The sequence below is a fragment of the Variovorax sp. GW821-FHT09D05 genome (assembly GCF_059416325.1).
Map to the genome: position 1 here is coordinate 602,602 of NZ_JBWKOZ010000004.1, position 57,611 is coordinate 660,212.

General features: G+C 63.9%; 49 protein-coding genes and 2 pseudogenes (1 of these 51 running past the window's edge). 27 read left to right on the forward strand and 24 right to left on the reverse strand.

Annotated elements, in window-relative coordinates; translation table 11 throughout:
• A protein-coding gene (locus tag AC07O3_RS14000; protein WP_495339589.1) for an HD domain-containing phosphohydrolase crosses the window boundary here: on the reverse strand, positions 1-559 show its 5' end (the start). 929 nt of this gene lie to the left of the window's left edge; only the first 559 of its 1,488 coding nucleotides appear in the window; the start codon lies at positions 557-559; the stop codon falls past the left edge of the window.
• Between the two features lie 169 nt (positions 560-728).
• On the opposite strand from AC07O3_RS14000, the gene AC07O3_RS14005 reads away from it, so the two are divergent.
• Positions 729-1,316 carry a DUF308 domain-containing protein gene (locus AC07O3_RS14005; protein ID WP_495339590.1) on the forward strand — a complete coding sequence of 196 codons (588 nt, stop codon included), beginning with the start codon at positions 729-731 and terminating at the stop codon, positions 1,314-1,316.
• A 60-nt stretch (positions 1,317-1,376) separates the two neighbouring features.
• Positions 1,377-1,955, forward strand: a complete 579-nt coding sequence (locus tag AC07O3_RS14010; RefSeq protein WP_495339591.1) for a dihydrofolate reductase family protein — start codon at positions 1,377-1,379, stop codon at positions 1,953-1,955.
• Here the strand turns inward: AC07O3_RS14010 and AC07O3_RS14015 are convergent.
• Complete coding sequence (locus AC07O3_RS14015; protein WP_093047983.1) at positions 1,930-2,376, reverse strand: MerR family transcriptional regulator; 447 nt, start codon at positions 2,374-2,376, stop codon at positions 1,930-1,932. The genes AC07O3_RS14010 and AC07O3_RS14015 overlap by 26 nt on opposite strands.
• A 79-nt stretch (positions 2,377-2,455) precedes the next feature.
• Between AC07O3_RS14015 and AC07O3_RS14020 the strand changes: the two genes are divergently transcribed.
• The gene (locus AC07O3_RS14020) at positions 2,456-3,727 is read left to right on the forward strand and encodes an NADH:flavin oxidoreductase/NADH oxidase family protein (protein ID WP_495339592.1); all 1,272 of its coding nucleotides are present in this window, start codon (positions 2,456-2,458) and stop codon (positions 3,725-3,727) included.
• A gap of 9 nt (positions 3,728-3,736) precedes the next feature.
• Here the strand turns inward: AC07O3_RS14020 and AC07O3_RS14025 are convergent, their stop codons facing one another.
• Positions 3,737-3,922 (reverse strand): hypothetical protein, encoded by a 186-nt coding sequence (locus AC07O3_RS14025; protein ID WP_354339434.1) that lies wholly within the window; start codon positions 3,920-3,922, stop codon positions 3,737-3,739.
• A gap of 2 nt (positions 3,923-3,924) precedes the next feature.
• On the opposite strand from AC07O3_RS14025, the gene AC07O3_RS14030 reads away from it, so the two are divergent.
• Positions 3,925-4,308 carry a LysR substrate-binding domain-containing protein gene (locus tag AC07O3_RS14030; protein WP_495339593.1) on the forward strand — a complete coding sequence of 128 codons (384 nt, stop codon included), beginning with the start codon at positions 3,925-3,927 and terminating at the stop codon, positions 4,306-4,308.
• On the opposite strand, the gene AC07O3_RS14035 is transcribed toward AC07O3_RS14030, so the two are convergent.
• Complete coding sequence (locus AC07O3_RS14035) at positions 4,256-6,118, reverse strand: tannase/feruloyl esterase family alpha/beta hydrolase (protein WP_495339594.1); 1,863 nt, start codon at positions 6,116-6,118, stop codon at positions 4,256-4,258. The two genes, AC07O3_RS14030 and AC07O3_RS14035, sit on opposite strands and share 53 nt — an antisense overlap.
• A 608-nt stretch (positions 6,119-6,726) precedes the next feature.
• Here AC07O3_RS14035 and AC07O3_RS14040 point away from each other — a divergent pair.
• Together AC07O3_RS14040 and gspD are read left to right on the forward strand one after the other, a co-directional pair.
• Entirely contained in the window at positions 6,727-7,644 is a 918-nt protein-coding gene (locus tag AC07O3_RS14040) for an amino acid ABC transporter substrate-binding protein (RefSeq protein WP_495339595.1), read from the forward strand.
• A gap of 16 nt (positions 7,645-7,660) precedes the next feature.
• Complete coding sequence (gene gspD / locus AC07O3_RS14045; protein ID WP_495339596.1) at positions 7,661-10,192, forward strand: type II secretion system secretin GspD; 2,532 nt, start codon at positions 7,661-7,663, stop codon at positions 10,190-10,192.
• 152 nt (positions 10,193-10,344) lie between these two features.
• Here the strand turns inward: gspD and AC07O3_RS14050 are convergent, their stop codons facing one another.
• The 10 genes and pseudogenes from AC07O3_RS14050 to AC07O3_RS14095 all read right to left on the reverse strand — a co-directional run bounded on the left by AC07O3_RS14050 (position 10,345) and on the right by AC07O3_RS14095 (position 23,536).
• Positions 10,345-10,581: a hypothetical protein gene (locus AC07O3_RS14050; protein ID WP_495339597.1), complete on the reverse strand. Its 237-nt coding sequence runs from the start codon at positions 10,579-10,581 to the stop codon at positions 10,345-10,347.
• Positions 10,582-10,765: 184 nt separating this feature from the next.
• Positions 10,766-13,105, reverse strand: coding sequence for a discoidin domain-containing protein (locus AC07O3_RS14055; RefSeq protein WP_495339598.1), 2,340 nt, complete (start codon positions 13,103-13,105; stop codon positions 10,766-10,768).
• A 457-nt stretch (positions 13,106-13,562) separates the two neighbouring features.
• Positions 13,563-14,783: a hypothetical protein gene (locus AC07O3_RS14060; RefSeq protein WP_354339441.1), complete on the reverse strand. Its 1,221-nt coding sequence runs from the start codon at positions 14,781-14,783 to the stop codon at positions 13,563-13,565.
• A 787-nt stretch (positions 14,784-15,570) separates the two neighbouring features.
• Positions 15,571-17,202, reverse strand: a pseudogene (locus tag AC07O3_RS14065) (tannase/feruloyl esterase family alpha/beta hydrolase).
• An 86-nt stretch (positions 17,203-17,288) separates the two neighbouring features.
• Positions 17,289-17,738, reverse strand: coding sequence for a MaoC family dehydratase (locus tag AC07O3_RS14070; RefSeq protein ID WP_495339599.1), 450 nt, complete (start codon positions 17,736-17,738; stop codon positions 17,289-17,291).
• A complete protein-coding gene (locus AC07O3_RS14075; RefSeq protein ID WP_495339600.1) occupies positions 17,731-19,383 on the reverse strand; it encodes an AMP-binding protein in 1,653 nt (550 codons plus the stop codon). Before AC07O3_RS14075 ends, AC07O3_RS14070 begins: the two co-directional genes overlap by 8 nt.
• Positions 19,380-20,120 (reverse strand): nitroreductase, encoded by a 741-nt coding sequence (locus AC07O3_RS14080; protein ID WP_495339601.1) that lies wholly within the window; start codon positions 20,118-20,120, stop codon positions 19,380-19,382. The genes AC07O3_RS14075 and AC07O3_RS14080 overlap by 4 nt, the downstream gene beginning before the upstream one ends.
• Positions 20,121-20,136: 16 nt before the next feature.
• Positions 20,137-20,904: an SDR family NAD(P)-dependent oxidoreductase gene (locus AC07O3_RS14085; RefSeq protein ID WP_093083000.1), complete on the reverse strand. Its 768-nt coding sequence runs from the start codon at positions 20,902-20,904 to the stop codon at positions 20,137-20,139.
• 134 nt (positions 20,905-21,038) lie between these two features.
• Complete coding sequence (locus AC07O3_RS14090; protein WP_495339602.1) at positions 21,039-22,379, reverse strand: MFS transporter; 1,341 nt, start codon at positions 22,377-22,379, stop codon at positions 21,039-21,041.
• A 119-nt stretch (positions 22,380-22,498) separates the two neighbouring features.
• On the reverse strand, positions 22,499-23,536 hold the full coding sequence (locus AC07O3_RS14095; protein ID WP_495339603.1) for an AraC family transcriptional regulator: 1,038 nt from the start codon (positions 23,534-23,536) through the stop codon (positions 22,499-22,501).
• 192 nt (positions 23,537-23,728) lie between these two features.
• Here AC07O3_RS14095 and AC07O3_RS14100 point away from each other — a divergent pair, with 192 nt between their 5' ends.
• From AC07O3_RS14100 to AC07O3_RS14110, 3 genes are all read left to right on the forward strand, one after another.
• A complete protein-coding gene (locus tag AC07O3_RS14100; protein ID WP_495339604.1) occupies positions 23,729-24,421 on the forward strand; it encodes a Crp/Fnr family transcriptional regulator in 693 nt (230 codons plus the stop codon).
• Between the two features lie 109 nt (positions 24,422-24,530).
• On the forward strand, positions 24,531-24,689 hold the full coding sequence (locus AC07O3_RS14105) for a DUF3309 family protein (RefSeq protein ID WP_093083007.1): 159 nt from the start codon (positions 24,531-24,533) through the stop codon (positions 24,687-24,689).
• 482 nt (positions 24,690-25,171) lie between these two features.
• A complete protein-coding gene (locus AC07O3_RS14110) occupies positions 25,172-25,543 on the forward strand; it encodes a response regulator (RefSeq protein WP_307616306.1) in 372 nt (123 codons plus the stop codon).
• 731 nt (positions 25,544-26,274) lie between these two features.
• Here AC07O3_RS14110 and AC07O3_RS14115 read toward each other — a convergent pair.
• Complete coding sequence (locus AC07O3_RS14115) at positions 26,275-26,988, reverse strand: glycosyltransferase family 2 protein (protein WP_495339605.1); 714 nt, start codon at positions 26,986-26,988, stop codon at positions 26,275-26,277.
• 218 nt (positions 26,989-27,206) lie between these two features.
• Here AC07O3_RS14115 and AC07O3_RS14120 point away from each other — a divergent pair, with 218 nt between their 5' ends.
• The 5 genes from AC07O3_RS14120 to AC07O3_RS14140 all read left to right on the forward strand — a co-directional run bounded on the left by AC07O3_RS14120 (position 27,207) and on the right by AC07O3_RS14140 (position 31,568).
• Positions 27,207-27,830 carry a Dps family protein gene (locus AC07O3_RS14120; protein WP_093172770.1) on the forward strand — a complete coding sequence of 208 codons (624 nt, stop codon included), beginning with the start codon at positions 27,207-27,209 and terminating at the stop codon, positions 27,828-27,830.
• 47 nt (positions 27,831-27,877) lie between these two features.
• Entirely contained in the window at positions 27,878-28,888 is a 1,011-nt protein-coding gene (locus AC07O3_RS14125; RefSeq protein ID WP_495339606.1) for an acyl-CoA dehydrogenase, read from the forward strand.
• Entirely contained in the window at positions 28,876-29,634 is a 759-nt protein-coding gene (locus AC07O3_RS14130; protein WP_495339607.1) for a PIG-L deacetylase family protein, read from the forward strand. Before AC07O3_RS14125 ends, AC07O3_RS14130 begins: the two co-directional genes overlap by 13 nt.
• A 9-nt stretch (positions 29,635-29,643) precedes the next feature.
• Positions 29,644-30,246, forward strand: coding sequence for a methyltransferase domain-containing protein (locus tag AC07O3_RS14135; RefSeq protein WP_495339608.1), 603 nt, complete (start codon positions 29,644-29,646; stop codon positions 30,244-30,246).
• Between the two features lie 770 nt (positions 30,247-31,016).
• A complete protein-coding gene (locus AC07O3_RS14140) occupies positions 31,017-31,568 on the forward strand; it encodes a hypothetical protein (protein WP_495339609.1) in 552 nt (183 codons plus the stop codon).
• Positions 31,569-31,894: 326 nt separating this feature from the next.
• Here the strand turns inward: AC07O3_RS14140 and AC07O3_RS14145 are convergent.
• Positions 31,895-32,041 (reverse strand): annotated as a pseudogene (locus AC07O3_RS14145) (metallophosphoesterase); the annotation flags it as partial.
• A 199-nt stretch (positions 32,042-32,240) separates the two neighbouring features.
• A complete protein-coding gene (locus AC07O3_RS14150) occupies positions 32,241-32,696 on the reverse strand; it encodes a CHAP domain-containing protein (protein ID WP_495339610.1) in 456 nt (151 codons plus the stop codon).
• 285 nt (positions 32,697-32,981) lie between these two features.
• Between AC07O3_RS14150 and AC07O3_RS14155 the strand changes: the two genes are divergently transcribed.
• The 10 genes from AC07O3_RS14155 to AC07O3_RS14200 all read left to right on the forward strand — a co-directional run bounded on the left by AC07O3_RS14155 (position 32,982) and on the right by AC07O3_RS14200 (position 44,741).
• A complete protein-coding gene (locus tag AC07O3_RS14155; RefSeq protein WP_483155927.1) occupies positions 32,982-33,629 on the forward strand; it encodes a response regulator in 648 nt (215 codons plus the stop codon).
• 154 nt (positions 33,630-33,783) lie between these two features.
• Positions 33,784-35,493, forward strand: coding sequence for a sensor histidine kinase (locus tag AC07O3_RS14160; RefSeq protein WP_495339611.1), 1,710 nt, complete (start codon positions 33,784-33,786; stop codon positions 35,491-35,493).
• A 130-nt stretch (positions 35,494-35,623) separates the two neighbouring features.
• Positions 35,624-35,797 carry a hypothetical protein gene (locus AC07O3_RS14165; protein WP_307616317.1) on the forward strand — a complete coding sequence of 58 codons (174 nt, stop codon included), beginning with the start codon at positions 35,624-35,626 and terminating at the stop codon, positions 35,795-35,797.
• Positions 35,794-36,102 carry a hypothetical protein gene (locus tag AC07O3_RS14170; protein ID WP_495339612.1) on the forward strand — a complete coding sequence of 103 codons (309 nt, stop codon included), beginning with the start codon at positions 35,794-35,796 and terminating at the stop codon, positions 36,100-36,102. The genes AC07O3_RS14165 and AC07O3_RS14170 overlap by 4 nt, the downstream gene beginning before the upstream one ends.
• A gap of 170 nt (positions 36,103-36,272) precedes the next feature.
• Positions 36,273-37,004 carry a sensor histidine kinase gene (locus AC07O3_RS14175; RefSeq protein ID WP_495339613.1) on the forward strand — a complete coding sequence of 244 codons (732 nt, stop codon included), beginning with the start codon at positions 36,273-36,275 and terminating at the stop codon, positions 37,002-37,004.
• Positions 37,005-37,410: 406 nt separating this feature from the next.
• Positions 37,411-37,782, forward strand: a complete 372-nt coding sequence (locus AC07O3_RS14180; RefSeq protein WP_495339614.1) for a hypothetical protein — start codon at positions 37,411-37,413, stop codon at positions 37,780-37,782.
• A 421-nt stretch (positions 37,783-38,203) separates the two neighbouring features.
• On the forward strand, positions 38,204-42,655 hold the full coding sequence (locus AC07O3_RS14185; protein WP_495339615.1) for an RHS repeat-associated core domain-containing protein: 4,452 nt from the start codon (positions 38,204-38,206) through the stop codon (positions 42,653-42,655).
• Positions 42,652-42,897: a hypothetical protein gene (locus AC07O3_RS14190; protein ID WP_093078682.1), complete on the forward strand. Its 246-nt coding sequence runs from the start codon at positions 42,652-42,654 to the stop codon at positions 42,895-42,897. Before AC07O3_RS14185 ends, AC07O3_RS14190 begins: the two co-directional genes overlap by 4 nt.
• Before the next feature lie 1,106 nt (positions 42,898-44,003).
• Positions 44,004-44,513, forward strand: coding sequence for a DUF1993 domain-containing protein (locus AC07O3_RS14195; protein ID WP_495339616.1), 510 nt, complete (start codon positions 44,004-44,006; stop codon positions 44,511-44,513).
• 54 nt (positions 44,514-44,567) lie between these two features.
• Positions 44,568-44,741 carry a hypothetical protein gene (locus AC07O3_RS14200; RefSeq protein WP_440534466.1) on the forward strand — a complete coding sequence of 58 codons (174 nt, stop codon included), beginning with the start codon at positions 44,568-44,570 and terminating at the stop codon, positions 44,739-44,741.
• 46 nt (positions 44,742-44,787) lie between these two features.
• Here the strand turns inward: AC07O3_RS14200 and AC07O3_RS14205 are convergent, their stop codons facing one another.
• From AC07O3_RS14205 to AC07O3_RS14235, 7 genes are all read right to left on the reverse strand, one after another.
• Positions 44,788-45,351: a metal-independent carbonic anhydrase family protein gene (locus AC07O3_RS14205; RefSeq protein WP_495339617.1), complete on the reverse strand. Its 564-nt coding sequence runs from the start codon at positions 45,349-45,351 to the stop codon at positions 44,788-44,790.
• A 360-nt stretch (positions 45,352-45,711) separates the two neighbouring features.
• On the reverse strand, positions 45,712-46,662 hold the full coding sequence (locus tag AC07O3_RS14210) for a substrate-binding domain-containing protein (protein ID WP_495339618.1): 951 nt from the start codon (positions 46,660-46,662) through the stop codon (positions 45,712-45,714).
• Positions 46,663-46,793: 131 nt separating this feature from the next.
• Entirely contained in the window at positions 46,794-47,684 is an 891-nt protein-coding gene (locus tag AC07O3_RS14215) for an ABC transporter substrate-binding protein (protein WP_495339634.1), read from the reverse strand.
• A gap of 136 nt (positions 47,685-47,820) precedes the next feature.
• On the reverse strand, positions 47,821-48,837 hold the full coding sequence (locus AC07O3_RS14220) for an ABC transporter permease subunit (RefSeq protein ID WP_440534462.1): 1,017 nt from the start codon (positions 48,835-48,837) through the stop codon (positions 47,821-47,823).
• 44 nt (positions 48,838-48,881) lie between these two features.
• Positions 48,882-50,417 carry a sugar ABC transporter ATP-binding protein gene (locus AC07O3_RS14225; RefSeq protein WP_495339619.1) on the reverse strand — a complete coding sequence of 512 codons (1,536 nt, stop codon included), beginning with the start codon at positions 50,415-50,417 and terminating at the stop codon, positions 48,882-48,884.
• A gap of 143 nt (positions 50,418-50,560) precedes the next feature.
• A complete protein-coding gene (locus AC07O3_RS14230; protein WP_495339620.1) occupies positions 50,561-53,137 on the reverse strand; it encodes a PAS-domain containing protein in 2,577 nt (858 codons plus the stop codon).
• A gap of 28 nt (positions 53,138-53,165) precedes the next feature.
• Positions 53,166-53,936 (reverse strand): response regulator, encoded by a 771-nt coding sequence (locus AC07O3_RS14235; protein WP_495339621.1) that lies wholly within the window; start codon positions 53,934-53,936, stop codon positions 53,166-53,168.
• A gap of 225 nt (positions 53,937-54,161) precedes the next feature.
• On the opposite strand from AC07O3_RS14235, the gene AC07O3_RS14240 reads away from it, so the two are divergent.
• The 3 genes from AC07O3_RS14240 to AC07O3_RS14250 are packed head-to-tail and all read left to right on the forward strand — an operon-like array spanning position 54,162 to position 57,332.
• Positions 54,162-55,385 carry an aldose 1-epimerase family protein gene (locus AC07O3_RS14240; RefSeq protein WP_495339622.1) on the forward strand — a complete coding sequence of 408 codons (1,224 nt, stop codon included), beginning with the start codon at positions 54,162-54,164 and terminating at the stop codon, positions 55,383-55,385.
• Between the two features lies 1 nt (position 55,386).
• Positions 55,387-56,382: a helix-turn-helix domain-containing protein gene (locus AC07O3_RS14245; RefSeq protein ID WP_495339623.1), complete on the forward strand. Its 996-nt coding sequence runs from the start codon at positions 55,387-55,389 to the stop codon at positions 56,380-56,382.
• Positions 56,349-57,332, forward strand: a complete 984-nt coding sequence (locus AC07O3_RS14250) for a substrate-binding domain-containing protein (protein WP_495339624.1) — start codon at positions 56,349-56,351, stop codon at positions 57,330-57,332. The genes AC07O3_RS14245 and AC07O3_RS14250 overlap by 34 nt, the downstream gene beginning before the upstream one ends.
• The last annotated feature ends 279 nt before the right edge of the window (positions 57,333-57,611 follow it).

Consider the following 57,611-nt stretch of genomic DNA (forward strand, 5'->3'; position numbering starts at 1 on the left):
CCAGCGCGAGCGCTTCGTCGAGCCCGTACAGGCGGCTGAAAATCTCGAGGTCGCTCGCCAGGGCCACGACGTACGTCGCAAGCGGCACGTCGTTGCCTTGCAGAAGGCCGGGCACGCCGCCGCCGTCGTAGGTCTCGAAGATGGCGCGCAGCGCAGCTTCGGTATCGGAACCCAGGCCCAGCGTGTTCGCGATGTCGCCGGCGATTTCGCAATGGATGTTGGCCATGGCGAGCATGGCGTTGGGAATGGGCACGCTGCGGGACGGCTGCTGCGCCGTTCGCGGCTTCTGCGATGCAAGAAGGGCGCTTCGCCCTTGCACGTCGTCTTCCAGAAAGTCCGCGAACTCCTGGGCATTGGCAGTGCAACCCGACCAGCGCAGCAGCGCGACGTGCCGGGCGGCCTCGACCTGCGATGGGTCGCAGCGGGCCTGCGTCGCGATCATTCCGGCGAGCCAAGCAGTGCGCAGCGAATGGTCGGTCGGCTGGCCCATGCTCAGGTCGCCGATGAAAGCAAGCGCGCGGACTGCGTCGAAAACGGCAATGGTCGTGTCGTCGGACATGAAATGGCTGGGGCAAAAGCCCAGCATCGCACAGTCGCTCTTTTTCGGGGCCTGTCGGTCATTCGACCGATACCGCGCCTGGTGCCGCCGAAACAGAATCTCCTGCACCGGCCCCGCCCAAGGGGCTGCGACCTTCCTACCCGATCTCGCGGTCTTCACCGCCAATGCCATGTCCAACACCAACCAGTCCCCTCTTCAGCGAGCCGCGTGGCTGCGCAAGCTCTACTTCATTCGCGCCGCCTTTTCCTTCGCGTGGGTCGCGCTGGCGTTCACCGCAGCCAAGGGGTCGCCCGCATTCGCAAGCGGCCTGCTGATCGTCTATCCCGCATGGGATGCGCTGGCAAACCTGCTGGACGCCAGGATGACGGGGGGCGCAAAGGCCAACCCCACGCAGGTCCTGAATGCCTGGATGAGCGGGCTGGTCACGGTTGCCGTGGTGGTTTCGCTCGTGCTCAAGCTGCAGATCATCTTGGTGATCTTCGGGGTGTGGGCCATCGTTGCGGGGCTGCTTCAGCTGGCGACGGCCATTCGTCGTCGCAAGAGCGATCGAGGGCAGTGGGTGATGATGCTGAGCGGGGCTCAGTCTGCGCTGGCCGGGGGATTTTTTGTGGCGCAGCAAGGCAGTGCGGCGCCCGTTGTGCAGACCTTTGGCGGCTACGCGGCAGTCGGGGCTGTGTACTTTCTGATTTCCGGACTTGTCATCCTGTTTCGGCAGTCCAGAGCCAAGGCCGGCGCGTTGGCTCCCGAGAAGGCTTGATGCCAATCTTCCACCCATACGTGCGGATGGGTACTATCGGCCCCAAGCAAGGAGACCCGAATGAGAAAGCTCAAGATCATGGAGCACGTGTCGCTGGACGGCGTGATCCAGTCCTCCGGCGAAGACGACTTTCCCTACGCTGACTGGACTGCGCCCTATCGGACGCCCGAGGGCCGGGATGAAGTCTTCGCCGCGCACGGCGGGCGCTTCGATCTGCTGCTCGGCCGTCGCACCTACGACATGTGGTCGGGCTTCTGGCCAAAGGCACCGAGCAGTCCGATGGCAGACGGCTTGAATGCGGCCACCAAATATGTCGTTACCCACCGTCCGGAAAGTCTTGAGTGGGGCCCGTTCGAGGGCCTTGGACCGGACATCGTCGAGGGCATTCAACGCATCAAGTCGCAAGCTGGCCCGGACCTTGTCCTCTGGGGCAGCTCCACGCTGACATCGACGGTGCTCGAACATGGGCTTGCAGATGAAGCCATGCTGATCGTCTATCCGGTCCTGCTGGGCACTGGAAAGCGCCTCTTTGCGGAAGGAACGCCACCGCGCTCCTTCGAGCTCGTCAGCACGAAAGCAATGCCGTCCGGAATCATCTTCAGTGCTTACAGGTTCAACGGGCCTCTGAAGACCGGATAGTCAGGCGCCGCGACATCGGCGCTGGTTTCGCCGACATCTCCTTTGCCAGCGCGGCCGCATCGACACAATCACCCGCAGCCCAGCTGCTGCGCAGCGTTTCCCGAAGATCACGAAGCTCGCGGCGCTGCGACCTCAGCGTCGACATGAGCCCGTCGATCTCGGCGAGTCGAACGTCGAGGTTGCGCATCAACTCGTCCTTCCTGAATCCTTCGGCGCTTGCGAAGACGCCCCCAAGCGTGTCGAGCGAGAAGCCGAGCGATTGCGCGACCTGGATCAGCCTGAGCCGTTCGATCGCATCGTTCGAGTAGCTCCGGTAGCCGTTGCTGCCACGCTGTGCCGCCGGCAGCAGGCCACTCTTTTCATAGAACCGGATGGCGGACGGGGCCACGCCCGTTGCCGCGGCAAGTTCACCGATCTTCATGGCGCTTGACCTTCAAGTTGACTTCAAACTTAGCATCACCCGCATTCTTCTCTTCGTGAGTACGGAAGGCCAGCGCAACGTGAACAGTCCACTCTTCTCCAGCTTGACCCTGCCCAACGGCAGCGTCGTTCCCAACCGCATCGCCAAGGCGGCCATGGAAGAGAACATGGCGGCCATCGGGCAGCTGCCCGGGCCCGCGATCTTCGAGCTTTACAGGGCGTGGGCAAGCGGCGGCACCGGCCTGCTCATCACCGGCAACGTGATGATCGACGGGCGGGCGTTGACGGGGCCTGGCGGGATCGTGCTCGACGCCGGAACGGCCATCGAGCCGTTCATCGAGTGGTCGAGGTTCGCGCGCAGCCGCGGTGCGCAAGCGTGGATGCAGATCAACCATCCAGGCCGGCAGGTGCGCGCCAACATGGGCGAAGAGGCGTGGGCGCCGTCTGCGGTTGCGCTCGATCTTGGCAAGCACAGCAAGCTGTTCGCCATGCCGAGGGCAATGAGCGAGGCCGAGATCGCCGAGATCATCACCCGCTTTGCCGACACTGCGACGGCGGCAGAACGCGCGGGCTTCACCGGCGTTGAAATCCACGCGGCGCACGGCTACCTGATCTCGCAGTTCCTGTCGCCATTGACCAACCGGCGCGACGACCGTTGGGGCGGAAGCCTCGCCAACCGTGTGCGATTGCTGCTCGAGGTCGTGAAAGCGGTTCGGACACGTGTCTCGCCGGGGTTCTGCGTCGCGGTGAAACTCAATTCGGCCGACTTCCAGCGGGGCGGGTTCTCGGAAGACGATGCGCGGCAAGTCATTCTCTGGCTGAACGAGTTGCCAGTCGATCTGGTCGAGTTGTCCGGCGGCAGCTACGAAAGCCCTGCAATGCAAGGCGCCACCGCCGACGGCCGCACGCTGGCCCGCGAGGCGTACTTTCTCGAGTTCGCATCGAAGCTCGCGGCCGTGGCGAAGATGCCGCTGATGACGACGGGTGGCATCCGGAGCATGGCGGTGGCAGAGAAGGTCATCGCAGGCGGCGTGGCCATTGCCGGCATGGCCACCGCGCTCGCACTCGTGCCCGATCTGCCCGCACAGTGGCTGGCAGGCAAGCACCCGACGGGCGACACCACCCCTGTGCGCTGGAAGGACAAGACCATGGCCGCACTCGCATCGATGGCAATGGTCAAGCGCCGGCTCTGGGCGCTTGGTGAAGGGCGATCGAATCGGCGGGCCTATTCGCCGCTGGTCAGCACGGTCTTGATGCTTGCAAGAACGCAGCGGCTCACGCGCCGCTACCGGCAATGGCGAGGCGAGACAAGAACAAGTCGACCTGGCTTTCGTCCGTTGCCCATGAGGTGACCAGGCGGATCACGGAGTGGCCGTCGGGTCCGGCAGGATGGGGAACACCTGGTTGGTCTCGGTATCCGCAGCCAGTGCGTGGCCCGCCGAGGTGATGCCGGATGCGAGCTTTGCCGCCATGGCATTGGCGTGCTGCGCCATCGACGTGAACGCCACGTCACCCGAAAGACCTTGAAGGCCACGAATGCCTGGCATTCGTGGGCACTCGCTCGCCGTCGACCGATTGGCAGTTCCTGCGCGATGGCCGTGAAATCGCCATCCCAGCGAGCGGCAGACTGCAGGCGAACAACGCCAACGCCCTGCTCGCCGCCGCGCTTGTGGAAGCTGCATCTGCCGGCCTGGGTGTGGCTCTCAGTCCGCTCGTGCTCGCGGCTGACGATGTGGAACGAGGAAGTCTCTCGGCACCTGCCGGCTTTGACCCTGACGGCAGTCACCATGGGTTGATATGGCGGGGATCCACTCGCAGAGTGGCTGCAAGCGCAGTTCAGTCGCCTGACTCCACCCCACGAGTTCTGACAGTGGCCGCAACTACGAGCAGGTGTAGCTCGCCGCTGAGCCAATGTCTCCACTGGTGTAGGTGATTTTCTTCGGGTACACGCAGATGGGACGGGTTTTCGTCGGGGCACCGCCAAGGGTCTGCAGGGTCAGGGCATCCGGAGCGGTGCCTTTTTCCACCCACGCCGTCAGTGCGTCGTAGAACTGGGTCGGCGTGAAGTAGGGAACTTCCGCTGCCGGGTTGGACGTTCCGTTCGGATCGCCATGGCCGGCACCTGGCACCAGATAGAGTCGATAGAAGCCTTGGACATCGCTCAACCCGCCGTTCCTGGCGACCACGCTGTTGTAGTAGTTGACCGTCCCCTGCGCCATGATGAGCTCGTCGGCCAAACCATGCCAGGTCAGCATCTTGCCGCCGCGATTCTTGAACGCGGAGAGGTCCGGGTTGTCCGTGTTGATGTTTCCGAACTGCGGCTGCAGCGTCACGCCGCGGTCGTAGGCATTGCTCAACTGCGCGTAGCTCAGTTGCTTCCAAAGCGATTGGCCGTTGCCGGTCGCATTCACGAACGAAGGGTCGCCGATGGTCGAGTTCTGCAACTCGAGCGCCACCTGATCGGACGCGATGGGGAATGCACCGTTCGGGCTGGTCAGGCCGTTCAGACCAAAAGAAGCGAACATGGCGCCATACAGCGAAGTGCCGCGGCTCTGTCCGTACCAGCGCTGGTTAGCGGAACCAAGCAACGTGGAGGACGAAGCCGCAGACCAGCCGTTGTCGGTCGCCGGCGACGGTGCCGAGCCGTCGGCGGTCATGCCGTACCAGACCTTGTTGATGGCCGTGGCTTGTGCTTTCGTGACGCACGCGCTCGTGCCGTTCGTTCCACCGTCGGATGTGCAGAGAACCGTGAGATCTGTCGTCGGGTCGTACGTACAAGACGCGGGGTCAAGCGCATAGCCCAGGTGCTGGCCGGCCACCACATCGCATGCGGCAATGGCAGCGTTGGAAACCAGATCCTGCTGAGCCTGGGTCGGTGCAACACCACCCAGGTCGCGCTGGAAGACGATCTGCGGATACAGCTCAGCGGTGATGAACCTGCTCCAGTTGATGGCAGGATAGTTGGCGATGATGCCGTCGAAGTCGGTGGGGTTGTTCTGCGCCAGATTCAGTCCCTGGCGTCCACCCGTCGAGCCTCCTTCCCAGTAGGCGTACTTGGCCGGTGTTCCGTAGTAGGCCGCCGCCAGTGCTTTCGTCTTGACGGCCTGTTCATGAATGCCTCGGCTCGCGAAGTCGGTCCACAACGTCTTGTTGATGGTGCCATCCGGGTTCATTGCGAACGAGCCGCCCGCGAGCGAGGAATGCCCGGTATCCGTGGTCGATGAGACAGCGCCTTCCTTGCCGGCCACGTTGGCCGCGTCGCTGCTCGCAATCGCTGCCGCACTGCCGGCGACACCCCCTTGCCAACCACCGCCTCCCAACGCATGAATGCGCGAATTCCAGGCTGCTTTCGATGGCAGCCAGATCTCGATGCCGATGCCGGGCGACGTTGAAGGGGCGCCTTCGGGTCCAGGGTTTCCAGGCCCCACATTCAGCTTGACCATGCAGACGTCGTTGGCAGCCACCGGCGTTGCCGCCGTCGCCGCGCCACCCAGGACGAGGGCGTCTCCCTTCTTGAATGACTTGACCGCAACAACACTGGTGCTGGCGTCAGGCTTGAAATTGGCCTTGAGCGTGTCATCACATGTCAGCGCCGCAGGGCCTGACGGGGGCGGCACCGTGGCGACAGGGGGATTGCCGAATCCGATGAAAGGAAGTGTGTTGTTGTTGCCGCCACCACCGCACCCACTGGCGAGAACGGCTGCAACGATTGCGGAAACTGCCAAAGGCTGATGAGTTTTCATGTGTCTCCTTCAAGTTAGGGCCAGCTGCAAGAAAGTGCACTTTTTTGCCCGCCTTCAAATGCAACATGAACTATTAGGCAGCTTTCACAAACTTCGCTTGTACGGGTTATCCCGCTGTCAGGGAATACGCCGTGCAGTGGCTGTGAGTGAAGTGGCTCAACAAAGCAGTCTGGATTCGGCCTTTTTCGTCATCAGCGTTCAGAAATATAGTGCACATTGTTGTCGGCAATGCCCTTGCGCTGGCAGGGCACGACTACGTTCCGACCTACTGGAACGTGAGCGTCTTTGACCCGATGGGCGAGTTGTCGCAAGTCCAGGACAAAGCTGGAACGACCATGGCTCCCTCGAGCGCCGGCAGAACGTGGCGATTGACTCGAAAAACGAGCGTTTGAATTCCATTTTTCATGCCAATGGAAGGCACACGTTTCAGTAAACAATCAGCGCGCAAGGTTACCGAATGACACATGGGGTCCGCATCGCTCGCAAGAACCGAATCTCTTGCGAGCGATGCCGGGCGGTGGATGCGAACGCGACCCCCGAGGGTCGGCGAGACAGCAACGGCGTGTGATCGACATCGAAATTCAAACCGCCGTTGGCGTAGTACCCCCATGTTCCCTTTTCCCCTGCGGCTGCTGCATGCCGCAATGATTCCCCTGGTCCCCGTGCTGATGGCGCTGGCGGCACTGCCGGCGCAGGCCGCCGACACGATGAGCAAGATCCGCGAAACGCACACGATCGTGCTCGGCGTGCGCGAAGCCGTGCCGCCTTTTTCGTTCGTCAATGCACAGAAGCAGCCGGTCGGCTATTCGATCGATCTGTGCCTGCACGCGGTCGAGGAGATCAAGCGCGAACTCAAGCTTCCCGACATCAAGGTCCAGTACAAGCTCGTGGCCGGTCCGGAGCGCATTCCGAAGCTGCTCGCCGGCGAAATCGACCTCGAGTGCGGCTCGACCACCAACACGATGGCGCGCCAGGACAAGGTGGACTTCAGCTACACCTTCTTCGTCGCCGGGATGCGCGTGCTGACGAACAAGAGCCTTCACGTGGAGACGGTGAAGGACCTGAAGAACATGCCGATCGCGCTGGCCAAGGGTTCGACCTCGGAGAAGCTTTTCAAGCAACTGGGCGACGGCGAGCTGCGCGACGCGAAGTTCACCACCTACGACAACAACGGCGAGGCCTACAAGGCCCTGAAGGAAGGCAAGGTGCAAGCGTTTGCGCAGGATGACTCGCTGCTGCAGGGCCTCGTGTCGAACGACAAGGGGATCGATACGCTCGGCCTGAGCAGGCTTGCGCTGTCGGTCGAACCGTACGCCGTGATGGTGCGCAAGGGCGACGCCGCGTTGCTCGCGGCGGTCGACCGGAGCCTCTCGCAGCTGTACGCCAGCGGCGAGATCAATGCGCTCTATGACAAGTGGTTCAACACCCAGACGCTCACCATCAAGATGGGACGCCTGACACGCGACAGCTTCGTCCGGCCGAACAAGCAACCCGGCGTCGCGATGGTGCTCGGTCATTCGATCTGAGACAACCCGCCCGCCAGTGAAAGACCTCGGCGCACGGGGCGCTCTCCGGTTCCGCCTTCGGGCCGTGTGCCTGGGCCTGCTTGCAGCCGGCGCGGTCGGCACCGCCTGCGCGCAGAACGCGATCAAGGCGGTCGCAAGCGCCATGCAACAGGGTGTGGAGGTGATCCAGATCGACCTGGCCCGACCGCTCGCCGCCGTGCCCAGCAGTTTTTCGGTCGCGAGCCCCGCGCGCATCGCACTGGACTTCCTTGGCGCCACCAACGATGTCGGGCGCGCTGCCATCGAAGTGAATCAACCCAACCTGCGCTCGATCAATGTGGTGCAGGCCGGCGAGCGCAGCCGGGTGGTGTTGAATCTCCGGCAGCCGGTGCCGTACACGGCAGAGCTGCAAGGCAATTCGGTGCGAGTCACGCTTCAGGCGGTTGCCGTTGCCGTTGTCGAGCCACGGACGGCGGAGACGCCCGCGCCGGCCGAGGCCGCGGCAGCGCCTGTTGTTCGCAGCAGTCCGATCACGCTCAATTTCTCCAACGCCGACATCGAGGCCGTGGCGCGCACCATGGCGGTGGTGACCGGGCGCAATGTGGTGGTCGATCCGCGCGTGAAGGGCACGATGGACCTCGTGACCGACCGCGCCGTGCAGCCGGCCGCCGCCTTCAACCAGTTCGCCGCGGCGCTGCGCCTGCAGGGCTTTGCGGTGGTGGAGGCCGACGGCCTCTACAAGGTGGTGCTCGAAGCCAGCGCCAAGCTGCAGAGCGTCGCCGTGAACACCTCCATCGGTGCCGTGCCAGCGTCGGCCAGCAACCAGGTCGTCACCCAGATCTTCAGGCTCAACCACGAGTCGCCCAACGCCCTGATGCCGGTGCTGCGTCCGCTGATTCCGCCGAACAACACCATCAACGTGAACCCGGGCAGCAACTCGCTCGTGATCACCGACTACGCCGACAACATGCGGCGGCTCGCACGCATCATCGCGGCACTCGATGTGCCGAATGCCTCCGATGTCGAGGTCATCCAGCTGAAGCACTCGATCGCCACCGACCTGATTCCGCTGGTGCAGCGGCTCATCGATGGCGGTGCGTCGGGCGCACCGAGCGTCAGCGAAGCGCCGGGTGGCGCCGATGCATCGTTTCGCACCACGCTGCTGGCCGACCCGCGCAGCAACTCGGTGCTCATGCGCGCGGCCAACCCGGCGCGAGCGCAGCTCGTGCGCACGCTGATCGAGAAGCTCGACCGCCCGCCCGCGGAAAGCAGCAATGGCGCTGCCGGCAACATCTATGTGGTCTACCTGAAGAACGCCGAAGCGGTGCGCCTAGCGGCCACGCTGCGCGCCGCGATGGCTGCGAACCGGCCATCGGGCACCACGGGCGCGGGTGCGGCTGACGGCAGCAGCGCCGTGTCACAGCAGGCCACGCAGAACGGCACGGGCGGCCAAAGCGGCTCGCCAGCCGCCAACCAGCCCTCCACCGGCGGCCAGATCCAGGCCGACCCGACGACCAACTCGCTGATCATCACCGCCCCCGAGCCCCAGTACCGCCAGATGCGCGCCGTCATCGACAAGCTGGACGGGCGCCGCGCGCAGGTCATGATCGAGGCGCTGATCGTGGAGGTCAGCGCCAGCAAGGCTGCCAACTTCGGCGTGCAGTGGCAAAGCGCGCTGGGCAACAACGGGGTCATCGGCACCAACTCCAGCCTGAACAAGACCAACATCCTGGCGCTGACCCAGGCGCTGGCCACCCGCAATGCCGCCGGGCTGGCCTCCTCGATCCAGCCAGGGCTGAACCTGGGCATCGCCGGCAAGATCGGCGGCCAGTACATCCTGGGCGCGATCGCCAACTTCTTCAACAGCGATGGCGATGCCAACGTGCTCTCCACGCCCAACCTGCTGACGCTGGACAACGAAGAGGCCAGGATCATCATCGGCCAGAACGTGCCCTTCCCTACGGGCTCGTACGCCAGCACCTCGGGCTCGGTGGGCGTGAACCCGTTCACCACCGTGGAGCGCAAGGACGTGGGCCTGACCTTGCGCGTGCGCCCCACCATCAACGAGAACGGCACGGTGCGCATGACGATCTTCCAGGAGACCTCCACGGTCGACCAGAACTCGCTGACCAACGTGAACGGCCCGACCACCAACAAGCGCTCGATCGAGTCGAGCGTGCTGGTGGAGGACGGCGGCCTGGTGATGCTGGGCGGGCTGCTGTCGGACACCTACAACAACAACATCGAGAAGGTGCCGCTGGCCGGGGACATCCCGGTGCTGGGGAACCTGTTCAAGAACGAGAACCGCACGCGCACCAAGAGCAACCTGATGATGTTCCTGCGCCCGACGGTGATGCGCGATGGCGCCTCGACCGAGGCCTTCGCTTACGACCGCTACGACGAGATCCGCGGCCAGCAGCTGCAGACGCAGCCCAACACCGACAACATCATGCTGCGCGGGGTGAACGCCGCGCCGGTGCTGCCCGATACGCGCAAGCTTGCGCCCAGCCCCCCGCGCGGTGCGCTGCCGCCGACGGCCGATCCGGTCAGCGCACGGGAGCTTCCGTAGGGCAGCAAGCGGAGGTGTTCAGTGCCATTGAAGGCCGGCACAAGATCGCCAACTGGAAGGGCGGCAAGAACAAGCAGTCGAGCGCTGCGTCGATATGTGAAGCACCCCGCACGGTCTTGCGCATGAGCGATGCGGGGATGAAGCGACGGGGTTCAGTTGCTGTACAACGCGCCCCGGCCGGTGCCGCTCACGTAGATGCGTCCGTAGATGTTCTGATCGGCCGCCATCACGCCGATGCCGCCGAACTTCACGCTCTTCCAGGAGGTGCCCTGGGCGGGTGCGGGTTCAAGCGCGGGTGCAGGTGCGGTTGCGGGTGTGCCTGCAATGAGTGCTTCTGTCGAAGTGCCCGACGACCCACCGCTACAAGCCGCGACCCATGTGCTCAGCACGCCGATCGCGATGAGCCGCGCGCGATTCCAGTTGCGGGGGAACGTCGATGAAACTGGAGACGATCTGCCAATGGACACCTCACTTATTTTTCTTGAAATCTGTGGCATTTTTTGGCGTATTGCTTGGAGTTGGAAGAGATGTGCCATGGGCGTGCCCGTCCATCGCGCATCGGGTTCACTACGGCTACTTGGAAACGAACAGCCGCAGTTCGGAAAGATCCGTGAGGGTGCTGTCGCCGTTGTTGGCTGTGATGTTGAGCCGGTAGTAGCGATAGGAGGCCGGATTCGCGATCGCATAGGTCTTCAGTTCCAGGCGGTAGTCAAACACCTGGTCGTTTTGCGTGTCCAGCGTGGTCCAGGTGACGCCGTCGTTGGAGGCCTGGAACTGCCAGTCCTTCGGATCGCGCGGGACCGGGTTGGTGGTGCTGGTGATCGCATAGCGCTGGACGCGCTCCGTATGGCCGAGGTCGTACTGCAGCCAGCCGGTCGTGCCCACGTAGAGCCATTGCGACAGCGAGTTCCGGTCGAAGGCGCGTTTCGCTTGGGTCGCATTGCCCGCGCTGTCGCTTGCGGTGCCGCCGGTGGCAACGTTCACCATCGGACGGGCCGGCGTGGCGCTGTCCATGGGAGAACGGCCGCTCGTTCCGGCGGAGTTGCTCGCCGTGACGGTGTAGTAGTAGGTGGTGCCATTGACCACGGAGGTGTCCGTATAGCTGCTGCCCGTGACGCCCGACGCGACGGTCTCGTAGGGTCCGCCGCTGAACTCGGAGCGGCCGACCGTGTATCCGTTGGCGCCGAAGGACGCCTGCCAGCGCAACGGGACGGCGCCATCGCCCGGCGAGGCCAGCAGCATGGCGGGCGCCGCCGGGATGACGCTCGGCGCACCACCGTCGCCGCCGGTGATCTGCACGTTGCTGAAGACGCTGTTGTTTAGCTGGCTGGTGACCGACGAGACCACCAATCCGACATAGACCGTGTCGGGAACGGGGGCATCGATGCGGCCGACATCGGTGGCGGCCCAATTAGTGCCATCGGGAGAAACGTAGCCGGTGATGATGTTCCCGATGCGCTCGAGCTTCACCCAGTAAGTGGGCCCGGAGCTCGCAACCTTGTTCGCGTAGTTCGAGCCGCCATACACCGCCAGCTTCGTCATGTTCTGTAAGGCTTCACCTTTGTAATTTATCGCCATCCAGGCGCGCGGAGCGTCTGGATCCAGGCTTGTGCGCATCATCACGCCCGCCATTGCGGACGGGTGGGTGTTCTGGAGCGACTCGACTTTCGCGATGATGGCGCTGTTGCCGGTGAGGGCCTTGTAGGCGAAGTGGGAACTGTCGAGTGCGCCCCAGATACCCCGGCCTGCCCCAGCCACGTTCCACTTGCCGTCGGCGTATGTGGCCGTTCCGGCCGGGCTGGCGCCCCCGATGTCGGCATTGCTGAATCCCGAGGTGATCGAGGCGGTCGAAGGAATGGGCAGCGCCGGCGGCGGTGTCGCCTTCGACGTGTCGGCGTCCTTGAGGAACATGAAGCTGGTGCCGTCCACCGGCATCCGGAGGCGCCTCTGCGCGATGAAGGGGGCCTGGAGACCCTTGCGCAGGACGTAGGCGCCATAGATCTGGGTCAGCGCCACGCTCCCGCCATTGGCGCCGTCCCAGCCGTGCCCGGTGACGTCGGTGAGGTAGTAGCGATCGGTGGTGCCGAAAGGAAGCGCTGCCGTGGGCACGCGCTCGTTCACTCTCGCGAAATACTCACCCGCGGCCAGCAGGCGGTTGTCGAAATCGGAATAGATGTCGATGCCTTGGCTCCAGAGCGCCTCGGCGAGCATGGTCAGCGACTTGAGCTGCCCATAGGCATGCCCCTGGTCGCGCAGCGAGTCGCCGAGCATGCCGATGTCGTTGGAATTTCTCAGCCCGATGTGGGCCAGCGTGCGGGCCTGGTAGACGACCTTGTCCAATGCCTCGATGTCGTCGTTGTAGATCGCCATCAGCCCAAGCGCGGTGAGGGACAGTGCGCCCTTGTTGGCGGCGCCGAACGAGCTTTCGCCGTAGGGGTTCGCCGCCGGCATCAGGACGTCCTTGAAGTACTTCTTCACCGTCGCCGTGTCGGACTCCTTCCAGCCCGGCCATGTGGCGCGCAGGATTTCCGCGCCGCCCACGAACTGGAGCGCGTAGTCGCCCAGGTCGAGCATCGACTCGCGACCCGAGAACTCCGTCTGCGTGGTGGCCCACCCAAGCAGGAACTTGCGCGCGTTCTCCGCGTATCGCTCGTCACGGGTGAAGTACCACATCAGCGAGAGATTCGAGATCGCGACCATGTCGTTGCGCCAGGCCCAGAGATTCTCGTCAGGGGCGCGGCTCACTTTCGCGAACGGGCCATGCCCTCCGTAGCTGAGCCTGGACATGGGACTGCCCGCCACTTGCTCGAAGCCGGACGCCCATGGCTCCCTGCCCTGGTCGACGTATGCCTTGAGCGTCGCGAGATCCGAGAGGGTGACACCAACGCCCGGATGCTTGATGACGCGGGCCACCAGGGTGTCTCCCGGGGCGGCGGGGACTTCGGGGGTGACTCCCGTGGTGGCGGGAGTCTCCGGTGTGCCTCCCGCGACAGCGGGGACCTCCGGGGTGCCCCCTGCGACAACAGGGACCGTAGCGCCTGCCTGGAAATTTTCCGAATCTCCGCCCCCGCAACCCGGGAGCACGACCGCGCTCAACACGAGCAACGCAGCAGCAAAATCAGTTTTGTCAAACATGGGAGCCGTTGGTTAATGCGCAGAAAAGTCGCGGAGCCCGGCACGGGCCGCCAGCTTTCCTGGAGGCGCTGATTTCATTGACAAGCCCGCGATCCGCCTTGAAGGCTTTTCGGCTCGCGAGGCTGACTGATCCTGGTGTTCATCCAGGAAGAGGATGTAGAACCGGGGCGCCTTCCACATACATGGTGGTCGAATACGTCGCCGTCGGATCAAGTGCGATTCCGGCGTCCGATCGCTACTTCAAGGCCGCACCGCCTCGCGCAAGGTACTGGCCCGACAGGCGGGCGAATTGGCCACCATCGGTGGTGATGGAGGTCTGGTGGCTTCCTCCTGGGCTGAAGACGATCGCGAACGTGTGCGTGTCGCCGTACTCCTGGGTATTGCGCAGCATGTAGTCGACGTGGTTGTCGCGGTAGTGCTGGTCAGTGCCGCCGGGCGTGTCGGACGGCACGCCCATCGGCGTCTGCCACCACAGGATCGGCAGGCCATTGCCCAGTGCGGCACGGTAGTCCGAAATCTGCTTCTGGGAGTCGTGGAAATTCGGGCTGGTCTTGTTGCTTGCGTCCCAGTAGAACGTTCCGGTTCGGCCCCTGCATTCGTCGGGCGGCGAGTCAGCTTCCCAGCAGCCCGCGTCGCGGTCGCTGGTCTGGGCGACGATGAAGTCCGCCTTGTCTGCCCCGACCACGCGCATCTGCGCGCCGATCTCGGCAGCGGTGCCGCTCCAGAAGGAGGGCGGGAATCCCACCAGCGCCTTGGGCGCGATCTGCCTGCCCATCTGCACGAGGCATTGGCCGAGGCCCGCGGCGGTGTTCGGCAGCCCGGCGCATTCCGGCTGGTTGTTCACGACGGCCGGAATTTGCGTCGCGTCGTGGTCGGGCCTCTTCGACGCAAGGAATCCCCAGAAGTCCGGCTCCAGGTTGATCAGAACGGGCCCGCGCAGGTCCGCAATGAGCTGGTACATCAGCCGCGTCTGCCCCCAGTATTTGTTCATGAAGGCCGCGTCGTTGATGCCGCTCAGATCGCCCTGCATCTGGTAGAGCGTGAACATCGGAATCGCGCCGTAGGCCTGCTTGGCCTGCGCGGTGTATGTGAGGTACGCGCCGTCGGGACTGTTCCAGGTAGGCCAGGCGCCTGCGCCAGTGCCTACCAGGTAGGTGTCCACGATGTCCGGGTGAATGTCCTGTTTCTTCATCTCGTCGATGGAACCGGAGCCGAGCCCGAACAGCACCCGGGCGGGCTTGCCGAGCCTGGTCACCAGTGCTGTGGTCGCTGCGACGGGCGAAGTGCCCCCATCTATGCCGCCCCCTGTGCCGCTCGCGCCGCCTGTGCCACCGCCACTTTGGCCGGTGCCATTGCTGCCTTGACTGCCACCGCCCAGACCGGACAGGCCGGCCAGGCCACTGCCCTGGTTGCCGCCACCCCCACCGCCGCAGCCAGACAGGAGCACCAAAAGCATCAGTGCGGAAACGCATCCTCGGGGGAACATCATCATGGGAATGTTTTTTTGAGATTGAAGAGAACCAGCCGCCGCACGCGTTGCGTACTTCGCATGCGGGGGAATACTTTCGTCGTGCATGGCCAGCATGTATGTCGCAGGCTCGGGCCCGGATGCACTCGCCGACCACGCCATGAGGCGCACGATTCATGCCTCAGACCCCGCCGGAGAAGAACGCGCCAATTGATCCCGGAAAGTGACGCGGAGCGTCGCTTCGGATTAACCGTGTGACAAGTTATGGCCAGCTCTTAAGTGGAGTCCGACAAAAAAGGAAATACCGGCGCATCAGGCCTAACATCAACCAACACTTGTGCATTACAAGGCGCTCCATTCACGATGCAGCGATCGACGGAGTAGAGCAACCAAGACTTCATCTCTTGCTTTTTGAATGCGTCAAAAATCGAGATTCACTCACTCATTTTTCATAGGAATGGCGTTGTTCTCTCACGCGTGCGCGCAGCCTCTGAACGCTATGCACTGGATGCTGGCACCCAATCCCGATGACTGAGCTTCTCCACAGCCATGTCGGCGAGCCGCTCACGCAACACGCCGAACGGCACCTGACATCCCCGGAAGCCCTCTCGATGACATGACCTTCTCCTGGTTGAAGGCCCGGCCAGCGCATCAGTTCTGATTTACCCCAGTGGTCCAGCCCCAGGGGTTCACTCCAATCAACAGCCGCTGGTTAGCCAAAGATTTCTGCCGCCCCCGCCGGGTCAGGGTTGCGGCCGAATGGCTGATCGGGTGGCTACGGGGGCGTGCAGATGAAGCTTGATTCAGCGTCTGGATCGCCGCTACCGTTGTACTTTGCGAACTGCGGATACTTGCAGAGCGGGCGTTGCATGGCTTTGGTCCCCGGCGCTGCCAAGCTATTGGTCGCTACGATTTTCTTGCTCGACGGCTTCACGCCCTTTTCGACCCAGTCGAACATGGGCCCGACCAAGTCAACCTGGTCAGCGCCTTTTCCGACACCGAGCCCGTTGGCGCAGTGATCGACGCCAGGCGCCTGGTAGTACTCGACAAATTGGTCCGCCGCGGTCTGGCCACCCGCCGAGGCAATCACCTTGTTGTAGTAGTCCGTGGTGTTATGCGGCGTGATCAACCAATCCGTCAGGCCATGCCAAAGCAGCAACTTGCCCCCATGTGCCCTGAACCGCGAGAGGTCCGGGTTCACCGCATCGATCAAGCCGACGAGATAGTCGAGACGCGATGTGTACTGCGCCGGGTCGATCTGCAGGGGATCCGCGGTCGCGCTCTGGGCGACGAAGTACTTCATGAAGTCGCCGCCAAGCAGCATCGGGCCGAGTCCACCCCAGGCTTGCAGAAGCGCCGGGTCGGCCGTTTCTCCTCCAAAGGGAAATCCCGGCCATTTGTAGCGCCCCCCTGCCACGCTGGTGGGCTCGTACATCGTCCTGGCCGATTCCAGTTGGGAATCCGTCAGGCACGAATCCGACTCGGCGCCTGTGCACTTGAGCGCGGACAGGTTGAACGTGCAAAGGTCGGGCCGACCGATAACATTGTCTTTGAGCCCGTCGAGTCCGTCGCACTGGCCCATCACGGCATTGGCAATGGTCTGGACCTTCGCCTTGCTCAGGGCTGCGCCGGGCTTGGCTAACTGCTTCATCTGCTTTTGGTAGTAGAGGAACTGTGGCGTGTAGGCATTCGCGGGTGCGCGCGAAATGACGCCGTCGAACGCGTCTGGATACCGTTGCGCCTGGATCAGGCCTTAGCGTCCACCGCCGGAGCAACCTTCGTACACCATCTTCGCGCCGGCGACTTCTGCGCTGCCCAGGCGGGCCTTCATGATCGCCTTTGCCGCAGGAAGCACCCGTGCCACCGCCAGGTACGCGTAGTCGTTGAGCATGTCGGCATCCAGGGCGAAACTTCCCTCAAGGCTCGACCCGGAGTGCCCGTGGTTCGTCGCGATCGTGGCATAACCCCTCTCGGCCACGCCCGGGCTGGACGCGCTGGCGGTAATCACACCATCGAATCCGCCGCCCCCCATGAAGACGGTCCGATGGTTCCACGCCGTTGGTATCCTGACTTCGAAGGCCAGATCCTTGGGCATCTCGCCGCGTACGAGGCAGTTCTCGGGAACTGCTCCCGCCGTCGGAAAAAACTGCGCCTTGGCAACGACTGCACCTTCGAAAGTCTGGCCCTGCAATTCCTTGCACGCGGCCTCGGCCGACTTGGCCACCACTGGCACCGCAGGCGCTGCACCCGAAGAACCGCCGCCGCAAGCAACCAACAAAAGGGGTGCCGCCAGCAAGAGCGCGGCCGCCTTCTTCAGAGGGCGTCCAGGGTCCGATTTGCTTGCACGATGTGCTGTGGCGGCGGCGGCCCCTGGCCAAGCGCGAGAGGGCCTATCCAGATTGATCATTTCTGTCTCCAATAGCTCGTTTTAAGAATGGGCAGGCGCCTGCTTGCCCGAGCGAAACGGGTCACCCCTCGGGGCGTGACCTCGACTTAGAGTTCCGGATCGAACAAGACCCTGCCGTACGCGAGCACGCTGACCCGCTCATTGGCGTCCTTCATCGAACCCTCCAGTTCGAGAACGCTTCCGTTCTTCCGGCGGGCGGCGGCCGATGTGGATGTCACGACCCACGCCAGGGTCACGGTCTCAGTTGCGAATACGGGATACAGCAGATCGACCGAAAAGCTCATGCCCAGGACATGGCCCCTCTTGGCCAAGTGAGACCCGACCAAGCCCATCAAGAGTGAGGTCGTATGCGCCCCGCTCGCGATCAGTCCACCGAATCGCGTGTTGCGCGCGAAGTCTGCGTCGTGGTGCAGCGGGTTCTCGTCCCCTGCGGCCCGTGCAAACGTGCGAACCTGCTTGTCATCGAAGCGATGGACGCGCGAGAAGCAGTACCCAGCCTGGATCGCGGGGCCCACCGCCGGCATGCACTCAATCATGAGTTGCCAACCTGGTGATGGCTTCCGTGCTTCCCGCTTCCTGGCGCAATCGGAACTTCTGGATTTTTCCGGTGGCGGTCTTGGGGAGGCTTGTGAACACCACGCGGCGCGGACATTTGAAGTGGGCCAGGCGTTCGCGGCAGAAATTCAATATCTCCTCTTCGGTCGGTGCTGCAACGCCGGCTCGCAGTTCAATGAAGACGCAAGGGACTTCGCCCCATTTCGGGTCTGGCTGAGCGACCACGGCGGCGTGCAGCACCGCTGGATGTCCATGAATCACGTCTTCGACTTCAACGGACGAGATGTTCTCTCCGCCCGAGATGATCACGTCCTTCGAACGGTCGGTGATCTGGGCATAGCCGTTCTCATGGAGCACCGCGACGTCGCCGGTGCGGAACCAGCCGCCCGCGAGTGCCTTGCGCGTGGCCGCTTCGTTCTTGAAGTAGCCCATCATCACCGTGTTTCCGCGCAGCATCAATTCACCGACGGTCTTGCCGTCCCGAGGAACAGGATCGAGCGTGTCCGCGTCGCCGACCATGAGGCCTTCGAACATGGCGGCCCTCGCGCCCTGCCTCACTCTGAGCTTGCCTTGATCGGCCGGCGGGAGGTCGTCCCACCCGTCCTGCCAGACACAGCTCACCGGCGTGCCGGATACCTCTGTGATGCCAAAGACATGCTCCACGTCGAAGCCCATGGCCAACACCGCGTCCAGCACGGAGATCGGCGGAGGCGATCCTGCGGTCAGTACGCGCACCGGCCGGCTCAACCGGGTGTGCCGCGCGGAGTCCGCCAGCATGGCCATGACGATGGGCGCGGCACAGAGATGATCGACCTGGTGCACGTCGATCGCCTGCAGTACCGCTTCGGCGGACACCCGGCGCAGGCAGACATGCGTGCCGGCTGCTGCCGTGATGGCCCACGTAAAGCACCAGCCGTTCGCATGGAACATGGGCAGCGTCCACAGATACCTCGGCGCCCGGGGAACGGCCCAGTTCGTGTTCTGGAGCAGGCTCATCAGGTATGTGCCGCGGTGGCTGACGACCACGCCCTTGGGATCGCCCGTCGTTCCGGAGGTGTAGTTCAGGGCGATGGGCTGCCACTCGTCAGACGGCCAGCGGCCCGCGAAATCCGGATCGCCACTTGCGAGCAGCGATTCGTAGTCGGCCTCGCCGATGCGCTCGCCTGGCGGTGCCAGATGATCTTCGATATCGATCACCGAAGGCGGATGGTCGAGCTTCTTCAGCGCCGCGGCGACGACAGCGGAGAACTCGCGATCGACCAGCAGCAGCCTGCACTCGCCGTGCCGCAGGATGAACGCGATTCCCTCCGCGTCCAAACGGTGATTGATGGCGTTGAGGACCGCACCGGCCAGCGGCACGCCGAAATGCGCTTCCAGCATGGCCGGTGTGTTGGGCGCGAGGACGGAGACGGTGTCGCCCGGCTCGATGCCCCGCGCGACAAGTGCCGACGCGAGGCGATAGCAGCGCTCGCGTGTCTGCTCCCACGTCCGCGTCAGATCGCCATGCACCACCGCCACGCGCTTCGGATGCACGAGGGCGGCCCTATCCAGGAAGCCAAGCGGCGTCAGTGGCACATGGTTCGCTTCGCAGCGGTCAAGGCCCGTTCCATAGGACTTCGCACTCATGGTCTTGTCTCCTTGGCGGTGTGGTGAAACGTGGTGAAGGTCGACATGGGCTCGCGCTCCGTGACGAGCGAGTTCTCGACGCAAGCAGGGTCGGCATGGCCAAGGCTCATGCCGCACACGAGCATCTGCCCGAGGGGGATCTCCAGGAAGTCGGCGATCTGACGATGGAACTTGAGGAAGGCTGCCTGAGGACAGGTGTGAAGATTCCGCGCCCTCGCTGCGATCATCACGCTCTGCAGGAACATGCCGTAGTCCAGCAGGCTTCCTTCAGCGAGCTCGCGATTCACGGTGAAGAAGAGCCCGACGGGTGCGTCGAAGAAACGGTAGTTGCGCCCATGCTGCTTGTGCATGCGCTCTTTGTCGCCCTTGGCTATTCCCAACAGGCCATACAGGTCCCAACCGACTTTTCGGCGCCGTTCTATATACGGGGAAAACCATTCGCGCGGGTAGTAGTCATAGGGCTCCTGAAGGTCCCGCGAACCTTCCGGGTCGTCGTCGAGCTCGGCCAGAGCCTCGGACAGCTTCGCCTTCGCCTCGCCGGTCAACACATGCACGCGCCAAGGCTGCATGTTCATGCCGGAGGCGCTGTAACGCGCCGTCGAGAGAATGGCTTCGACTTCCTCGGAAGGCACGGGCGTGGGCAGGAAAGCCCGTACGCTGCGCCGACTGGAGATGGCCCAATCCACGGCTTCTCTCAGGACTTCTGCGCTCAACGCGGGCGCGGTCACTCGGTTCATTCGGAAAATCCTTGCCTTACTTGGGAGCCATCCGGATCGCACCGTCGAGACGAATCACCTCGCCGTTGAGGTACTGGTTTTCGATGATGTGCAGCACCAGGCCCGCGAACTCGTCCGGACGACCCAAGCGCGGAGGGAAAGGCACCATCTGCCCAAGCGCTTGCTGCACCTCAGCCGGCATGGCCGAAAGCATCGGCGTCTCCATGATCCCCGGCGCCACGGCCACCACCCGAATGCCCACGCGCGCGAGTTCCCTTGCAACGGGCAAAGTCATGGCGGCAATCCCTCCTTTGGAGGCGGCGTATCCCGCTTGGCCAATCTGGCCATCGAAGGCGGCAACCGACGCCGTGTTGACGATCACGCCGCGCTCGCCGTCTTCTGCGGCGCTGTTCTTCGCAATCTGCGCGGCCGCAAGCCGCAGAACATTGAAGGTGCCGACAAGATTGATCTGGATCGTGCGCGCGAAGGCATCCAGGTCGTGGGGGCGCTCGCGCCCCAGCACCTTCTCTGCGGGCGCCACCCCGGCACAGTTGACGGCGCCGTGGAGGTCGCCGAAGGCTTCGCGGAACAGACTCAGCGCGTTCTCGACATCGGCCGCGGACGTGACGTCGGCCCGGACTGCAATGGACCGCTCTCCCAGCTCATCGCAAAGGGCTTGCGCTGCGGCAATGTCCCGGTCCAAAAGAAGGACGGAAGCCCCTGCTCTCATCAGGCGTCGGGCCGTCGCTGCGCCCAGGCCGGAACCTGCACCCGTGATCACGAAACCACGATCTGTTGCTTGCAATTCTTGTCTCCTTCGCGCCTGCTCACCGGCAGGCGCCTTGTCGGTTCACTCTATCCACCGTGTGCCTTTGCGGCCATGTCCGATCACGTCAGTAGCGTGGGGTATACGGACATTCCGATGCGGGCTTTTGCTTGCTAGCTGGCCAATGCGTTCACGGCGCCGGCGCGCGTCGAGTCGGCTCGCGACTGGTTCACGAACGTGACGGCGATAGCCCCTAGAAGCCCGGCAACCGCGATCGCCATGAAGTTCTGCTCCATGGGAAGCTTCAAGGAGACAAGCCAACCGATCAGAACCGGCGCGACGATTGCGCCGATGCGGCCAATGCCGGATGCGAAGCCCACGCCCGTTGACCGTGTCGCGGGCGAATAGAAATCGCCGGCGTATGCATAGGCCAGGAGTTGCGTGCCCAACGTGGAAGCACCAACGATGAACACGGCCAGGAACAGCAGCTCGGTCGACTTCGTATAGGCGAGTGCGGTCAGCGATATGGCACCTACGGCATAGAAGCCGATCAGAACGTGCTTGATATTGAACTTATCGCTCAGCAGGCCTCCACCGATCGCGCCAACAATGGCACCGACGTTGAAGACGATCACAAAGTTCAAGGCGGAGCCGAGGCTGTACCCCGCCATGGCCATCAGTTTGGTGAGCCACGAGTTCAGCGCGTAGACCATGAAAAGGCCCGTCATGAATGCGACCCAGATCATCACGGTGCTGAGCCCGCGGCCTTCCTCGAACAGGCTGCGTATGGGTGCTGCGCGCACCTTGTCGGTGGGCGATCCACCGTAGATGGCGTCCACTGCATGCAACTGCTCAGGCGCAATCCTTGCCGCCATCGCCCTGAGCTGTCGTTGGTCACCCTTCTTGACGAGGAACGACAGCGACTCCGGCATCGTCTTGAGGATGAGTGGAATCAGAAGCACAGGGAGTCCTGCCACGTAGAAAACCCACTGCCACCCGTAGCCTTCGATGAGTTGCTTGGCGGTCAGGGCGACAAGAATGCCGCCCACTGAATAGCCGGCAAACACCAGAGTCACCAGGCGTGTGCGCAGATTCGATGGAGCGAATTCGCCCATCTGCGCCGTCACGATGGGGAGCACGCCCCCGATGCCCAGGCCGGCGATGAAGCGGGCGACGCTGAAGCTGATCGGGTCGTTGGTCAAACCGGCCGCAGCGGTGAAAAGGCTGAAGAGCGCAACGCACACCGCGATCATGCGAGGGCGCCCGATTCGATCCGCCAAGGTGCCAAGAAAGATGGCCCCCAGCATCGTGCCGAGCAGCGCGGAGCCGGCCATGACGCCGGCGCTTGTTGCATCGACCCCCATGTCTTTCATGATCGACGGGAGTGCTGCCCCGACGACGGCCAGGTCATAGCCGTCGATGATGAGGATCAGCACGCACCAGAAAAGAACGAGCCCGTGGAATCCATTGAAGCGCGATCGACCCGCCAAGGCGTGCACATCGACTTGTTGCATGTTGTCTCCTGTCGTTAGTGTTGGCCGCTTTGTGCGGCGTCGACCGGAGGTTATTTCTGCAACTCTTCGGTGCCCATGCCCAAGGGCCTCAATATGGGCGGGGCGTCAGGACACGGGAGCTACGGGCGCGGTGAGCATTCCTGCGTCGTGTTGCTGGAGGAGCGATAGGTGCCGGGGCTGACGCCAGTCCACTTCTTGAAGGCGCGATGGAACGCACTCGTTTCCTGGAATCCAGTCTGAGCGGCAACCTCCGCCACGGTCAGCGACGCGCTCGAGAGCAAGTCAATGGCGATGTCCCGGCGCAGGTCGTCCTTCAACCGTTGATAGCTCAACCCTTCTTGTTGCAGCCTGCGTTGTAGGGTTGTACTGGAAAGGCGTAATTCCCGAGCGATCCTTTCCAGCTCCGGCCACTCGTCCGGCATCCGGCTGCGCAAACTCTTTCGGATCTGGGCGCTTGTACTGGCGTCGTTGCGGTATTGAACCAGCAGGTTGGCTGGCGCCGCCCGCAGAAAGCTGTCGACCGTCTCGGGCGTCTCCGCGATCTTCAGGTCCAGCAGGTCGCTCGCGAACACGATGTGCGTGGTCTTGGCATTGAAGCTCACGTTGTCGCAAAACCGTGTGCGGTAGTGGCTGTCGTCGGCGGGAGGCGCGCACCGAAACTGCATCTCGCTCAAGGGAATGCGCCGATGCACAAGCCAGCATGCCAGGCCGTGCACGAGGATGAACCAGGTGCCGTAGCCGAACAACCGGCGCAGCACGCCGCCGTCGTGGAGGATCACGCGAGCTTCGCTTTCCGTACGGATCAACTCGCCACGAAAATCGTCCAGCGTCGATCGAAGAAATCTGAGAATGCGGCGCAGGGCGTGTTCGAGGTTGTGCGAGCTGACAGCGGCACGGGTCATGAGCGCATAGCTTCCCCGCCGAAGCCCGTGGCTGTCCAAGCCGAAGAATTCGTCGTCCATCAGATCGGCAAGCGCGACCCACATGCGCGAATACGCCGCTGCGGAGATGCGCGCGCGAGGAGAGTTCAGCAACTCGCGATCCAGCTTGGCGAGTTCAAGGACATGGGTGATCTCCATGTTGCGAAGCTGCGCGGCATGAAGCGCTTCATGCACGAGTTCGATCGCGATGGTTCCCTTCAGTCCTGCGGACTTCATGCTCGTCTCCGGCGAATGGCTTTGATCAGGTGTGCGCGCTCAGCACGATCCAGGGCGGGCGGCAACGCTTCCCGGTTGCGCCGCTGGCGGCACCACGCTGCCCCAAGTCTAGGCGAGTGCGCTTCGCTCGATCCCACGACTTTGACGACGGTTGCAGACTTGTTCGGACTGCCAACGCACCGGAGGGCGAGATTGACCGCCGTCGAGAACCATCTGATCGAACTGCTTCCCGCGAAGGACCGGCGGCGCTTCCTCGCCATCTGCGAACCCATTCCATTGATCTTGGCCGACGTGCTCTGCTCGCCCGGCGAGTACACGCGCTACGCCTATTTCCCCACGGAAGGCTTTATTTCGCTGCTGACGTTGACCGGCGGCAGCCCTGAGCTCGAAGTCGGGATGGTCGGGCGCGAGGGCATGCTGGGCGCGCAAATCGTGCTGGGGGTGGGCACAACGCCCCTGCGTGCGGTTGTGCAAGGTGCGGGGACGGCATGGCGCGTCGACGCGGGTGCCTTCCGCAAGGAGCTCGAACGCAGCGTGGCCTTGCAGCGCGTGCTGAACCGCTACCTCTACGTGCTGATGGCCCAGCTGACAACCTCGGCCGCATGTCTTCGCTTCCATCAGATCGGCCCACGTCTGGCCCGGTGGCTGCTGATGAGCCAGGACCGAGCCCACTGCGACAGCTTCCGCGTGACGCATGAATTCCTGGCCTACATGCTCGGCGTGCGACGCGTGGGCATCACCGTGGCTGCCAACGCCTTGCAGCACAGCGGGCTGATTGCTTACCACCGTGGCGATCTCAAGGTGCTTGATCGCAGCGGCCTGGAAGCGGCAGCGTGCGGCTGCTACGCGGCCGATCGGAAGGCCTACGCCGACACGCTGGACTGACGCCGGCGGTCGGACAACCAGGCAGTGCATTCCGGTTTGTTCGATAGCGAACAGACTGGAATGCGCCGCCTCGGTAACTTGATATCAAGCAAGCACCTAGGAGTGAATCATGAGCATTGGCACCATTCTTCTGATCATCCTGATCCTCGTTCTGATCGGGGCGTTTCCGTCATGGCCGCACAGCCGCAGTTGGGGTTACGGTCCGAGCGGCATTCTCGGCGTCGTCGTGCTCGTGCTGATCGTCTTGTTGTTGACGGGACGCCTCTAGGCACTGCGGTGCAAGCGAGTTCATCAACCGGCGACGTCGACCTGCATCGATGCGAGGATCTGCAATGCCCATGCAATTGCTCGAGCGGCTTTGCTCCGCAGATATGCCAGTGACCATCGACGTGCACGAGGACATCGAGTAATGTGATTTGCTGCGCGCTGCAAGACTGATAGAGGCAGATCTTCCGCCGTTCATGCACTACCAAGGGCGAACAACTTACTCCGGTCAGGCCACGGTGATACGGGTGACGGCCAAGGGCGAAGCGGCCTTGAAGATGCGTGCTTGTTCCCTGTTGAACTCGACACAGCGCCTGCCGATCTGGAGGCGTCGGACGCACGATAACGGGACGGGCTTGGCTGCTGCGCCAACAAGCTGACGCGGTGTCTACCTACAACAGGGCCTCCTCGAAAGCACGACCTTCTACAGGACATTGGCAATGCGCCCCCGCATTCGATGTCGATATCCGCAGGAGGCTCCCCAAAATGACGCTTGCCGTTTTTATTGTGGAAGATGAGCCATTGATCCAAGACAGCCTCAAGGTTGTGCTCGAGGGCTACTTGCAGGCCGAGGTAATAGGTACTGCGCTCTCCGAGACCGAAGCTGTGGCCTGGCTCCAGGCGAATGAAGAGGCATGGCAGCTTCTCGTCGTGGACCTGTTGCTGAAACAGGGCACAGGGCTCGGCGTGTTGGCCGCCCTTTCAGCGCTCGGCGGGAAGAGAGGGATCGTGGTGGCGTTGACCAATGCGGCTTCTCCAGACAACCGTGCGGAGTGCATTCGTCTGGGCGCCGATGCGGTCTTCGATAAGGCAGCAGAGGTCAATGAGTTCCTCGCCTATTGCGCTGCCGTGCATTGACGGGCGGTCCCATTGATGCGCGCCTGCAGGCGCAGACAGCTATTTGTATCTTTTCGTACAAGCGCACACTCCGTCCGCCTACAGCCAGTTGCCATAAGCAATGAAAAATCCCTCTCCATGGTGGAACTGGAAAACTCAGATCAACACGGATTGGCGGCCCAGGCTGCCGAATGGCGCCGACGAGCACTCCGTGGCGATCGAGATGCCCGAGGCATCGCCCACGCGCTCGAAGTGGAAGTCCGACGGCTTCGGGGCAACGCTCCTGCCATGAGCCAAGAACTGCTAGACACTCGCCCCCTCGCCATTTGGGACTCTGCACGGCCCTGGTGGAAGCGCTGGTAAGGCAGTTCGACCGGTCATTGCACTCCCTCGTTTTTGAAGCAAGGCATCATGCTGCGCAGCCGCGGGTGTTCAGCGGGTCGGCTGCCAAGTTCTTGACGAGAAGCAGCGTCGACATGAATTGCGCGGATGGCGGCAGAGTGCGGACCTATGTCGGCGGATCCGTTTTGAATAAACCTCGAACGTTGAGCACGGCCAGGCAAACCTGAAGCGCAACGAGTGCCGTGGCAGATGTGTGCAAGGCCCAGACCACCCACAGCATATTGCTGAACAGGAATACCCAGAAGCCGATATTCCTGCGTCGCTTCGCGCTGGATGCGACTAGCCAAGCTGCCGTGAGAGATGCGATGAACGCCGGCCATTGGATCAGATCAAGGGCTTCACTCACGGCGTCACCCGCCAGCAATTGCCGGTCGCATCGCAGCGCCTGCGGATTCGGCCAGGCGTTGCGCCACGGCATTCAGCAGCGCGCCCGCAAAGCCGCCACGCGCCCGTGCATCGGTGCGAGCGCTGGTCACGACCCGCGGCAGCGAAGTCCAGGATACGCTGCAGCCGGCATCGACCAGCGCATTCACCAGGGCGACGTCCTCGCTGCACGCGAGGTGCCTGAACCCGCCGACGCGAAGATACGCCGCCGCCGAGACGCCGAGGTTTGCGCCATGCACATGGCGATGGGATTCGCAGTCGAAATAGGTCTCCCGGAAATGTGCCTCGAGCAGCGCTGCATGGCTCCCGTGAGGCGACCAGTCCAGCACGGACACCGTTCCACATACAACGTCTGTCTGAAGAGAAAGTTGAACCGCCAGCCAGTCTTCCGAGACCAGCGTGTCGGCATCGGTGAACGCAAGCCATCTCGCGCCCCTTGCCAGGAGAGCCTTCGCACCCACGGCCCGAGCCACTCCGACATTTCGCGCGCGAATGGTGACGGTCATGGCGCCACAGCTGGACGCCAGGATGCCAGTGGCGTCCGTGCAGTCGTCCAGCACCACGATCGTCTCCACGGGCTCCCCCATCAGTGCGGGGTGCTGCGATGCGATGCGCACTGACGACAGGCATCCGCGAATGAGCTGCTCTTCGTTGTGCGCCGGGATGACGATACCTAGCATGGTTGAGATCTCGTGCCGTTGTAGATCGGATTGCCTGCCAAGTACCGAAGATAGAGAGCCGCCCGTACACGCCACGTCAGGAGAAACGCGGCGGGTCTGTAGGCGACAGACATCCGGGCTCGACGAAGGAAAACAGCCGCTCGAAGCGGGCGGCCGGACTACGCGCGGGCCATTGCACGGGTGCTAGAAGTCGATCTTCCAAATTCAGGAGCGCACCCATGGCAGCATCAAAGAACGGCAAGTCAAAGGCGGCAGGCTCGCCGACTTCGCCAACCCCGGCGTCAGCGAAGGAAGTGAAGCCGAACCTGCATCAGCAGAGTCACGAGACGCAACGGTACGGGGAAATCATCAAGCTCCCCAACGGGCTGTCGGAGAAGGTCTGCAAGCAAAGCGTGGCGCTGCTGAACCAGTGCCTGGCTGACACGATCACGCTGCGCGACATGTACAAGAAGCATCACTGGCAGGTAGTGGGCCCGACCTTCAACCAGTTGCACCTCATGTACGACCAGCACTACGAAGGCCAGGTGCTGCTGGTAGACATCGTTGCCGAACGGATTCAGCTGCTTGGCGGCGTTGCGCTCGCCATGGCGCCCGACATCGCCGAAGCCACCAAGATCGCCAGGCCGCCGCGCGGGCGCGAACCGGCTGCCGTGCAATTGCGCCGGCTGGCCGAGGCGCATGAGCAGATCATCATCTCGGCGCGCGATGCGGCCGAGCAGGTCGACAAGTCAGGCGACGCCGGCAGCAACGACGTGTTCGTCAGCAACGTGCTTCGCACCAACGAACTGCAAGTGTGGTTCCTGACCGAGCACCTGGTCGCCGCCTCGCCGGTGACTGCCTGACGCCGGTCGGTGGTGCCAAAGGCTCCGTGCGATAGCCGCTGCTTCACATGTCCGAACCCGCACTCGCCGATGCCTTGCGGCAACTGCAGCTTCGCCACGGGCGCGACCTCGCGCTGAAGCATCTGGTCGACGCGGGCATCGACGTGCTGCCAAGACCGGGTGCCGGCCGGACCCTGGCGCGCTGGCGTGTGCTGGCCGATGTGGCAGCCCATGACCTTTCGTTGGTGAAGCTGTTCGAAGGGCATGCCGATGCTCTCGCCATCCTCGCCGAACTCGGCGCCGCGTCGGCCGCACCCGCGGGTGCGCGCTGGGGCACCTGGTGCGCGGAGCCGCCCGACGCGCGCGTGGTGCTCGACGCGATAGAAGGCCATCGCATCCGCCTGACGGGCACCAAGGCCTGGTGCTCGGGCGCCGCGAGCGTGACTCACGCCGTCGTGAGCTGCTGGAATGCGGCCGGCGAACCGTGCCTTGCGGCTGTGGCCATGGATCAGCCCGGTGTTCGGGTGACCGGCAATGGCTGGCATGCCGTCGGCATGGCAGCGAGCGCCAGTGTCGATGTGCGCTTCGACCGCGCGGTGGCCACGCAGATCGGGCGGCCTGGCGACTACGTCAACCGCGCCGGCTTCTGGCAGGGTGGCGCCGGCATCGCGGCATGTTGGTTCGGGGGCGCGTTCGGCATTGCGCGCGCGGTTCATCAGCGCGCGGGACCGGCGCCGGACGCTCATCGCCTCGCGCACATTGGCGCCATCGAAGTGGCCTTGAACGCCGCCGCGGCGCAACTGCGAGAAGCCGCAGCCTGGATCGACCGGCACCCCGAAGACAACGCACAGCGCATCGCCTTGCGCGCACGCCTCACTGTCGAGCAGGCCACCAACGTCGTCATGCACCACGCAGGCCGCGCGGTCGGCGCCGGCCCGCTGTGCCGCGACCCGCACTTCGCCCACGCGATGGCGGATCTGCCCGTGTTCCTTCGCCAGAGCCACGCCGAGCGCGATCTTGCGGCGCTCGGCCAGCTCGCCGCGAACGAGAAAGAGGAGCCTTCGTCATGGACGCTGTAGCACGCCGCGCCATTCGGGGCGAGGGCACCACCGAGATCGAGTGGTGCCGCTGGCCCGGCCTTGCACGTCTGCCCGCGATCGCGCCGCAAGAGCTGGTTCCGCAAAGCGCACGCGCCGTGGTCGTCGCGCCCCACCCCGACGACGAGGTGCTCTCGGTCGGCGGCCTGCTCGCGCTGTTGGCCGACTGCGGCAGGCCCGTTGAAGTGATCGCCGTCACCGACGGCACTGCCAGTCACCGCGGCTCGACCGAATGGCCCGTCGAACGGCTCGCGCGTACCCGGCCACGGGAGAGCCGAAAGGCACTGCACTGCCTGGGCCTGGCCATCGAGCCCGCACGGCTAGGCCTGCCCGACGGCGGCCTGAAGGGGCTGCGCGCCTTGCTCGCGGCCGAGCTCGTGTCTCTTCTCCGGCCCGGTGACGTGGTGTTCACCACATGGCGCCAGGACGGCCATCCCGACCACGAAGCGACTGGCGAGGCCTGCGCGCTGGCGGCCGCGAGCACGGGCGCCAGGCTGGTGGAAGTGCCCGTCTGGGGCTGGCACTGGTCCCGTCCCGGCGATAGGCGCATGCCCTGGCAACGCGCCTTCAGGCTCCCGCTGAGCGAAGAGGCCGTACGGCGCAAGCGCATGGCAGTCAAGGCGTTCACCAGCCAGTTGCGGCGCGATGCGTCCACTGGCTCGGGCCCGGTGCTTCGCGCCACCACCGTCCAGCGCGCGGCGCGCCCCTTCGAGGTGGTCTTCCTTTGAGCAGCGGCAATGAACGACCAGCGGCCCTATTTCGAATCGCTCTACGCGGCCAGCGAAGACCCCTACGCGCTGCGCCACCGCTGGTACGAGGCTCGCAAGCGGGCGCTGCTGCTGGCCGCCTTGCCGCAGGAGCGCTACCGAAGCGGCTACGAGCCCGGCTGCGGCATCGGCGAACTCACGCTCGCCCTTTCACAACGCTGCGACCATCTGCTGGCAAGTGACTTCTCGGCGCATGCCGTGGACATTGCGCGCAAGCGCACCGGCGGGCTCGCCAACGTGCATGTCGCGCACCATGTGCTGCCCGCCGGCTGGCCCCGCGAAGCCGGCCGCTTCGACCTCATCGTGCTGAGCGAAGTGGGCTACTTCCTCGACCGCAACGACATGCACCTGCTGGCCGCCTGCTGCCAAGACACTCTGGAGGCCGACGGCACCCTCGTGGCCTGCGACTGGCGGCCCGATTTCGCACAGCGCAGGCTTCCCACGCAGGAAGTACACGGCGCGCTGGCCTCGCTCGGCCTGGCACGCCTGGCGTTCCATGAGGAAGACGACTTCGTGCTCCAGGTCTGGACACGCGATGGCCGCTCGGTGGCTGAGCGTGAGGGCATCCGGTAATCGGCATCGTCGTTCCCGCTCACAACGGGAGGCGCGCGTCGGCGCGACGCTCAAGGCCATCCTGCAGTTGACGACGGATCCGGCGCTGCGCGGTACCTCGCCTGCTGCATGAAGACCACGGGCTTGCCGCGAAAGCGGTCCGCCCTCATGTCTCCGATAGCGAGCGGAGAATTCTCAGGCGTTCCTGTGTGGCTCTCAGGACGGATTCAGAAGACCAGGGGGGCAGTGCAGTGGCATGGTCTTCCATCTCGGTGCATAGGGTCGCGTCCAGTACCGGCATCAACCCGTTCATCAGCCTTGTCTCGACTGCAAGCACGACAGCGCGGTGCAGCGTGCTTGGCAGGACGCGTCCGTTCAGATAGTCAAAGACCAACGTTTCGGCAGCAAACAAGGAAAGTGACATGGCGCGGGCCTATCGACATGACGCCACAGTAGCAGTGGCCGCGGTCGAAGTCTGTTCGATACCGCGCCTATGCGTCACCGTTCAGGGTCTGGTCCAAACACCCGCCCGCGCTCACTGCCCTGCATTGCCTCGAGGCCGTCGCCGACGAAGACTGGGGCGTGTTATGCGTTCTATGCCGAAGCGCGCGTTGACCAAGGTGGAGGGCCAGGTCGCAGCGGGCGCGCATGTTCGGTATCGCACAGACAAGACGCACTCGACCGTCTACAAATATGGAGCGCAAAAGGTCTTGCACACTTTGCCGGGCGCTTCAGCAAGCGCGCAGTGAATGCATTGCGACCTCTAATTTTGAGGGCAAAGAAAGGTTCATATGAACACGCTTTTCAATATCAAGACTTCGATTCTTGTTGTCGTCATGCTGGTACTGCCAATGGCACAGGCAGCGACGATGACCAAGGCCGAGTATCAGGCCGGCAAGACTCGCATCAGCGCGGACGTCAAGGCCGACAAGGCGGCGTGCGTCCTCTTGGCTGACAACGCCAAGGACATCTGCATCGAAGAAGCCAAGGCCAAGGAGAAAGCTGCGCGCGCCGAACTGAAGTACGGCTATACCGCCAAGTCCAGCGACCGGAACAAGGTGCTGGTTGCGAAGGCGGAGGCGGGCTATGCAGTCGCCAAGGAAAAGTGCGATGACCAGTCGGGCAATGCCAAGGACGTATGCGTCCAGGAGGCCAAGGCTCTCAAGACCAAGGCGCTGGCCAACGCCAAGATGGGCAAGGAAATCGGTGAGGCCAAGGTCGATGCCAGCCAGGCAAAGCGCGATGCCGACTACAAGGTCGCTACCGAGAAGTGCGACAGTATGTCGGGTGATGCCAAGGCAAGTTGCGCGGCCGCCGCCAAGACAAAGTTTGGGAAGAGCTGAATCTGGGGAACGCTGAAGGATGCTTCACTGTGGAAGCCTGCAAGCCCAATCGTCTCTGGTCGACCACGAATGACTTGGTCGAGAACGACATCGCGAGCCTCGCCCAAAACATGAGGCAATGCGAGCGCGCACTTGGCCGTGTCCCGCGACTGCGATCGGCGGTGCAAACTGTGCGAATCGAGATCGGGGCGCACATCGTGACGTCGGCGTGCCTCGGGAGTGCCGTTGGGGCCTCCCTGGTGCTGGCGTTCGTTCACTTGGGATTCCTCTAGTTCCCTTTTTCTCGCCTTGGCTTGGTTGTCGATGTCTGTGCGCAAGTTCTCATCAAGCGCGGGCACATCAAAGAAAGCATCCGGAAGCTCGCTGACGAAGGCACCTGAGGCCCAGTCATCGGCGTAGCGCTGCGCGAGTGAACCGCGACGAGGTGCATGGTGCGTCACAACCACCGTCGGTCCGGTGAACGGTTCCAACAGAACATCAGCTCCGACACGACGGGTGATTCGCTCTTGATATGAAACAACTCTGTAGCCACGACCGATCCCATGGTTCAGAAGTAAGTGCAAGCCGGGCAATGTTCGGCAACCACACCGATAGGGTCCATACATCGGACGGCATCGGCCGTGCGGCGTGCAATCGAAAGTTCAATCGATCGTGATCGACGCATGCGGCACGTCAGCCCACGCTGCGACACCATGCATAGATGCTGCGCGGTTGCTGCTCGAAGAGTTCCGGCGAGGTGATCTTGATGGCGTCGAACGGCGCCACCTTGAAATTGACTGCCGAGCAATGCGCCACCAGGCGAGCGCGTCCATCGGCATCGGCCTCCATCACAAGCCCCACATGGCCGTAGTTCTCGCCGCTTCCCGCCTTCGGGTAGACGACCAGCGCCCCGGGCGTGGCCCTGGCCCGGCGTTCGAAACGCACGCCGGCGCCCATGGCATCGGCCCAGATGCTGTCCGTGTAGATCCAGCCGGCAGCGTCCGTATAAGGCGCGGGATTGCTTTTTCTGCCGAAGCCGAGCGCCCAGCACACGAAGCCCGAGCAGTCGCAGGCGGGCACCACCAGCGCCGGATCGTGCACGTCGAGTCCTGCTGCCAGGGCCAATGGCTCCAGGGCGTGCTGCTGCACCAGAGGAAGCGTCGGCCACAACTGGCCGACCGGCAACGCACTCGTCGGCAATGCCGCATCTGCGGACCGCCCTCCTTCACCGAGCCAATAGACAGTGCCCTGTCCACAGGCTGAATGCGCACGCGTCAGGACATCTTCAGTTCGATACATACGGCTCCTTTGGGACTTCTTCCGAAAATAACCGTGACTCCGCTGAGCGGCGATACCGCATAGGCGCTATGGCCCGGCGGCATGCGCAGGCGAAGAATGGAGTCGTACACTGCGCCCGAATACCCTGGAGTGGGAATGAAAATCCGCGTGCTGATAGTCGAGGACGAGCCGGAATTCATGCGCCGGTTCTCCAACGCCGTGCTGGCCGACCCGGAGCTTTCACTCACGGGGGCGGTCTCGACCGGTGCCGCGGCAATGGCGCTCCTGGGGGCACAACCACCCGATGTGCTGTTGCTCGATCTCGGTCTGCCCGACATGGACGGCACCGAGGTGATTCGCTATGTCGCCCTTCACCATTCGGCATGCGACGTGCTTGTGGTAACCATGTTCGGCGACGACCGGCATGTGATTGCCGCACTGGAAGCGGGAGCGACGGGCTATCTGCTCAAGGATGCGGGCGCTGACCGCATCGCCACCAGCATCCATGAACTGCACGCGGGCGGCTCCCCTATCAGCCCCGGCATCGCGCGTCGCATCCTGGCGCGGATGCGCACGGCCACGACCCAACCGCGTGACGAAAGCCCGCGCGACGCGGTGCTGACACCACGGGAAACGGAGTTGCTGCGCCTGACGGCCAAGGGCCTGAGCTTCGACGCGATCGGGCAGCTCCTGGAGATCTCGCCGCACACCGTGGTGGCGCACGTCAAGAAGATCTATCGCAAGCTGGCAGTGCACTCGCGCGGGGAGGCTGTCTACGAGGCCAATCAGATGGGGCTGCTGTGACATGGCCAGGATTTCGGTGCCTGTTGTTGGTCGCGCTGATCATCGGCGGCGCCACCGATGCAAGGAGTGCCGACCAAGCGAATGAATCCGCATCGCCGCAGCACGCGTTGCGCCTAGGTGCCTCCGGACTCACGCCGCCCGCACCCGATGCCCCATGGCAAAGCGTGACGCTGCCCAGCGTCGCGCCGCAGCTCGGTGCTGCAGCCCCTCAGGGCCCGACCTGGTTCCGCATCGACTTCAAGCATCGCCCAGGCCCTGGGCCGTTTATCTGCCCTACCTGTACGGCGGCGGGCAAGTCTGGCTCAACGGCCAACAGGTGGCCAGCGTGCCGGAGTCGACGGACCAGCTGCGCGTGCGGTGGGAGCGCGCGCACCTGCTGCCCTTGCCCGACAACCTGCTGCGCGATGGCGACAACGAATTGATGGTGCGTGCGGCTCCCGCACTGGGGGAGCACAGCCTGCGCTTTCCGCGCGTGGACATCGGCCCCGTGGTCACGCTGAGCGAAGCGAACGACCGCCGCCAGTTCTGGGTGCGGACCGCGCCACAGCTCACCGTGCTGGCCTGCCTGATCGTCTCTGTATTCGTCCTGTTCATCTGGTGGCGACGCCCGGGCGAGGTGCTCTATGGGCTGTTCGGGCTCGCAACCGTGTTCTGGGGAATCCGCACGCTGACCTTTGTGATCGAGGTGGTGCCGGTGGAGCGCTGGCAGCTCTGGCGGCTCGTCTACCTGGCCGCCACCGGTGGCTTCGTCGTGGTCATGGCGCTCTTCGCCATGCGCTTCGCCGGCCTGCGCCATCGCGGGCTCGAACGCGCACTGGCTGCGTACTGGTTGATCGGCCCGGTGTGGCTGCTGCTCGCCGGCTCCGCGGGCGAACCGCTCGTCAACCGCATCTGGAGCGGCGGGCTGATACCCATCGGCATCGGAATCATCGCCGTCTCGTTCTGGGCCGTGTGGCGCGAGCGCAGATGGGCTTCGGCAGTCATGCCGGCGGTTCTCACGCTGGCAACGCTCGCAGGCGTGCATGACTACCTGATTTCGTGGGATGCGGGGCTCATGGAGCGCGTGCTGCCGGGTTGGGCGGGGCACCGCCTGTTCATGCTGCACCACGGCGCCAACCTGATGCTGTTGACGATGGGCGTGCTGTTGTCGCTGCGCTTCACAAGGGCTCTCACCTCATTGGAGCAGCTCAACGAATCGCTGGAGTCGCGCGTGGCCGACCGGGAGCGCAGCCTGTCTGCCAATTACCTCCGCCTGGCGGCGCTGGAGCGGCAGAACGCCGCCGCCGAAGAGCGACAACTCATCATGCGAGAGATCCACGACGGCCTCGGCTCGAAGCTCTTCACTTCGCTGTCACGGGTGGAACGCGGCGACATGAGCCACCTGCAGATCGAAGAGTCGCTGCGCGCCTGCATCGCCGACATGCGGCTCGCGCTGGACGCGCTCGCGCCGGAAGACCACGACCTGCGCACCGCCCTGGGCGACTTCCTGTTCCGCTGGCAGGGCGAACTCGAAGCAGCTGGCGTGCGGGCCGCCTGGACCATCGACATGCCCGACGAAGCCCCGGGCGTGCCGCCCCACACGACGCTGCAGATACTGCGCATTGCGCAAGAAGCGCTGACCAACGTCGTGAAGCATGCGCGCGCGAGGCAGGTGGAGCTTCGGCTGCAGCGGGCCAACGGACTGCTGCGGCTGGAGATCCAGGACGACGGCCTCGGTGCCGGCCTGGCGCCCGGCGCCCAGGGGCGCGGCATCGTCAACATGCGCGCTCGCGCAGAGAGGCTCGGCGGCACGCTCGAGCTGCGGCAGGACGCGCATGGAACCTGCGTCGTGCTGAGCGCTCCCCTCGCATCTTCTGCCGCCTGAGCCGGAGTGCTCCGCGGCCCATCCCGCAAACACGCGAGGGCTTGGCCCGAAGACGGTATTCCGCAGCAGCACCGCGATTTCTACATTGGATGCTATGCACAGACATGACATTCCAGAGGAGCGCGAACGCATGACCCCACAATCCGGGCCCACCGACGACACCCTGTCGAGGGTCGGCCGCTGGCTGCTGGCGATCGCAGTGGTTGCGCTGGCCTCGCTGATCCTCTGGATGGCAGGATGCGGCAACCGGCTATCGACCTACGGCGTGAACGGCACCATCCACATCGGGGAGTCGATCACATGAGCCCCGCCGGTGATCTGCAGTCTTCGGCCACGTTGATGTCGATCGTGAGCTGGCTCTACCTGGCGACCAACTCCGTGCGCGCCGTTACCTACGTGCCGCAGATCGTCGCCGTCTGGCACTGCACGGACGGCGCGCGTGCGATCTCTCTCGTGACCTGGAGCTCCTGGGTGCTCGCGAACCTCACCGGTGTGATGTACGGCGCCTGGGTCGTGCGCGACGGCCTGTTCGTCACGATCTCGGCCATCAACCTCGTGTGCTGCGCCACCGTCGCGTTGATCGCGGCGCGCCGCAGGGGACTGCTCTAGGAGATGTCTGTATAAACTCGCTTCAGCACATGCTTCGGTTCTTCGGCTTTCCCCTGCCTGTGCCGATTGAGGGGACGTCGCAGCTGCACCGCCGCAGGAACACATTCGACAGCGGCCCGCTCCCGGTGCGTGCTCCTCCACCGCAGCTTCAGCCTCCTGTCGAGCAGGCCATGGCCGAGCTCTTGCGAAAGAACCAGTTGCTCGAGACCTCCGGCCGCGCGAAGGTCTGCCTCTTCGCTGCCGCAATCCACGACCTGCGGCAGCCGCTGCAAGCCCTGATGCTGTTCTCGAACGCGCTGTCGAGCGCCGATCTCGACACCGATCGGCTGCACCGGCGCATCGAACAGATCCGCCAGTCCGTCGACTTTCTCGATCGGCTGTTGACCGGGCTGCTGGACCTGACGCAGATCGAGGCGGGCCGCACACCACCCAGGTGCGCCGATCTGGCGCTCGATCCGCTGCTCGACGAGGTCCGGCATCACTTCCGCGCTGTGGCCGAGGCGCAGGGAGTGCGGCTGGTGGTGCGCCCCACCGGCGCATGGGCGCGCTGTGACGGCGTGATGCTCGCGCGGATCCTCAACAACCTGGTGAGCAACTCGCTGCGCCACACACACCACGGCGGCGTACTCGTGGGCGCGCGGCGGCATCGGGAAGGCATTCGCATCGATGTCTGCGACACCGGGGTCGGCATTCCACCGCAGCATCAGACGCGGGTCTTCGAGGCGTTCTACAGGATCGATGCCCCCGAACAATCAGCCGCGCGCGGACGCGGCCTGGGTCTGGGGCTGGCCACGGTGCAGCGACTGGCCGATCTGCAGGGCGCGACGGTTCGGTTGCGCTCGCGGCCCGGCCAGGGCACGGTGGTGTCCGTCGTGCTGCCCGCAGCGCGCAGCGCCGGCTGAGCACTTCAATCGGGCCTGGGCGGCCACACTCCAGGAGCGGATCTGGTGCGAAATGTGTTAGGTGGTCTGGTGCTCCTCGGCTACGTTGGCCTCGTCTGGTACGGCGCGACGGGCAAGACGGGTGTAAGCGACGTTGATAGATGCGAATCGCCCCGGATTTACTGCCACTGAATGCGAATAAACCGGGAGTCGTGATCGCAAGCAGAGCTCGGCAGGCGAGTTTGCCACTGGCTGAGGTCGCAGGTCACGGATGATCGCTGCGGGTTTGCAAGCTGCACTTCGGCGCGCCAGCTCCGGCCTGCAACGTGACATTTGGGAACGTTCTTCACCGTAGCGATGTGCGCGGCGTCGCACGACAGGGCGTTGGATACGCATCAGGGCGATTTCTCGCTCTCCAGGAGATGAAATGACGTTTTCGCGAACCGTTTTCAAGCTAGCTGCTGCGGGTTTCGTTGCCGCCGGTACCTTGTTTACCGCCGCATCGGCCAATGCGGGCACGAGTTGGTCCATTGGCGTCAGCGTACCCGGCGTGGTCGTGAGCGAGCCCGCACCGGTCTACTACGCGCCCGGGCCTGCTTATTCACGTCCAGCCCCGACCTACTATCAGCCTGCACCGCCGGTGTACTCCGTTCCGGCACCTGTCTACTACGAGCCTCGCTCTCATTGGGAGGAACGTCGTGCAGAGCGATGGGAAGAGCGTCGCGCGGAGCGTCGTGAATGGCGCCGCCGGCAATGGGAGCGCGAGCAGCACCGCCGCTACTACGAAGATCGTGACTGATCTTCGGGGTCATCGGTGTGCATAGTTTTTGAGCCGCTGTCGCTCAAGCAATACATGCCTGCAAGCTGACTAAGCATGAAGAGCGACAGCGGTCGGCATCGAGGCGGGTCCCTGAGCGGCTTTTTTCTCCCTGGCCTCTACCAGCGCCGAACCGCTGTCGAGAGGCAGTGTGCGCGCCCCCATCAGAGCCAACGTGAAGTCTGTGCGGGAGTTCCGCGAAACGATACCTGTTGTCCTGTGAGGTGCGACCTCGAAACCTCGGGTGAAGTCTTGAGGAGGTCAAAGTAATCCTTTCGAGGAGCAATCACAGAAGCCAGAAATGGACATTTGATTGCTTCATTGAACATGTCGTTACGCTCGTTCCGATCATTGCCACACAGCGCAATGCATCCGAATTCAAAAGAATCAACGAGGGTCACGCATGCATTTCGACGCGACTGCCGCGCACGGCAGCTTCAACCATCGCCAGCTCAAGCGACTCGCCCTGCAAGGCGCTGCAGTGCTCACGCTGCTGGGCATTTCCGGATGGGCCCAGGCGGCCTGCTCACTGAACTTCACATCGCCCAGTAAGGGTGCCAAGGTCACCTCGCCCAACATCACGGTGTTTGGGACCGGCGGCGGTGATGCCACCACCGGTGACGCCGGCACCGTGACCGCCACGCTCAACGGTTCGCCGTTCTTCAGCTACTCCGGGTCCTTCACCGCCGTCGTGTCGTTCCTGGAAGGACGCGGCGTGCCCGTCACGCTGCGTTCCGGCCCGAACTACCTGGCAGTCTCCGGCAGCGTCGGCGGATGCAGCGCGTCGGACTACATGACGGTCTACTACGACACCTCCGACGTCATTCCGCGCAAGAACAAGGGCGACGGCACCGAGCGCAACGGACCGCAGTCGTGCACCGGCAACCCCATCAACTTCGCGATGGGCAACAAGGTACAGGAGGAAGAAGACTTCCGCAGCGCGTCCACGCAATATCCTCTGCGGTTCGCACGCATCTTCAACAGCGCCGACGGCTACTGGCGCTACTCGTACGCCATGCGCCTGAGGATCAGTGCGACCGAGGCCGTGCTGCTGCACGCAAATGGGCGTGAGTCGCCGTTCGCGCGCAGCGGCTCGACCATCACGCCCGATGCGGACGAACTCGGCACACTCACGCAAACGGGTTCCGGCTGGCTTTATGTCGACGTGGACAACACCCGGTACGAGTTCAACACCACCGGCCGCCTGACGAAGCAGACCCATCCCGATGGCTGGTATCACAGCCTCTCTTACGGCACCAATGGCTCCGTGACCGTGACGGACGGCTTCGGCAACAGCATTAGCTACACGGAGGACGCCCACTTCCAGCCGCGCACGCTGACCACGCCCAACTTCAGCGTCGCCTACAACTACGACACCACCAACCGGCTCACCTCTGTCACCAAGACCGCCGGCTCCAACGTGACGAGCCGCACGTACCACTACGAGAACGCCGCCAACCCGCGCTTTCTCACGGGCGTGACCGATGAACTGGGTGTGCGCTTCGCTACCTACGCCTACGACTCGCTGGGTCGCGCGACGAGCACCACGCACGCAGGCAATGCCGGGCTCACGCAAGTGGCCTACAACGCCAACGGCACGACGACCGTGACCGATCCGGTGGGCCGGGCCACGACCTATCACTACGTCGTCGTCAATGGCGTCAAGCGCATCTCCCAGATCCAGGGCGAGCCGGCACCGGGCTGCCCGGCCAGCAACTCGTCGTTCACCTACGACGCCCGAGGCCTGCTGTCGAGTCAGACCAATGCGACCGGCAGCGTCACCAGCTTCAACTACAACACCCGCGGCCTGGAGGCTTCGCGCACGGAAGCGCTCGGCGCACCCGAGCAAAGAGCCATTGCCACGACCTGGGACACCACGCTACCGGTGCCCACGCTCATCGCGCGGACCGGCCAGGAGGCGGCGTACACCTACGACACCAGCGGCAAGCTGCTCACCGAGACGATCACTGACACCGGCGGCACATCCGGCACCGCTCGCACAAGCCAGCGGACCTACACGACCGAAGGCCTGGTCCATACGCACACCGAACCCAACGGTGCCGTCACCACCTACGCGTACGACACCCGCGGGAATGTGCAGAGCGCGACCAACGCGCTGGGCCACATCACCGCCTACACCTACGACACGGCCAACCGCCTCACGAGCCAGACGGACCCGAACGGCCTGGTCACCACTTTCACGTGGGATGCGTACGACCGGCTGCTCACGCGCACCGTGGGCACGGGACCTGGGCAGACCACGACCCTGACCTATCACCCCACCGGCACGATTGCGACCACCTCGCTGCCGACCGGGCTGGTCACCAGCTACACCTATGACGCTGCGCAACGCCTGACCGGCTGGAGCAACAACCGTGGCGAGAGCGGCACCTACACCCTCGATGCGGCCGGCAACCGCCTGACGGAGCAGACACTCAACAGTTCCGGCTCGATCGCGTGGACGACTGCGCGCACGATCAACAAGCTCAACCGCGTCGCCACCCAGACGCAAGGGACCAATCAGAACGAGAGCTTCAGCTACGACGCGAGTGGTGATCGCATCGCCCAGACCAATGGGCTGAACCAGACCATGAGCTGGAGCCTCGACGCGCTGGCCCGCGTCAAGACCATCACTGACGCGGCCAACGCCAGTGCCGGCCTCGGCTACAACGCGCTCGATGCCATCACCCAGGCCAGCGACTTCAACGCGGTCGCCACCAGCTACAGCCGCGACGCGCTGGGCAACGCCACCGCAGAAGCCAGCGCTGACAGCGGCCCTCGCAGCAGCCAGTACGACGCCCTCGGCCTGCCCAGCCAGATCATCGATGCGCTCGGCCAGGCCACGAGCATCACCCGCGATGCGCTGGGACGTCCGACCAGCCTCGTCTTCGCCGACGGCAAGACCACGACCTTGCGCTACGACCTGAGCACCAACAGCAAGGGCTACCTCAGCGAGATCATCGACCGCTCCGGCATCACGGAGTACACGCGAGACATCCACGGGCGCGTCACTCTCAAGAAGCAAACCCTGGCGACAGGCGCAACTACGGGCAGCGTTCAGCAAGTTGCCTATACCTACAACACCGCCACCGGCCAACTCGCCAGCGTCACGTATCCGGGCGGCGGCGTGCTCAGCCACTTCTACGACACGACCGGCCGCCTTCTGCAGCTCGGCTGGAACGGTGCCCCGCTGATCGATGCCGTCACCTGGAATGCCCTGGGCCAGCCCACGGGATGGAACTGGGCCTTCACCAGCACCAGCCCGAAGCTCGCGGCCAACCGCAGCTACGACAGCGCCACGCGTCTCACCCAAACCGAGTTCAGCAGCTACACCTACGACGCGGCCGGGCGCATCGGCAGCCTTACGCAGAACCTGTGGGGCCCTGCCGACAGCGATCCGACTCACACCACCATTGCAGTGGCCGACAACACCTGGATAGTCGGTTACAGCGCGACGGGCCGCATCGTCAGCTTCACTGGTCCTGGCGACAGCGCCAGCTTCAGTTATGACGCCAACGGCAACCGGATGGCGAGTACCCGGGTTCTGGCAGGCCAGACCACCAGCCGCGGCTACACCCTGGAGTCGGGCAGCAACCGCCTCGCCGGCTTCAGCCAGACCATCAACGGCACCAGCAGCACCAGCGTCGCCTATGGCTACAACGCCAACGGCGACCTGACGAGCGATGGCCTCAGAAGCTATGGTTACGACGCGGAAGGCCGCCTGGCCACGGCCACCACGGGCGCCAACGATGTCAGCCCGACCACGCGCTACGCACACAACGCCTTGGGCCAGCGCGTGTTCAAGACCGAGCCGCTGTACCCGCCCAGCCAGGGCGACGAGAACGACCCGGGCTTCTGGAACAGTCTCGTGGCGTTCTTCACCAAGCTGTGGAGCCCGACCACGACACAAGCCGAGCAGCTCGGCTACGCCTATGTCTACGACGAACAGGGCAGCCTGATTGCGGAGGTGGGCAGCGGCGGCACGAACAGTTCGGGCGAGGCGCAGTACATCTACCTGCCGACAGCCAATGGGCCGATGCCGATCGTCGCCGTGGTCAATGGCACCACGTATGCGGTGCACAGCGATCACCTGAACACGCCGCGCAAGCTCACCGATGCGACCGGACAGGCAGTCTGGCAATGGGGCTACAGCGCGTTCGGAGAGGACAAGCCGACGCTGGCGAAGAACCGGTTCGCCAATCTGGAGGTGACACCGAATCCAGGCACCACGAACATCGCAGAAGTGAAGTTCAACCTGCGGTATCCGGGGCAGTACGCGGACGAGGAGTCGGGACTGTTCTACAACTACTTTCGCAGCTACGACGCGAGGTTGGGGCGCTACAGCCAGCCGGACCCGATCGGGCTGGATGGTGGGTGGAATCGGTTCGGCTATGTCGATGCGAATCCGCTGGGCTTCACGGATCCGGAAGGCCTGAGGAACCTGCGGCAGGCGACGCCGGGAGGCAACGCCTACAACCGACGCCAGTGGGAACGGCATGGCCCCGGGTCCATCCAGACACCGCAGAGCAATCTTCCACGCAGTGCTGCGTATGAGGCTGGGGCAAACATGACCCAGACCCCCAACCCTGCATACCCAGGGGCTCCCTTGGATTTGCCATGTGTCCAGTGGGATTGCTCGAGCGGATCAGTCTGCAGGCCCAATGACATCAAGAGTTCGACGGACTTTCTGCCTCCTGCACGCTCCACCGCCGATGCGCCTGCGGGGTGTCGCTGTATATCGGCGGGCAGAGATCCCGCGTTTCAGCTTCCGTACGATCCGAGCATCGATCCCTATAGCAACGCGAAGGACGTGAAAGACAACTGGCGCTCCGGTACCAGATTGCTCCGGCGATGAAAGGAATCTTGTTCTTCACTGGTTGCGCACTGATCGCCATCGCGATGGGCATGCCAGAAGGTTTGCCAACGCATAGCGGTGGGATGAAGTCACCGCTTCCTTATTTCTTCTACTGGCTGACACGTCTCATCGACCCTTGGGGAGGGAAGTACTTGGTCGTGCTTGTTGGCTTGGCCATGGTCGTTTCCTCCTTCTTCATCCCCAGGCGTTCGCGCGAATCGAAAGGCGACGGCGATCAGTAGCCGGAGGCGTCGATGCTGTTACGAGGCGAGTCGGTTGCCTTTCTCTGGCCGACGAAGTGCCGTGTTCGGTCTTGTTCTGGGATCTATCGGAATGGCTGTGGATTTCCGCCCTCGCTCGACCCACATTTCCATCGAGCGTTGACCCGTTGCAATGTCCTTCCTGAGCATTGTTCATCAGGCAGGCTGAATGCTGCATGCGGCTCAACGCCTCACGGAAAACTGGGGCGCTTCGAGATGGAAATCAACACCCAGGAGTGTTTACGACACTATTGCCCCGTTTACGACTTTATTGAGCCAGATCAACCAGTTGTTCTTTGCCAATAATGTCCGAGACACGATCATCAGCGAAATGTCGGAACGACGACTTCGCCCAGACGCTCTGAAGTCTGAGACAACCGCGCGAGTCGACTCCGTATGGCGCAAACCGCGAGCAACAAAGTCCGAGACAACCCCCCGGGCTACATAAGTCGCGCTGCTTTGCCGGGTAAGGTTGAGTTTGACGCGCGTCAGTAACTAGAAGTTGTCCCGGAGTTCCGTCTTTTACCCACCAAGCCGCCGTCCTTTTGCGCCGACACTCATGGCTTGAAGCGCGCATTGACCTAGGTAGAAGAAAGACGGCTGGGATTTTAACGCGCGCCCTCGCGGCAGGGGCGCTGTGCACCTCACGAACGGGTGCGAGTGAATGCCGCACTCCACCCAAGCAACATTGGAGCCAACAAGTCGTTTACCGATAGGGCCAACTGACAGATCGCCCCGTTGTTGCGAACTCACGCGACGTCCTAGGCGCCATTCGATTCGAGAGGCTGCAGCTATCGCGCTTTTCAGCTCGAGTTGCTTACTGCTACGGGCCCTCAAGCTGAAGTTTGAATCAATGCATTGACTGCCGGCTTAGCAGCGATCGCGGTCTGTCGTGCGTCTGCAATTGACGTCCGCTTCTTGCCAGTGAACTGCCCTTCAACGCGGCTGCTCCGACTACCAGCGGGAAGAAAAGCTAGCCACAAAAGCCGGGGCGATTCAGTTCGCCCTGCTGTTAGCCTTACATGGTCGGCAGGGCCCCTGCCACGCCAACTCCGGCCATCGTGCCCAATTTTTGAAGTGAACTCACCATGACTAGCCCGCTGTACAACGCCTCCGTTCCCGTCATGCAGCAGATGCTGCGCGCCCTGTCCGACGTGCTCAAGAAGGCCGAAGACCAGGCGACGCAAAGAAATATCGATCCAAATGCGCTGCTGCAGGCGCGGCTGTTCCCTGACATGTTTCCGCTGGTACGTCAGGTACAGATCGCCGCAGACTTCTCCAAGGGCATTGCCTCCCGCCTGGCTAGTGCCGAGGTGCCGTCCTGGCCCGACACCGAGGTCAGCTTCGCCGACCTGCAAGCGTTGATCGCCAAAGCTTTGGCCCATATCGGCTCCTTCAAGCCTGAGCAATTTGATTCCAGCGAAAGCCGCGAGATCGTATTGCGCCCCGGCACCCCCAAGGAAAAGAAGCTGACCGCAAGCGCATATCTTTTGCACTATGGACTGCCGCAGTTTTTCTTCCACGTGACCACCACCTATGCCATCTTGCGTCACAACGGTATGGAGATCGGCAAGCGCGACTACATGGGTGCCTACTGACCCAAGACAGACAGGCGTTCGGCCACTCTGGCCACTGCCGCTCGAAGTGCAAACATGCACGGCAACCCTAATGTGTTGACGCGCGACATCGGCACCTCATCACTGGCGCAGGGTTGCGTGGGGCAATTCACCACGGTGCAGGTCGAGCGCTACGATGTCGTGCTGCCACCGATTCGCGCCTTTGAGCCACCAATGACGGTCCTCCGAGGGGCCTTCATCACCCGATGAAGGCGCCGCCCTAGATCCTGGGCCTGCCGGCACTCGAACGCGGTGTTCAACGGCCAGCGTACGGCAGCGACGAGTGATGCACGACGATGCGCAGCTTGCCGGCACCGTCCTTCACGAAAGTCCAGGTCTTGTCGACCGTGGTGACCTTGCCGTCCGGGTCAGTGAACAGCACGTTACCCAGCGTGCTGGCCACGTCGCCATGGATGAGTACGGCAGTGTTGGCAATCTCGCATTTAGTCCAGCCCTTCAGGGCGAAGCCGGTGTCGTTGGGAAAGGCAGGGTTGCCGCCCACGAAGTACGCCAGCGCGCCGTCGCGAGCGGTGCGGAAGGTCTGCGGCGATGTCGTGAGCGTCGGCTTGAACAGCACTGCGCCCAGTTGGTAGGCGTAAGCGCTGTCGATGACCTTCTCGGCCAGCGCCCTGGCGGCCGGCTGCCCTCCGCTGGAATTCGCAGCGCTGATGTCGACCAGCGCCTTGCACCAGGCCTGCTGGGCCCCCAGGACTTCCGCTTCCGTGATGCTCCGGTCGACGACTTTCTCCTTGGCGGCGGCCGGCAAGATTGCCCCTGCGATCAGGAGGCTGGCGATGGCTCTGGGAATGAATTTTTTCATTTGGGTCTCCAATTGAAGTAGTTGGATACCGGAGCGGCCGGGTGGGTCGAGCCGAGACCCAAAGTGCATCAATACGACATGCACAAGGCATGATGCGCCGGCTGATTTGCTCTGAGTAAAAGATGCAAATGAAATGAATGGTTGCCCTGGCTCCCCTGGTGCCTGTAGCTGCGTGCATGTGATCAGGCAAGAGTTCCACCCGGTCACCTGCACGGTGCCCTCGCACGGAGATCATCGTCGGCCAGGATCTTCGAAATCCTCAACCAGGAATTCGCGACCGTCTGGGCACGGGGGTTGTGTCCGGATTGATTCTCCGGCAGCCGCCCAAAGGCACGAACCTGGGCACAGGCGTACACGTTGCTACCAGCTTTGGTATGCCTTGACGTTTTCGCGCGTCACGAGCATGGGCGTCAGCAGCACAAGGCTTTCGGCCGGCGCCTTGCCTTTCACCATGGCCAGCCCGAACTCGACGGCACGGCGGCCCATCATGGCCGGCGCCTGCGCGGCTGTTGCCGAGATCAGCGACCGGGCGTCGGCCAGGCGGCGTGCGACCTCCGGCGAGCCGTCGACGGCAGTGATGACCACGTCGTTTCTCCCGGTGGTTCGCGCGGCGACCTCGGCGCCGATGGCGGTCGGGTCGTTGATGGTGAACACGCCGGCCAGGCGGGGGAAGCTGGCGAGCAGCCTCGTCATCTGCTCGAGTCCGCCCTCCTTGCTCGCACCGCCGTCGAGCGCCTCCGACATCAGGCGCAGGGATGGAAAGCCGACGAGTGCCTCGCGGCATCCGCGCACGCGATCGACCACCGCGGAGTTCGGCGGGCCGTGGATGATGGCGATCTCTCCTTCGCCCTTGAGTTCTCGCCCGAGATGTTCGCAGGCCATCCTTCCGGCGAGGATGTTGTTCGTCATGATGGTCAGGTCGGCCCCGCGCGCGGCGGCATCGAGTGCGACGACCTTGATGCCGGCCTCGTGGGCCGTGGCGATCTGCACGGCGATCCTGACCGGGTCGATCGGGGTGACGATGATCAGGCTCGCGCGCTGGCGGATCAGCGCATCGAACTGCTCGGCTTGGCGCGTGTGATCGAAGCCGCTCGACACCACGGTGAGCCGGGACGTCCGGGGCGCCCCGGTGCTCATGCCCGATTCCACGGCGCGCGCAATCTGCATGAAGAACGGATTGCGCAGGTCGCTGACGATTAGTCCCACATGCAGTCCCGGTGCGCTCTTTTTTTCATCGGCGCGGACCCCGCCGGCACCGGCGAAAAGAGCGGCGAGAAGCACCCCTGCGAGCAGTTTGCGAATCGTGACCATGCCGTGATGACTCCATTGCCTCGAAGCACGTCAGGCGACGCCGCGCGCGTCGCCCGGACCATGCACATGCACATGCACATGCACATGCAAGCCCGCAGGAGCGTAGCACGCGACCTGCGCGCGCAAGGCGCCTATCGGCGGGCGCCCCAACCCTGGTAGCTCTTGACGTTCTCGCGCGTGATGAGCTTGGGCTCGAGCAGCACGGCAGGGTTGGCAGGCTTCTGTCCGCCAATCAAGCCGGCCCCCACCTCCACGGCCTTCTGCGCCATGGCCCAGGGGTCCTGGCTCGCGGAGGCCTGGACCAGGGTGTCCGACTGGAGCGCTTGCTCGATGTCGGGCGCACCGTCCACCGAGGTGATCACGATGCCCTTGCGGCCCAGTTGCTTGGCCGCCAGGTCGGAGCCGACCGCCTGGGGGTCGTTGATGGCGAAGACGGCATCGACCTTGGGAAAGCGTGTCAGGTGCGCGAGCATGACGTTCAGGCCGCCTTCGCGGGAGGCCTTTCCGTCCTGGTCACTCGAAAGCACCTTGATGTCCTTGGCCTTGCCCAGGACGTTCTTGCAACCCGTGACCCGATCGGTCACCGCGGTGACGGGCGGGCCGTTCTGGATGATCACGTTGCCCTTGCCGCCCAGCGATTTCACGATGTATTCGCATGCGAGCTCGCCAGCGCGCACGTTGTCCGTGCTCACCACGGCATCCGCGCCATCGGCGCCCGCGTCCACGGCGACGACCGCGATGCCGGCTTTCTTCGCGCGCTCGATCGCGGGGGCGATGGCCTTCGGATCGACCGCATTGATGAGGATCAGGTCGACGCCCGCGGACACGAAGTTCTCGATCTGCGAGACCTGCTTGTTCAGGTCGTAGTCGGCGGAGGCCGCGGTGAAGCGGACCTTCGGGTTGATCTGCCGGGCCTTGGCTTCCGCGCCCTTCGAGATCGCGACGAAGAAGGGGTTGCCCAGCGAGCCGAGGGTGATGCCCACGCCGTTGAGCTCCCTGGCGTTGGCCACGCTGCTCAGCATGAAAGCTGCGGCAAACACCGCAGAGATCTTCGAGAGTCGATTCATTTCTTCATGTCTCCTGCCTGGCGTTGAAAAGGCTTCGCGGCGCGGCGCCAGGCCAACCTTGCCGCGCGATGTGCTGGGGCACGGTTGGAATTCAGGTGCGGATGCTGCTCGTCTGGCGGTAGCGGTCCAGCGCGACGGCGCCGATGATGACCATGCCCTTGACGATGTACTGCCAGATGTCGGACACACCCATGAGGATCAAGCCGTTCGTGAGCACCGCGATGATCAGGCAGCCGATCAGGGTTCCGACGATCGAGCCGGTGCCGCCGACGAAACTCGTGCCCCCGAGAATGACCGCCGCAATGGCATCGAGCTCGTAGGACTGGCCCAGCTGGAGACCGTTGGCCGCATACAGCCGGGCCGACGACATGACGCCGCCCAGTCCCGACAGCAGGCCGGAGATGCCGTAGACCACGATGAGCACCGTGCCGACGTGGATGCCCGACAGGCGTGCGGCCTCCGGGTTGCCGCCCACTGCGTAGATGTTCAGACCCAGCACCGTGCGGCGCAGCACGAACCAGGCGAGCGCCACCACGACTAGCGCGATGACCACGAGCCAAGAGATGCCGAACAGGGTCCCGTTGCCGATGAACGCGTAGGGCAGGTTGATGTTCATCACCGTCTGGTCGCCGGCCATCAGGCGCGCCAGTCCGCGCACGGCGGTCAGCGACCCGAGCGTGACGATGAACGGCGGCAGTTTCCACTTGGCGATCAGCACGCCATTGACGAGCCCGAACAGCAGGCCGCACAGCAGCGCCGCCGGAATGCTGAGCATCGCGAACTCCTGCGACAGCGAGAGGATCATCGCCACCACCGCCGACGCCGCCAGCACGGACCCCACGCCCAGGTCGATGCCGCCCGTGAGGATCACGAAGGTCATCCCCGTTGCGAGCACGATGTTGATCGCTGCCTGCTGCGCCACGATCGACGCGTTCTGCGAAGTGAAGAAGGACTCGGAGCCGAGCCCGAACAATACGCACAGGAGCAGCAGCACCGGCAGCATCCCGAGCCGGCGCAGGTGGCCTCCGTGCCAACGCCGCTTCGGCGCTCCGGCGGATACGGTGGCAGAGGCGGCGGAACCTTGGAAAGCAAGTTCGGAGGGTTTCATGATCTCGAGTGGCCAGGCGGCAGTTGTGTCTGTGGGTGAAGTGGCTATGCGACAACCGTCCCGGCTTCGGCGGTGGCGAGCGCGATGACCGCCTCCTGCGTGGCCGGCGTCGCGGTTCCGTGGCCGACCTCGCCGGCGATGCGCCCGTCGCGCATCACCAGAATCCGGTCGGCGATGCCGGTGATTTCCGGCAGGTCGCTGGAGATGACGATGACGGCCGCGCCGTGCTCGGCGAGGGCATCGATCGTTCGGTAGATCTCGGCCTTGGCGCCGATGTCCACGCCCCGCGTGGGTTCGTCCAGGATCAGCACGCGCGGCGACAGTTCGAGAAGCCGTGCCAGCAAGACCTTCTGCTGGTTGCCGCCCGAGAGACGACCGACGTTGACGTGCAGTCCTGCGGTGCGAATGCCCAGGGAGAGAACGGCGCGCCCGGCTCGAAACCGGCCCCGCGCCCGGTTCAGTATTCCGGGACCAAACGCATCGCGGCGGGCCGCGATGACATTGATGTTTTCGAGAATGCTGGCGTCGAGGAAAAGCCCCTGCCCTTTCCGGTCCTCGGTCAGGTAGACCAGGCCGGCGCGAATGGCCTTGTCCGGAGAGCCAGCACTGAGGCGAACGCCGCCGATCAGCACCTCGCCGCGCTCGGGGGATTCGGCGCCGAAGATCATGCGTGCCAGTTCGGTCCGCCCCGAACCCACGAGTCCGGCAATGCCGAGCACTTCGCCCTCATGCACCTGCAGCGAACAACCATGCACGCGGTGCCCGTCGGCCATGTCGCGGACCTCCAGGGCTATCGCCCCGCGGTCTGAGCGAACGTCCGCGCGCTTGTAGAGGTACGATGCATCGCGGCCCACCATCATGCGCACGAGTTGCTCGTGGGAGATGGCCTGGCGCTCCAGCGTCCCGATGTAGCGACCGTCCCGGAGCACGGACACGCGATCCGCCAGCTCGTAGATCTCCGCCATGCGATGCGAGATGTAGAGAATGGCCAATCCTTCGGCGCGAAGCTTTCGGATGAGGGCGAAGAGGCGAACGGTTTCCCTCTCGGAAAGCGGCGTCGTGGGCTCGTCCATGATCAGCACCCGCGCGTCGAACTGGAGCGCGCGGGCAATCTCGACGAGTTGCCGCTGCGCAATCGAAAGCCCGTCCACGACGGTGGTGGCCTTGAAGTCGGCGCCAAGCCGTTCGAGCAGGCCCGTGCAGGCTTGCTCCATGGCCTTGCGATCGATCTGACCGCGTCGCAGCAAAGGGCGGCCCAGGAAGACGTTCTCGGCCACGCTGAGGTTCGGCGAAAGGCTCAGCTCCTGGTAGATGACCGCGATGCCGAGCGCACGCGCCTTCTCCGGGGAGTCCACCGACACCGGGACGCCGTCGATTTCGAAGCGGCCACCGGGGTCGGCGGTGTAGGCGCCTGTCAGCGTCTTGATGAGCGTCGACTTTCCGGCGCCGTTCTCGCCCATCAGGGCAAGGATCTGGCCCGCATGCAATTCGATGCTCACATCGAGGAGCGCGGGAATGCCCGCAAAACTCTTCGAGATGTTTCTGAGCCTGAGCAACGGATGTTCGGCGGACAGTGCCATGGGTTTGTCTCTCTTTGCGGCGCTGTCCGCTTGTATGGGAGACGATTGAATCGCCCGGCGGTTAACACGCAGTGAATGACGAGGCGAGAGAGCGAAACAATTGAAATGCGGGCGCGTGTCCGCGCGCCGGCCGGCCCTCGAGCTCAGGGCGCTTGCAGTGCAGCGGAAGCGGCCTCAGCGAGCTCGCTGGCGAGAAAGGGTTTCCTGAGGATGCGGAGCGTCGACGATGCGCCGTACCGGAGCGCGAGCAGATCCGACGGCAGGCCGGACATCAGCAGAACCCGAAGCGTCGGGTCGAGGCGCTGGGTCGCATGCATCAGGCTCAAGCCATCGTCGTCGACGCCAAGACCGACATCCGAGAGCAGGAGATCGAAGGCCGCACGCTCCATGGCGCGCAGCGCCTCGGTGCTCGACCCGACCGCGATCACCTGTGCACCCTGCTGTTCGAGGAGATCCTGCGTCGACTCGCGAACGTCGATGTCGTCCTCGACGAGCAGCACCCTGACGCCGCGCAGCGCGACCGGCTGCTGCGGCGGCGCCGGCGGACTCCCCGTCTCGGGCAAGGACGCATCGACAACCGGCAGCGTGATGACGAACGACGTCCCGCCGTTCACGATGCTGCTCGCGCGAATGTCGCCCCCCGACTGCTTGACGAAGCCGTAGACGATGCTCAGGCCCAGCCCGCTGCCATCGCTTTTCCGGGTGGAGAAGAAGGGCTCGAAGATGCGGTCGAGCACACTCCTCGGCATGCCGAAACCGGTGTCCGACACCGTGATCTCGATGAATTCGCGGCGCTCATTGCCTTCGCTGCCATGCTGGGTTGCAAGCCTTGTCTGGATTCGCAGTAGTCCGCCCTTTGGCATGGCTGCAGACGCATTCAAGGCCAGGTTGAGGACGGCGTTCTCGAGCTGTCCACCATCGATGAGCACTTGCGACCCGCCTGCCTCCAGCATCAGCTCGACACGAATCCCTCGGCCCAGTGAGTAGTCGATGAGATCTTCCAGCCCTTCGAGCAGCCGATCAACCTCAATGCGCTCGCGGTGCAACGGCTGCCTGCGTGCGAAGGCCAGCAGGCGGGTGGTGAGCACGCCGCCCCGTTCGGACGCTTTGAGCGCCCGCTGGGCGATCCGTCTCGCGGGCCCGGAGAGATCCGGCAGGGATTGCAGCAGTTGCAGGTTGCTGACGATGGCGGCCAAGAGGTTGTTGAAATCGTGGGCGACGCCGCCGGTGAGCTGACCGAGCACGTCCATCTTCTGGGTCTGGCGAACCTGCAGTTCGAGCGCGCGGCGCTCGCTGAGATCGTTGTAGAGGGTCACGAACCCTCCTTGGGGCATCGGCTGGCTGCGCACGGCGAGGACGCGCCCATCCTCGAATTGCAGGTCCACACTGACGGCCCGGCGCTGCCGTGGCGCATTCATTGCCTCGAAGGGGCCGAGCTCGGTCGATGCGTCCGCTAACGCTGGCATCGCGCGCTGAAGATCGCCGATCGTGGCTCCGGCATGCACCGCATCGGGAGGCAGGCCTAACAGCTTCGCGTACGGCGGATTCCAGGCGATAAGTCTCCCCTCGGCATCGAAGACGCTCAGTCCGTCGTCGATGCTGTCGAAGACGGTCTGCAGCAGAGTCTTTTTCTCGTCGATGTCCTGGGCCATCGCGCGCATCTCGAGGGTGTTTGCCCGGAAGATCTCGAAGGCATCGACCAAGGCGTCGATCTCGGCGTTACGCGCCCGCTGCACTGGCTCGATGTCGGTACCGCCTTCGGCCAGCGAAGTCATGGCCGACGTCACTTTCGCCAGCCCCTTCAGTGCCTCTCGGAGTGTCCAGAACCCGACCAGCAGCGCAAGCCCTGCCACCATGAACGTTGCCGCCACGGCCGTCAGTCCGGAGCGCACGGCGACGGTGACTAGGTTCTTGCGCGACGAGACGTCGGCGCTGACCTCCGCGACATGCCGGTTGACCGCGCTGGTGAGTTCGTCGGAGAGGAAGCGGGTCGAGGCCAGCAGGTAGACCTTGCGATCCTCGCGCCCGAGCTGCTTCTGTCGAAGCAGGAAGATGTTCTGGGAGAGTTCGGGCAAGGCCTGCAGCATCGAGAGTCCGTCGTCGCCGCCCGCGTTCCGCGCGAACTCGCCGAAGCGCCGCGCGTAGTCGTTCCTGGCGCCCTCCAGTTCGTCCACGCTGGGGGCCGAGAGCGCAACCTGCAGGGTCAACACCAGCAGGTCGAGGTCACGCCGCAACGCAGCCGTCCTGCCGCCCTTGGCAGGCACACGGCGCTGGAGCTGGCCCAGCGCAAAGAGCTGCGCACGCGCGTCTTCGCGAAGAAAGAGATCCTGCCGCTTGAGATCGATCAACTCGCCAAGCACCGCATGCAGCGTGCTCAGGAGTTGGGGCAATCCCGAGGCCGATTGCCGTGCCAGGGGAAGTTCGCCCGCGAGGCGCGCCACCTCGTCCTGGCGGAGCATCAGTTCCGCGCTCTCCTGCGTCAGCTTGGAGGCAATCGCCACTTCCGCGATGTAGGGCGCGGCCGCGGCGAGGTGGGCGACCCGCTCCGCCAGCGCCAATGACTTGGCAACGCTGGGCAGGATCTCTTCGTCGAACCCCTGGACCGCCGCGCGGGTGTTGACCAGCGCCAGCATCCCGACCGCGGCGAGGACGACCGTCGTTGCCGCGAGCACCGCGAAGGTAAGCATCCACCGCGCGCGGATGCTGGCTGGCCAGGTCATGCCACGCTTCATGCTTGGTGCTTTCCGCCTAGCAGCGCACCACCTCGACAGCCAGCCGGTATCCGGTGCCACGCTCCGTGCGGATGATCTCCGGCTGGGCGGGATTCGCCTCGATCTTCCTGCGCAGCCGCAGGATCAGCACATCGATGGTGCGGTCGATGGAATCCGCCTCGCTCCGGTGGGTCCTGGCCATCAACTGCTCGCGCGAGAAGACGCGATTCGGCGCCGAGAGGAGCACTTCGAGCAGCGCGAATTCGCCGTACGTGAGTTCGCATTCGGTGCCGTCGGTGCGCGTGAGCTTTCTCGCGCTGAGGTTGAAGATCCAGTGCGCAAACCGGTATCGCTCGTGGCTCACGGGGTCGAGGCGTACGGAGCGCGCAGCGGCGGTCTCGGAACTGCGGCGCAGCAGGGCCCGGATCCGGGCAATCAGCTCTCGGTTGTCGAACGGCTTCATGACAAAGTCGTCGGCGGCCGTCTCGAGGCCCAGGACGCGGTCGGTGTCGTTGCCCTTGCCGGTCAGCATGATGATGGGAATGCGCGAGCGCTGCCGCAACGCCCGCGCCAACTCCATGCCGTCCTCCTGCTTGAGGCGCAGGTCGATCAGCACGAGCGAGAACGCGCCGTGCGCCAACGCGGACAACATGGCGCTTCCGTCGGAAACGGCCCGTGCGGTGAATCCTGCAATCTCGAGGACTTCAACCAGTACTTCGCAAAGCGCCTCGTCGTCATCGACGATGAGTATTTCGTGCTTGGCAACGACACCTATTGAAAGTTCTTCTCGGCGGCGATCTCTTTCCAAGGTCTCCAACCTCCAGTGCTCTCAAGTACAGCAAGTGCGCGTGAACGTCGGGTTAATGCGCGGGATGTCTCGTTAACAATTGAAATTATGCAGCCGGGACCGGGATTTCAATTGTTGCGGCGCTGGTGATTCCGGTTAATCCCCGCGCAACCCGTTGTCGCCAGCATCCTCCTTCGCTTTCTCCCGAAAGCGAACCCCTAGAAGAAACGAAGGAGACAACACCGTATGAAGAAGTTCATCCTGGCACTCACGGGTGCCGCGCTTTGCTGCGTCATGGCAAGCGCCCAGTCCGCGACCACCACCACCCGCTATGTTCTGTCGAGCGCCGCCGACAACAAACGCGTGCAGGCATGGGCGCTCGACAACCGCAAGCTGCGGGACCCGGCCGAATGGTCGATCCGGAAGTTCTCGCTGCATGGCGGCAAGCAGGAAGGCGTCGACGTCGTCGAGTTGCGCAGCGGCCCGCTGAAGATCGCCGTCGTGCCCACGCGCGGCATGAGCGTGCGCAGCGTCGAGATGGGAGACGTGGCGCTCGGATGGAAGTCGCCCGTGGTGGAGACGGTGAACCCAGCGTACATGAACCTCGAGAGCCGGGGCGGGTTGGGGTGGCTCGACGGGTTCAACGAATGGATGGTGCGCGCCGGCATCGAATGGGCCGGACACCCGGGCATGGACAACGGCCGCATGCTCACCCTGCACGGCCGCATCGGCAACATCCCGGCCTCGGAAGTGGAAGTGGTCGTCGAGCGCGGCGAGAAAACCACCCTGCGCATTCGCGGGCGGGTGGACGAGAAATCCATGTTCGGTGCCGCGCTCGAGCTGTGGACGGAGATCTCGACGGTGGTGGGTTCGAACCGGTTCACCATCTCCGACCAGATCCGCAACACCGGCTCCCTGCCGCAGGAGTACCAGATCATCTATCACGGCAACTATGGCGCGCCATTGCTCGAGGAGGGATCTCGCTTTGTCGCGCCCATCAGGGAGTTGCGTCCGCTGGACGGCGAAGCCGGCAAGGCGATGGACGAATACGCGACCTACCGGGCGCCGGTGGCAGGCTTCAAAGAGCAGGTGTACGGCGTGCAGATGTGGGCCGACGAGAGCCAGCGCACGCTGGTGATGCTGCGCAACCGGGCGGGCGACAAGGCGATGACGATGGCCTATTCGGTGAACGAGCTGCCCTATCTGAATCTGTGGAAGAACACCGGGGCTGCCGCGGACGCCTACGTGACGGGGCTGGAGCCCGCCACCGGCTACGCGGCCAACCGAAGCGTGGAGCGGACCGCCGGTCGCGTCCCGACGCTGGCTCCTGGCGAAACGCGCCGCATTAGCCTCGACTTCGCATTGCTGAACAGCAAGGTGGATATCGCCAAGGCAGCCGCCGCCATCGAAGCCATCCAGTCTGGACGCCAGACGACGATGAACCCGGAAACGATCAAGCCCGTCAACTGAAATGAACGCATCGCACTTCGCCTGCCCGTCGGACGGCATTCGGGCAGGCACGCAACGGTTCTCGCTGGAGTTGCAGGCCTTCGAGCGCCTGGAGGGCCAGGAGACAGCGGCGCCTCTTGGCTTCATCGATCTCAACGCCTCGGTTTGCAGCCTGGCACACGGCGTTGCGTGGCAAGCAGGGCGATGCCACTATCACCACGGCTACGAACTCCACTTGCTCATTGCACCGCATCGCGGTGCCTATGTGGGAGGAGAGTTTCATCGGCTCGCGGCCGGAAGCATCGTGCTCATCGGCCCGCGCCTGCCGCACAACCTGGCGTTCGTGGGAATACCGAGGGACAGCGAGCGGACCCGCAGCCTCACGCTTCGTTTTGCCGATGAGCCGTTGCGCAGGAGCATGGAGTTCCTGCCGGAGTTGCGCGAGGCGCAGATGCTGCTGGATCTGGCGCGCCAGGGCGTGGAGTTTCATGGTCTCGATGGCGCCGTGGTGGAGCGTTTTCAGCGCATCAGGAACCTTCGGGGGCTCGAACGATTCGCCGAGTTCGCAGCTCTCCTGAATGAACTCTCTCGCTGGAAGACATACCGCACGCTCGCGGCATCGAATCGAAGGCGCATCGCTTCCGAAGCGGTTGGGCGCGCGGAGCAGATCTACCGCGTGCTCGACTTCATCAATGACAACTACATGCAGGAGCTGACGCTTTCGGAGGTGGGCGCGGTGGCGAAGATGTCGGCGAATGCCTTCTCCCGATATTTCAGGCAAGCCACCGGAAATACCTTCACCGAGGCCGTGATTTCCCTGCGCATCGCGAAGGCCTGCCAGCTCCTGCTGCACACGCGCAAGCAAATCGGCAGCATCTGCTACGAGGTCGGCTTCAACAACATCTCGAATTTCAATCGCCACTTTCGTGCACTGAGAGGGGCATCCCCGGGGCAGTACAGGGCGAGCGGGGAGAACGAGGGCGTATGCGCACTGAACAGTCCGCGCCAACCGCGATGAATCGCATGAAATACCTTACGTGGCTCTTTCGGCATCTGTCGACCCTGGTGCTTTGCTTCTCTTTCGGACTGGGCGCAAGTGCCGATGAGCTTCGACATGTCGAAGTCATCGTCACGGACAAGGACAATCCGTTCTTCGCAAAAGTCGGACGCAGCGCCGACGAGTACGCCAAGCTCGTGACGCATGGACGAGCCAAGGTCAATCTCGATTTCAGCGGGTTCGACCCCCAGCGACAGGCCACTCAGATACGCGATGCGGCAGCCCGCAAGCCGGATGCCATTCTTCTCACGCCCATCGCATCGCCCCTGGTGACGGACGCAGTAAAGGCTGCAAAGCAGAGCGGTGTTCGATTGCTCTCGGTGGATGCACCGGTCGATGGTGCCGATCTCACCATCACGACCGACAACGTCGAGGCGGGAAGACAGGTCTGCCAATTTCTGGCCGGGCGGCTGTCCGGAAGAGGCAACCTCGCCATCATCGACGGCCCGCAGGTCACTGCCATCTTCGACCGCGTCCGGGGCTGCAAGAGCGCTCTCGCTCTATTCCCTCAAGTCGTGCTCCTGCCGGACGCGCTGGATGGCAAGGCCGGCAAGGAGGGCGGGTTCGATCGCATGACGGAACTGCTTGCGAAGTACCCGAAGCTGGACGCGGTGTTCGCCATCAACGACCCGACCGCCATTGGTGCCGAGCAAGCTGCCCGCCACGCCAAGCGCACCAGCGTCGTCATCGGAGCGGTAGATGGTGCGCCGGCTATCGAGGAGCGGCTGCGCGATGCGGGTTCGTTGATCGAAGCATCTGCAGCGCAGTTTCCCGATCGTATGGCCGCGCAGGCGATTGTGGAGGTTATATCCCTTCGGGCCGGCAAGGTGCCGCACACTTCGCTCATGCTTATTGCGCCAAAGCTCATCACGAAGTCGAACATCGGGGTCTATCACGGTTGGCGTGATTGAGAGATGGCAAGCCATGTGTCTTGCGCAGTTTCGGCAGTTGTACCGAATGACTGAAAATATGGTGCCTCTCCAGTCGCTCCCAGCTATGGGGCGTGCCGTAGTTAGTAGTTGAAGGTCTGATTCAACGTCGCGATGGACTTGAACCTCGTGACGCACTCAGCCAAACGTCTGCTTTGGGCAATCGTGACTGTCGCGTAAGGGCGGCGGATTCAACCGGTCGATGCAACACACTAACCACCGCATAGGCGGAAGGAGTGTTGCAGATGAAGCGGCGACCAA

What these genes read in the sequence shown, in the direction of transcription:
- AC07O3_RS14005 (WP_495339590.1), top strand. Translation starts at nt 729, where the DNA reads ATGTCCAACACCAACCAGTCCCCTCTTCAGCGAGCCGCGTGGCTGCGC.
- AC07O3_RS14010 (WP_495339591.1), top strand. Translation starts at nt 1,377, where the DNA reads ATGAGAAAGCTCAAGATCATGGAGCACGTGTCGCTGGACGGCGTGATC.
- AC07O3_RS14015 (WP_093047983.1), bottom strand. Translation starts at nt 2,376, where the DNA reads ATGAAGATCGGTGAACTTGCCGCGGCAACGGGCGTGGCCCCGTCCGCC.
- AC07O3_RS14025 (WP_354339434.1), bottom strand. Translation starts at nt 3,922, where the DNA reads ATGCCAGGCATTCGTGGCCTTCAAGGTCTTTCGGGTGACGTGGCGTTC.
- AC07O3_RS14035 (WP_495339594.1), bottom strand. Translation starts at nt 6,118, where the DNA reads ATGAAAACTCATCAGCCTTTGGCAGTTTCCGCAATCGTTGCAGCCGTT.
- AC07O3_RS14040 (WP_495339595.1), top strand. Translation starts at nt 6,727, where the DNA reads ATGTTCCCTTTTCCCCTGCGGCTGCTGCATGCCGCAATGATTCCCCTG.
- AC07O3_RS14060 (WP_354339441.1), bottom strand. Translation starts at nt 14,783, where the DNA reads ATGCTTTTGGTGCTCCTGTCTGGCTGCGGCGGTGGGGGTGGCGGCAAC.
- AC07O3_RS14070 (WP_495339599.1), bottom strand. Translation starts at nt 17,738, where the DNA reads ATGATTGAGTGCATGCCGGCGGTGGGCCCCGCGATCCAGGCTGGGTAC.
- AC07O3_RS14075 (WP_495339600.1), bottom strand. Translation starts at nt 19,383, where the DNA reads ATGAGTGCGAAGTCCTATGGAACGGGCCTTGACCGCTGCGAAGCGAAC.
- AC07O3_RS14080 (WP_495339601.1), bottom strand. Translation starts at nt 20,120, where the DNA reads ATGAACCGAGTGACCGCGCCCGCGTTGAGCGCAGAAGTCCTGAGAGAA.
- AC07O3_RS14090 (WP_495339602.1), bottom strand. Translation starts at nt 22,379, where the DNA reads ATGCAACAAGTCGATGTGCACGCCTTGGCGGGTCGATCGCGCTTCAAT.
- AC07O3_RS14095 (WP_495339603.1), bottom strand. Translation starts at nt 23,536, where the DNA reads ATGAAGTCCGCAGGACTGAAGGGAACCATCGCGATCGAACTCGTGCAT.
- AC07O3_RS14105 (WP_093083007.1), top strand. Translation starts at nt 24,531, where the DNA reads ATGAGCATTGGCACCATTCTTCTGATCATCCTGATCCTCGTTCTGATC.
- AC07O3_RS14110 (WP_307616306.1), top strand. Translation starts at nt 25,172, where the DNA reads ATGACGCTTGCCGTTTTTATTGTGGAAGATGAGCCATTGATCCAAGAC.
- AC07O3_RS14115 (WP_495339605.1), bottom strand. Translation starts at nt 26,988, where the DNA reads ATGCTAGGTATCGTCATCCCGGCGCACAACGAAGAGCAGCTCATTCGC.
- AC07O3_RS14120 (WP_093172770.1), top strand. Translation starts at nt 27,207, where the DNA reads ATGGCAGCATCAAAGAACGGCAAGTCAAAGGCGGCAGGCTCGCCGACT.
- AC07O3_RS14125 (WP_495339606.1), top strand. Translation starts at nt 27,878, where the DNA reads ATGTCCGAACCCGCACTCGCCGATGCCTTGCGGCAACTGCAGCTTCGC.
- AC07O3_RS14130 (WP_495339607.1), top strand. Translation starts at nt 28,876, where the DNA reads ATGGACGCTGTAGCACGCCGCGCCATTCGGGGCGAGGGCACCACCGAG.
- AC07O3_RS14135 (WP_495339608.1), top strand. Translation starts at nt 29,644, where the DNA reads ATGAACGACCAGCGGCCCTATTTCGAATCGCTCTACGCGGCCAGCGAA.
- AC07O3_RS14140 (WP_495339609.1), top strand. Translation starts at nt 31,017, where the DNA reads ATGAACACGCTTTTCAATATCAAGACTTCGATTCTTGTTGTCGTCATG.
- AC07O3_RS14155 (WP_483155927.1), top strand. Translation starts at nt 32,982, where the DNA reads ATGAAAATCCGCGTGCTGATAGTCGAGGACGAGCCGGAATTCATGCGC.
- AC07O3_RS14160 (WP_495339611.1), top strand. Translation starts at nt 33,784, where the DNA reads ATGGCAAAGCGTGACGCTGCCCAGCGTCGCGCCGCAGCTCGGTGCTGC.
- AC07O3_RS14165 (WP_307616317.1), top strand. Translation starts at nt 35,624, where the DNA reads ATGACCCCACAATCCGGGCCCACCGACGACACCCTGTCGAGGGTCGGC.
- AC07O3_RS14170 (WP_495339612.1), top strand. Translation starts at nt 35,794, where the DNA reads ATGAGCCCCGCCGGTGATCTGCAGTCTTCGGCCACGTTGATGTCGATC.
- AC07O3_RS14175 (WP_495339613.1), top strand. Translation starts at nt 36,273, where the DNA reads ATGGCCGAGCTCTTGCGAAAGAACCAGTTGCTCGAGACCTCCGGCCGC.
- AC07O3_RS14180 (WP_495339614.1), top strand. Translation starts at nt 37,411, where the DNA reads ATGACGTTTTCGCGAACCGTTTTCAAGCTAGCTGCTGCGGGTTTCGTT.
- AC07O3_RS14185 (WP_495339615.1), top strand. Translation starts at nt 38,204, where the DNA reads ATGCATTTCGACGCGACTGCCGCGCACGGCAGCTTCAACCATCGCCAG.
- AC07O3_RS14190 (WP_093078682.1), top strand. Translation starts at nt 42,652, where the DNA reads ATGAAAGGAATCTTGTTCTTCACTGGTTGCGCACTGATCGCCATCGCG.
- AC07O3_RS14195 (WP_495339616.1), top strand. Translation starts at nt 44,004, where the DNA reads ATGACTAGCCCGCTGTACAACGCCTCCGTTCCCGTCATGCAGCAGATG.
- AC07O3_RS14200 (WP_440534466.1), top strand. Translation starts at nt 44,568, where the DNA reads ATGCACGGCAACCCTAATGTGTTGACGCGCGACATCGGCACCTCATCA.
- AC07O3_RS14205 (WP_495339617.1), bottom strand. Translation starts at nt 45,351, where the DNA reads ATGAAAAAATTCATTCCCAGAGCCATCGCCAGCCTCCTGATCGCAGGG.
- AC07O3_RS14210 (WP_495339618.1), bottom strand. Translation starts at nt 46,662, where the DNA reads ATGGTCACGATTCGCAAACTGCTCGCAGGGGTGCTTCTCGCCGCTCTT.
- AC07O3_RS14215 (WP_495339634.1), bottom strand. Translation starts at nt 47,684, where the DNA reads ATGCTGAGCAGCGTGGCCAACGCCAGGGAGCTCAACGGCGTGGGCATC.
- AC07O3_RS14220 (WP_440534462.1), bottom strand. Translation starts at nt 48,837, where the DNA reads ATGAAACCCTCCGAACTTGCTTTCCAAGGTTCCGCCGCCTCTGCCACC.
- AC07O3_RS14225 (WP_495339619.1), bottom strand. Translation starts at nt 50,417, where the DNA reads ATGGCACTGTCCGCCGAACATCCGTTGCTCAGGCTCAGAAACATCTCG.
- AC07O3_RS14230 (WP_495339620.1), bottom strand. Translation starts at nt 53,137, where the DNA reads ATGACCTGGCCAGCCAGCATCCGCGCGCGGTGGATGCTTACCTTCGCG.
- AC07O3_RS14240 (WP_495339622.1), top strand. Translation starts at nt 54,162, where the DNA reads ATGAAGAAGTTCATCCTGGCACTCACGGGTGCCGCGCTTTGCTGCGTC.
- AC07O3_RS14245 (WP_495339623.1), top strand. Translation starts at nt 55,387, where the DNA reads ATGAACGCATCGCACTTCGCCTGCCCGTCGGACGGCATTCGGGCAGGC.
- AC07O3_RS14250 (WP_495339624.1), top strand. Translation starts at nt 56,349, where the DNA reads ATGCGCACTGAACAGTCCGCGCCAACCGCGATGAATCGCATGAAATAC.